Origin of the sequence: Herbaspirillum sp. SJZ099 (assembly GCF_007828355.1) — a bacterium.
Taxonomy (GTDB): Bacteria; Pseudomonadota; Gammaproteobacteria; order Burkholderiales; family Burkholderiaceae_D; genus Herbaspirillum.
On sequence record NZ_VIUO01000007.1, the window covers coordinates 55683 to 111141 of the forward strand.

Annotated in this window: 54 protein-coding genes and 4 tRNA genes (1 of these 58 running past the window's edge); 37 read left to right on the top strand and 21 right to left on the bottom strand. The window is 63.9% G+C overall.

Translation table 11 applies throughout. The annotated features are described in order from the left end of the window. A protein-coding gene (locus FB597_RS15300) for a potassium transporter Kup (protein WP_144769995.1) crosses the window boundary here: on the top strand, positions 1-1713 show its 3' portion. It extends 189 nt beyond the left edge of the window; 1713 of the gene's 1902 nt are visible here — the last part of the coding sequence; its start codon lies beyond the left edge, outside the window; the stop codon is at positions 1711-1713. Between the two features lie 142 nt (positions 1714-1855). Here FB597_RS15300 and FB597_RS15305 read toward each other — a convergent pair whose 3' ends face one another. Beyond that, entirely contained in the window at positions 1856-2773 is a 918-nt protein-coding gene (locus FB597_RS15305) for a LysR family transcriptional regulator (RefSeq protein ID WP_144769996.1), read from the bottom strand. Positions 2774-3103: 330 nt separating this feature from the next. Here FB597_RS15305 and FB597_RS15310 point away from each other — a divergent pair, with 330 nt between their 5' ends. Then, positions 3104-4381 carry a LysR family transcriptional regulator gene (locus FB597_RS15310; RefSeq protein WP_144769997.1) on the top strand — a complete coding sequence of 426 codons (1278 nt, stop codon included), beginning with the start codon at positions 3104-3106 and terminating at the stop codon, positions 4379-4381. Positions 4382-4396: 15 nt separating this feature from the next. On the opposite strand, the gene FB597_RS15315 is transcribed toward FB597_RS15310, so the two are convergent. The 4 genes from FB597_RS15315 to FB597_RS15330 are packed head-to-tail and all read right to left on the bottom strand — an operon-like array spanning position 4397 to position 7987. After that, positions 4397-5095, bottom strand: a complete 699-nt coding sequence (locus FB597_RS15315; RefSeq protein ID WP_141917660.1) for an alpha/beta fold hydrolase — start codon at positions 5093-5095, stop codon at positions 4397-4399. Positions 5096-5112: 17 nt separating this feature from the next. Continuing rightward, positions 5113-5796: a 4-carboxy-4-hydroxy-2-oxoadipate aldolase/oxaloacetate decarboxylase gene (gene ligK, locus FB597_RS15320; protein WP_144770053.1), complete on the bottom strand. Its 684-nt coding sequence runs from the start codon at positions 5794-5796 to the stop codon at positions 5113-5115. A 17-nt stretch (positions 5797-5813) separates the two neighbouring features. Further along, positions 5814-6839, bottom strand: a complete 1026-nt coding sequence (locus tag FB597_RS15325; protein ID WP_144770054.1) for an amidohydrolase family protein — start codon at positions 6837-6839, stop codon at positions 5814-5816. 8 nt (positions 6840-6847) lie between these two features. Continuing rightward, a complete protein-coding gene (locus tag FB597_RS15330; protein ID WP_144769998.1) occupies positions 6848-7987 on the bottom strand; it encodes a 4-oxalomesaconate tautomerase in 1140 nt (379 codons plus the stop codon). 374 nt (positions 7988-8361) lie between these two features. Between FB597_RS15330 and FB597_RS15335 the strand changes: the two genes are divergently transcribed. The 14 genes from FB597_RS15335 to FB597_RS15400 all read left to right on the top strand — a co-directional run bounded on the left by FB597_RS15335 (position 8362) and on the right by FB597_RS15400 (position 22041). Beyond that, positions 8362-9468: a porin gene (locus tag FB597_RS15335; RefSeq protein WP_144769999.1), complete on the top strand. Its 1107-nt coding sequence runs from the start codon at positions 8362-8364 to the stop codon at positions 9466-9468. A gap of 63 nt (positions 9469-9531) precedes the next feature. Continuing rightward, entirely contained in the window at positions 9532-10731 is a 1200-nt protein-coding gene (fdhA, locus tag FB597_RS15340) for a formaldehyde dehydrogenase, glutathione-independent (RefSeq protein ID WP_141917668.1), read from the top strand. 81 nt (positions 10732-10812) lie between these two features. Continuing rightward, positions 10813-11772, top strand: coding sequence for a PDR/VanB family oxidoreductase (locus FB597_RS15345; RefSeq protein WP_144770000.1), 960 nt, complete (start codon positions 10813-10815; stop codon positions 11770-11772). Between the two features lie 367 nt (positions 11773-12139). Beyond that, positions 12140-13321, top strand: coding sequence for an ABC transporter substrate-binding protein (locus FB597_RS15350; RefSeq protein WP_255464096.1), 1182 nt, complete (start codon positions 12140-12142; stop codon positions 13319-13321). Positions 13322-13372: 51 nt separating this feature from the next. Continuing rightward, a complete protein-coding gene (locus FB597_RS15355; RefSeq protein ID WP_144770001.1) occupies positions 13373-14461 on the top strand; it encodes an aromatic ring-hydroxylating dioxygenase subunit alpha in 1089 nt (362 codons plus the stop codon). Positions 14462-14487: 26 nt separating this feature from the next. Further along, positions 14488-15714, top strand: a complete 1227-nt coding sequence (locus FB597_RS15360) for a gallate dioxygenase (RefSeq protein WP_141917674.1) — start codon at positions 14488-14490, stop codon at positions 15712-15714. A 70-nt stretch (positions 15715-15784) separates the two neighbouring features. Further along, a complete protein-coding gene (locus FB597_RS15365; RefSeq protein ID WP_141917676.1) occupies positions 15785-16663 on the top strand; it encodes a branched-chain amino acid ABC transporter permease in 879 nt (292 codons plus the stop codon). Beyond that, positions 16660-17676 (top strand): branched-chain amino acid ABC transporter permease, encoded by a 1017-nt coding sequence (locus FB597_RS15370; RefSeq protein WP_144770002.1) that lies wholly within the window; start codon positions 16660-16662, stop codon positions 17674-17676. Before FB597_RS15365 ends, FB597_RS15370 begins: the two co-directional genes overlap by 4 nt. After that, positions 17673-18428 (top strand): ABC transporter ATP-binding protein, encoded by a 756-nt coding sequence (locus tag FB597_RS15375; RefSeq protein ID WP_144770003.1) that lies wholly within the window; start codon positions 17673-17675, stop codon positions 18426-18428. The genes FB597_RS15370 and FB597_RS15375 overlap by 4 nt, the downstream gene beginning before the upstream one ends. Beyond that, the gene (locus FB597_RS15380) at positions 18421-19152 is read left to right on the top strand and encodes an ABC transporter ATP-binding protein (protein WP_144770004.1); all 732 of its coding nucleotides are present in this window, start codon (positions 18421-18423) and stop codon (positions 19150-19152) included. Before FB597_RS15375 ends, FB597_RS15380 begins: the two co-directional genes overlap by 8 nt. Further along, positions 19149-19592 (top strand): nuclear transport factor 2 family protein, encoded by a 444-nt coding sequence (locus FB597_RS15385; protein ID WP_222428654.1) that lies wholly within the window; start codon positions 19149-19151, stop codon positions 19590-19592. Before FB597_RS15380 ends, FB597_RS15385 begins: the two co-directional genes overlap by 4 nt. Positions 19593-19603: 11 nt before the next feature. Beyond that, on the top strand, positions 19604-20239 hold the full coding sequence (locus FB597_RS15390) for a GntR family transcriptional regulator (protein WP_144770005.1): 636 nt from the start codon (positions 19604-19606) through the stop codon (positions 20237-20239). Beyond that, positions 20236-20988 carry a GntR family transcriptional regulator gene (locus FB597_RS15395; RefSeq protein ID WP_144770006.1) on the top strand — a complete coding sequence of 251 codons (753 nt, stop codon included), beginning with the start codon at positions 20236-20238 and terminating at the stop codon, positions 20986-20988. Before FB597_RS15390 ends, FB597_RS15395 begins: the two co-directional genes overlap by 4 nt. 18 nt (positions 20989-21006) lie before the next feature. After that, a complete protein-coding gene (locus FB597_RS15400) occupies positions 21007-22041 on the top strand; it encodes an aromatic ring-hydroxylating dioxygenase subunit alpha (protein ID WP_141917689.1) in 1035 nt (344 codons plus the stop codon). A 168-nt stretch (positions 22042-22209) separates the two neighbouring features. Here the strand turns inward: FB597_RS15400 and FB597_RS15405 are convergent, their stop codons facing one another. Genes FB597_RS15405 through FB597_RS15415 form a run of 3 tightly spaced genes read right to left on the bottom strand, consistent with a single transcriptional unit; the run spans position 22210 to position 24000 of the window. Then, positions 22210-23001 carry an alpha/beta fold hydrolase gene (locus FB597_RS15405; protein ID WP_222428655.1) on the bottom strand — a complete coding sequence of 264 codons (792 nt, stop codon included), beginning with the start codon at positions 22999-23001 and terminating at the stop codon, positions 22210-22212. A 24-nt stretch (positions 23002-23025) separates the two neighbouring features. Beyond that, complete coding sequence (locus FB597_RS15410) at positions 23026-23334, bottom strand: YciI family protein (protein ID WP_141917691.1); 309 nt, start codon at positions 23332-23334, stop codon at positions 23026-23028. A gap of 39 nt (positions 23335-23373) precedes the next feature. Further along, the gene (locus FB597_RS15415) at positions 23374-24000 is read right to left on the bottom strand and encodes an FMN-dependent NADH-azoreductase (protein WP_144770007.1); all 627 of its coding nucleotides are present in this window, start codon (positions 23998-24000) and stop codon (positions 23374-23376) included. Between the two features lie 157 nt (positions 24001-24157). On the opposite strand from FB597_RS15415, the gene FB597_RS15420 reads away from it, so the two are divergent. Further along, positions 24158-25111: a LysR substrate-binding domain-containing protein gene (locus FB597_RS15420; protein WP_144770008.1), complete on the top strand. Its 954-nt coding sequence runs from the start codon at positions 24158-24160 to the stop codon at positions 25109-25111. A 47-nt stretch (positions 25112-25158) separates the two neighbouring features. Here the strand turns inward: FB597_RS15420 and FB597_RS15425 are convergent, their stop codons facing one another. The 8 genes from FB597_RS15425 to FB597_RS15460 all read right to left on the bottom strand — a co-directional run bounded on the left by FB597_RS15425 (position 25159) and on the right by FB597_RS15460 (position 33441). Beyond that, on the bottom strand, positions 25159-26007 hold the full coding sequence (locus tag FB597_RS15425; RefSeq protein ID WP_144770009.1) for a DMT family transporter: 849 nt from the start codon (positions 26005-26007) through the stop codon (positions 25159-25161). Beyond that, the gene (locus tag FB597_RS15430; RefSeq protein ID WP_144770010.1) at positions 26004-26663 is read right to left on the bottom strand and encodes a tRNA (guanosine(46)-N(7))-methyltransferase TrmB; all 660 of its coding nucleotides are present in this window, start codon (positions 26661-26663) and stop codon (positions 26004-26006) included. The genes FB597_RS15425 and FB597_RS15430 overlap by 4 nt, the downstream gene beginning before the upstream one ends. Before the next feature lie 136 nt (positions 26664-26799). Continuing rightward, positions 26800-27057, bottom strand: coding sequence for a DUF3567 domain-containing protein (locus FB597_RS15435; protein ID WP_050468757.1), 258 nt, complete (start codon positions 27055-27057; stop codon positions 26800-26802). A 624-nt stretch (positions 27058-27681) separates the two neighbouring features. Then, entirely contained in the window at positions 27682-28431 is a 750-nt protein-coding gene (locus FB597_RS15440) for a response regulator (protein ID WP_141917702.1), read from the bottom strand. A 109-nt stretch (positions 28432-28540) separates the two neighbouring features. After that, on the bottom strand, positions 28541-30829 hold the full coding sequence (locus FB597_RS15445; protein ID WP_144770011.1) for an ATP-binding protein: 2289 nt from the start codon (positions 30827-30829) through the stop codon (positions 28541-28543). Continuing rightward, the gene (locus FB597_RS15450; RefSeq protein WP_141917907.1) at positions 30826-31344 is read right to left on the bottom strand and encodes a DUF4390 domain-containing protein; all 519 of its coding nucleotides are present in this window, start codon (positions 31342-31344) and stop codon (positions 30826-30828) included. The genes FB597_RS15445 and FB597_RS15450 overlap by 4 nt, the downstream gene beginning before the upstream one ends. Before the next feature lie 137 nt (positions 31345-31481). Then, complete coding sequence (gene rsmB, locus FB597_RS15455) at positions 31482-32801, bottom strand: 16S rRNA (cytosine(967)-C(5))-methyltransferase RsmB (RefSeq protein ID WP_144770012.1); 1320 nt, start codon at positions 32799-32801, stop codon at positions 31482-31484. 1 nt (position 32802) lies between these two features. Next, positions 32803-33441 carry a LysE family translocator gene (locus FB597_RS15460; protein WP_144770013.1) on the bottom strand — a complete coding sequence of 213 codons (639 nt, stop codon included), beginning with the start codon at positions 33439-33441 and terminating at the stop codon, positions 32803-32805. A gap of 159 nt (positions 33442-33600) precedes the next feature. On the opposite strand from FB597_RS15460, the gene FB597_RS15465 reads away from it, so the two are divergent. Continuing rightward, the gene (locus tag FB597_RS15465; protein WP_144770014.1) at positions 33601-34806 is read left to right on the top strand and encodes an MFS transporter; all 1206 of its coding nucleotides are present in this window, start codon (positions 33601-33603) and stop codon (positions 34804-34806) included. A 118-nt stretch (positions 34807-34924) separates the two neighbouring features. On the opposite strand, the gene FB597_RS15470 is transcribed toward FB597_RS15465, so the two are convergent. From FB597_RS15470 to FB597_RS15480, 3 genes are all read right to left on the bottom strand, one after another. Continuing rightward, positions 34925-35269, bottom strand: coding sequence for a DUF1840 domain-containing protein (locus FB597_RS15470; RefSeq protein ID WP_141917714.1), 345 nt, complete (start codon positions 35267-35269; stop codon positions 34925-34927). Positions 35270-35466: 197 nt separating this feature from the next. Beyond that, positions 35467-35997, bottom strand: a complete 531-nt coding sequence (locus tag FB597_RS15475; protein ID WP_144770015.1) for a hypothetical protein — start codon at positions 35995-35997, stop codon at positions 35467-35469. After that, positions 35997-36416: a hypothetical protein gene (locus FB597_RS15480; RefSeq protein ID WP_144770016.1), complete on the bottom strand. Its 420-nt coding sequence runs from the start codon at positions 36414-36416 to the stop codon at positions 35997-35999. Before FB597_RS15480 ends, FB597_RS15475 begins: the two co-directional genes overlap by 1 nt. 169 nt (positions 36417-36585) lie before the next feature. Between FB597_RS15480 and FB597_RS15485 the strand changes: the two genes are divergently transcribed. Next, a complete protein-coding gene (locus FB597_RS15485; protein ID WP_144770017.1) occupies positions 36586-38592 on the top strand; it encodes an OPT family oligopeptide transporter in 2007 nt (668 codons plus the stop codon). A gap of 42 nt (positions 38593-38634) precedes the next feature. Here the strand turns inward: FB597_RS15485 and FB597_RS15490 are convergent, their stop codons facing one another. Together FB597_RS15490 and FB597_RS15495 are read right to left on the bottom strand one after the other, a co-directional pair. Continuing rightward, positions 38635-40161 (bottom strand): YifB family Mg chelatase-like AAA ATPase, encoded by a 1527-nt coding sequence (locus tag FB597_RS15490; protein WP_144770018.1) that lies wholly within the window; start codon positions 40159-40161, stop codon positions 38635-38637. A gap of 73 nt (positions 40162-40234) precedes the next feature. After that, complete coding sequence (locus tag FB597_RS15495; protein ID WP_144770019.1) at positions 40235-40480, bottom strand: accessory factor UbiK family protein; 246 nt, start codon at positions 40478-40480, stop codon at positions 40235-40237. Between the two features lie 433 nt (positions 40481-40913). On the opposite strand from FB597_RS15495, the gene FB597_RS15500 reads away from it, so the two are divergent. From FB597_RS15500 to nusG, 18 genes are all read left to right on the top strand, one after another. After that, positions 40914-41696 carry a TorF family putative porin gene (locus tag FB597_RS15500; protein WP_141917730.1) on the top strand — a complete coding sequence of 261 codons (783 nt, stop codon included), beginning with the start codon at positions 40914-40916 and terminating at the stop codon, positions 41694-41696. A gap of 12 nt (positions 41697-41708) precedes the next feature. Then, on the top strand, positions 41709-42047 hold the full coding sequence (locus FB597_RS15505) for a P-II family nitrogen regulator (protein WP_006713297.1): 339 nt from the start codon (positions 41709-41711) through the stop codon (positions 42045-42047). Between the two features lie 17 nt (positions 42048-42064). Next, positions 42065-43594 carry an ammonium transporter gene (locus FB597_RS15510; RefSeq protein WP_141917733.1) on the top strand — a complete coding sequence of 510 codons (1530 nt, stop codon included), beginning with the start codon at positions 42065-42067 and terminating at the stop codon, positions 43592-43594. A gap of 311 nt (positions 43595-43905) precedes the next feature. Continuing rightward, a complete protein-coding gene (gshA, locus tag FB597_RS15515) occupies positions 43906-45204 on the top strand; it encodes a glutamate--cysteine ligase (protein ID WP_141917735.1) in 1299 nt (432 codons plus the stop codon). Between the two features lie 57 nt (positions 45205-45261). Next, positions 45262-46206 (top strand): glutathione synthase, encoded by a 945-nt coding sequence (gene gshB / locus FB597_RS15520; RefSeq protein ID WP_144770020.1) that lies wholly within the window; start codon positions 45262-45264, stop codon positions 46204-46206. 66 nt (positions 46207-46272) lie between these two features. After that, a complete protein-coding gene (locus FB597_RS15525) occupies positions 46273-46683 on the top strand; it encodes a PTS sugar transporter subunit IIA (protein ID WP_183405891.1) in 411 nt (136 codons plus the stop codon). 53 nt (positions 46684-46736) lie between these two features. After that, the gene (locus FB597_RS15530; RefSeq protein WP_144770021.1) at positions 46737-47006 is read left to right on the top strand and encodes an HPr family phosphocarrier protein; all 270 of its coding nucleotides are present in this window, start codon (positions 46737-46739) and stop codon (positions 47004-47006) included. A 229-nt stretch (positions 47007-47235) separates the two neighbouring features. Continuing rightward, on the top strand, positions 47236-49026 hold the full coding sequence (gene ptsP / locus FB597_RS15535; RefSeq protein ID WP_144770022.1) for a phosphoenolpyruvate--protein phosphotransferase: 1791 nt from the start codon (positions 47236-47238) through the stop codon (positions 49024-49026). A 397-nt stretch (positions 49027-49423) separates the two neighbouring features. After that, the gene (locus tag FB597_RS15540; RefSeq protein WP_141917748.1) at positions 49424-50566 is read left to right on the top strand and encodes a homoserine O-acetyltransferase; all 1143 of its coding nucleotides are present in this window, start codon (positions 49424-49426) and stop codon (positions 50564-50566) included. After that, the gene (metW, locus tag FB597_RS15545) at positions 50563-51165 is read left to right on the top strand and encodes a methionine biosynthesis protein MetW (protein ID WP_141917751.1); all 603 of its coding nucleotides are present in this window, start codon (positions 50563-50565) and stop codon (positions 51163-51165) included. The genes FB597_RS15540 and metW overlap by 4 nt, the downstream gene beginning before the upstream one ends. 81 nt (positions 51166-51246) lie before the next feature. Continuing rightward, the gene (locus tag FB597_RS15550; protein ID WP_144770023.1) at positions 51247-52509 is read left to right on the top strand and encodes an AmpG family muropeptide MFS transporter; all 1263 of its coding nucleotides are present in this window, start codon (positions 51247-51249) and stop codon (positions 52507-52509) included. 128 nt (positions 52510-52637) lie between these two features. Continuing rightward, positions 52638-52723 (top strand) — tRNA-Tyr (locus tag FB597_RS15555). 58 nt (positions 52724-52781) lie between these two features. After that, a tRNA-Gly gene (locus FB597_RS15560) sits at positions 52782-52855 on the top strand. A gap of 47 nt (positions 52856-52902) precedes the next feature. Further along, positions 52903-52977: transfer RNA gene (locus FB597_RS15565), tRNA-Thr, on the top strand. A gap of 85 nt (positions 52978-53062) precedes the next feature. Next, complete coding sequence (gene tuf / locus FB597_RS15570; RefSeq protein ID WP_144770024.1) at positions 53063-54253, top strand: elongation factor Tu; 1191 nt, start codon at positions 53063-53065, stop codon at positions 54251-54253. A gap of 75 nt (positions 54254-54328) precedes the next feature. After that, positions 54329-54404, top strand: a tRNA-Trp gene (locus tag FB597_RS15575). A 32-nt stretch (positions 54405-54436) separates the two neighbouring features. After that, complete coding sequence (gene secE / locus FB597_RS15580; RefSeq protein ID WP_050470338.1) at positions 54437-54817, top strand: preprotein translocase subunit SecE; 381 nt, start codon at positions 54437-54439, stop codon at positions 54815-54817. 1 nt (position 54818) lies between these two features. Then, positions 54819-55409: a transcription termination/antitermination protein NusG gene (nusG, locus tag FB597_RS15585; RefSeq protein WP_141917758.1), complete on the top strand. Its 591-nt coding sequence runs from the start codon at positions 54819-54821 to the stop codon at positions 55407-55409. The last annotated feature ends 50 nt before the right edge of the window (positions 55410-55459 follow it).

Below are 55459 nucleotides of genomic sequence, written 5' to 3' on the forward strand. Positions count from 1 at the left end.
CTGTTCTGGGCCATCACCATCGTGGTGAGCGTCAAATACGTGCTGTTCGTGCTGCGCGCCGACAATAACGGCGAAGGCGGCGTGCTGGCCCTGATGGCGTTGTCGCTGCGGTCGGCCGTGTCGGGCTCGCCGCGCGCCAAGCTGCTGATGATGCTGGGCGTGTTCGGCGCCTGCATGTTCTACGGCGACGTGGTGATCACGCCGGCCATCTCGGTGCTGTCGGCGGTGGAAGGGCTGGAGATCGCCGCGCCGCAGACCGCCCATGTGGTGATCCCGCTGACGATCGCCATCGTGGTGGTGCTGTTCCTGATCCAGCGCCACGGCACCAGCGTGGTAGGCCGTTTCTTCGGGCCGGTGATGTTCGCCTGGTTCCTGTCGCTGGCCTTGCTGGGCATATACAACATCGTCAAGGCGCCGGAAGTGCTGGTGGCGATCAACCCTTACTACGCCGTGCGCTTCATGGCCGATCATTCGCTGCAGGCCTTCATCGTGCTGGGCTCGGTGGTGCTGGTGCTGACCGGGGCCGAGGCGCTGTATGCCGACATGGGCCACTTCGGCATCAAGCCGATCCGCTTCGCCTGGATTTTCACGGTCATGCCGGCGCTGCTGATCAACTACTTCGGCCAGGGCGCCAACCTGATCGCCAACCCGGCGGCGATCAAGAACCCCTTTTACCTGATGGTGCCCGAGGCGCTGGTGCTGCCGATGGTGCTGCTGTCGACCTGCGCCACGGTGATCGCTTCGCAGGCGGTGATCTCGGGCGCCTTCTCGCTGACCAGCCAGGCCATCCTTCTGGGCTTCGTGCCGCGCATGCGCATCCTGCACACCTCCGAAGACGAGCAGGGCCAGATCTATATCCCGCTGATCAACTGGATGTTGCTGGTGCTGGTGGTGGCCGTGGTGCTGGCCTTCAAGAAATCGGACAACCTGGCCGCCGCGTACGGCGTGGCGGTGACCACCACCATGGTGATCACCACCATGCTGCTGGGCGTGGTGATGCGCCATATCTGGAAGTGGCGGATGCCGGCGGTGGTGCTGGTCATCAGCTGCTTCATGGTGGTGGACGTGGCGTTCTTTGCCGCCAACCTGCTCAAGCTCACCGAGGGCGGCTGGTTCCCGCTGGTGATCGGCGGCGCGGCGTTCTTCCTGCTGATGACGTGGTATTCCGGCCGCATGCTGCTGCGCATGCGCATCAAGGACGACGGCATCCCGCTGGAGCCCTTCGTCGAAGGCCTGCTGGCGCATCCGCCGCACCGCGTGGGCGGCACTGCCGTCTTCATGACCGGCAACATCAACACCGTGCCGGTAGCGCTGCTGCACAACCTCAAGCACAACCGCATCCTGCACGAGCGGGTGTTCTTCCTGAAGATCAGCATCTGGGACGTGCCTTACGTGGCCGACAGCGAGCGCCTGACCATGAAGGACCTGGGCGGCCAGGTCTACCTGCTGCGCGCTTCCTTCGGCTTCAAGGAGACGCCGGAGGTGCACCGGGTGATGGCGCTGGCCGAGCAGCAGTTCGGCCATCATTTCGACCTGATGGACACCTCGTTCTTCCTGGCGCGCGACACGGTGGTGCCGAGCAAGCTCCTGGGCATGTCGCTGTGGCGCGAGCGCCTGTTCGCCTGGATGTACCAGAACGGCGCCAAGCCGTCGGACTTCTTCAACATCCCGGCCAACCGGGTGGTGGAGCTGGGGACCAAGGTCGAGATCTGATCGTCGCCTGCTCGGAGAAGTGCCTGAATAGAGAACGCCCGCATCTGCGGGCGTTCTTGTTTTTATCGGGGATAAACCGGCATGGCAAGCCAGGATTATCCTGCGTCATTTGCGCGGCCGTGCGATGGCAACATAAGCCGCGTCAGAGCATCGGTCCGTTGGAAAACATCTTCAAGAATACCGACCGTATCCAGATGTTCGCTTCGTCCCGATGGTATTTCCGGTGCCAGTGCTGCTTCAAATCCACCGTCGGCAGCTCCATCGGCGGATAGATCGTCCGCACATCGGCCAGGGTGGCGAAGCGCTCGCCCAGCGCGGCAGGCACGGTGACCAGCAGATCGGTCGAGGCGACGATGAAAGGAATCGACATGAAATGCGGTACCGACAGTGCGATGCGCCGCTTGATCTTGAGCTTGGCCAATACCTGTTCGAAGGCTTCGTGGCTGCGGCCTTCAGGCCGGACCACCGCATGGCCCAGCTCCAGGAACTGTTCCATGCTCAGCCGCTTGTCCTTGATGCGGTGCCCTGCGCGGATCAGGCTGATAAAGCTGTGCGAATACAGGCGCTGCTGGTAGAAATTGCGCCGCGTCAAATCAGGAAAATAACCTACCGCGAGGTCGATCTCGCCCTTTTCCAGGCCATTGGCAATATCGTCCGGCGGCAGCGTCACGCTGGTGACGGAGACATGGGGGGCCACCTCGGCCAGGTATCGCATCAGTTGCGGCAGCATGAACATCTCGCCCACATCCGATAAGGCGAAGGTGAAGGCGCGGGTAGAGGCGGCCGGGGCGTAAGGCGCGTGCAGCAATACGTTCTGCCGGATCCGCTGGAGAATTTCCTGGGTCGGCTCCATCAGCGACAGCGCGCGCGGCGTCGGTTCCACGCCGTGCGAACCGCGGATGAACAACGGGTCGCCCAGGGCCGTGCGCAATTTGTTCAGGGCGATGCTTACCTTGGGCTGGCTCCATCCCAGGCGCAGCGCGGCGCGGCTGACGCTGCGTTCTTCGATGACGGCCAATATCACCGGCAACAGGTTGAGATCGAAGTCCAGATCGTTCATGTTATTCAGTTATCGAATAAATGTTATCTAACTAATTTCATTGCTATATACCACGTGTTGGTTATCATCTACATCAAAAAAACGATAAACATCAAGCATTCAGGAGACCTTATGCCGACACGGATCATCTTTTCTTGACGCGCGCTTGCCGTCGCGAACGAGCAATCACCCCCCATTCTCCGGTCTTGCACGCGGGTTGCGTCCAGGCCGGGCATGGTATGCCTGAAATAAAGCCAGAGGCCCATGTTGTTGCGATGCGGCGCATGCGCCTGGCCAGCTTAATGTCGTCGCCGCCGGGTTGACCGGAGGCGCGCGGCAAGGAGGGACGCTATGCCGATGTCATTCAACCTGCGCCACCTGCGCGCCTTCATCAGCGTCGCCGAGGCCGGCAGCGCCACGCGCGCCTCCGAGCATCTGTGCCGGGCGCAATCGGCGGTCACCCGCTCGGTCCACGAACTGGAGTCGTACTTTGGCGTCGAGCTGTTCGAACGCAAGGCGACCGGCATGTTGTGCAATGCGTTCGGCAGCGCGCTGCTGTATCGCGGGCGGCGCGCCATCCACGAACTGGAGCAGGGGGTTGCCGAGGTCGCGAGCAAGAGCGCCGATCCGCAGGCGCGCGCCAGGACGCGGGTGCCCGCGGCGCTGCTCAGCGAACGGCGCCTGGCGATTCTGGTGAATCTGGCCAAGCACGGCCACATGCCCACTGTCGCCAAGTTGCTGGGCATATCGCAACCGGCCGTCAGCGCGGGCGTCAACGATCTGGAAGGCGACCTCGGGGTCGCGCTTTTCCGGCGCACCTCCAAGGGAGTGGTCGCGACCGAGCCGGGCGTGGCGCTGCTGTTTCGCGTCAAGCGGGCGCTCATGGAGCTGCGCCATGTGGAGGCCGAGCTCGGCGCCATCAAGGGGGCTACCGAAGGCAAGGTGGTCATTGGCGCCTTGCCGCTGGGGCGCACCCAGATCTTGCCCAATGCCATCCTGGCGGTGCTGTCCCGACATCCCTTGCTGCGCATCGAAACCATCGAAGCGCCGTTCGACACGCTGGCCAACCGCTTGCGCGCCGGGGATATCGATTTCATCTTCGGCGCCCTGCGGCCTGCCGATTACGCGCGCGATCTCAAGGGCGAACCCTTGCTCAACGACAGCATGTCCATCGTGGTGCGCAACGGCCATCCGCTGGGCCGGCGCAAGAACCTCAGCCTGCAAGACCTGGACGGCCTCTCCTGGGTGCTGGCCAATCCGCATACGCCTGCGCGTCGCCTGTTCAGCCAGTCCTTCTGCCTGCAGGGATTGACGCCGCCGGCGCCGGCGGTGGAAACCAGCGACCTGGCGTTGCTGCGCGGGCTGCTGTTGCGTAGCGATATGGCCACCGCGATCTCGACGCGCCAGCTTGAGTTCGAAATAGGGAATGGCACATTGCAGGCGCTGGATATCAGCTTGCCCAGCACGACGCGCGTGATAGGGCTCATCCAACGGGCGGAGAGCAAACCGTCGCCCGGCGCGTCGGCGCTGATGGCGGCGATTCGCGACGTGGTAGCGGAGATCCGCCGGCCCAAGGCGCCGGCGCCGCAGGATGTCCTGCGGCCGGTCGGCGAGGCGATGGTCGCCTGAGCCGGCCTGGCCGTGTTATCGGCTCGCCAGCCAGCGCCGCATTGCCTGCAGTACGGCCTCGGGTTGTTCCATCATCGACATGTGGCCGCAATCATCCACCAGTTCCAGCACCGCGTGCGGAACCATCTGCGCCATCCGTTCATGGCGCTGCGGCGGGCTCCAGCCATCCTGCTTGCCGCACAACAGCAGTGTCGGGCAAGCGAGGCTGGCCAGGACGTCGGCGGCATCGGGACGGTTCAGCAAGGCGTGTGTCTGCGCCGCGTAGATCTTGCCGGTCATGCGCCCCACCATATCGAATATCGCCTGCACCAGATGCGGATCCTCGCGGTGGCAGGGCGCCAGCATGGGCAATCCCCAGGCCGCGGCGATGGCGTCGGTCCCTTCGGCCAGGGCCTGCCGAACCAGCAGCGCGCGCTTATCCGCTTCGCCGGGAGCGGCGGCTTCGTAGCCGGTGTCGAGCAGGGCCAGCCGTTCGACGCGCTGCGGCGCCCGGCGACACACCTCCAGCGCCACCCGCCCGCCCATGGAGTGGCCGGCCAGGGCGAAGTTCGCCGGCGCATCGGCCAAGACCTTTTCGGCCATTGCCTGCATGCTGTCTTGCTGCAGGAAGGTAATCACGCGCACATCGTAGTCGTCCTGCAAGGCTTGCGCCTGGGCCGCCCAGACCACCTCGTCGCATAACAGGCCGCACAGCAGATAAAGCGTCTTTTTCATGGCGTCTTTCTCACTTTCTAATCCAGATATTTCAGACCGGCCGCTGCCAGCGGATCGCGCATGTCGTACATATCCAGCCCCAGCACGCCGGCGGCCAGTTTTTCGCGCTTCTCGCCTTCCAGATCTTCGCGCTTTTGCGCGGCCTGGGCTACCCGGGCCGCGTCCGACGCCGGCACCACCACCACGCCGTCATCATCGGCGACGATGACGTCGCCCGGGTTGACCAGCGCGCCGGCGCAAACCACCGGGATGTTGACCGAACCCAGCGTGGCCTTGATGGTGCCCTTGGCGCTGATCGCTTTGCTCCACACCGGGAAACCCATTTCCTTGAGGATCTTCACGTCGCGCACGCCGGCGTCGATGATCAATGCCCTGGCGCCGCGCGCCATGAAGCTGGTCGCCAGCAGGTCGCCGAAGTAGCCGTCGGTGCATTCGGCGGTGATGGCCGCCACCACGATGTCGCCCGGCCGGATCTGCTCGGCCGCCACGTGCATCATCCAGTTGTCGCCCGGATGCAGCAGCACGGTCACGGCGGTTCCCGATACCGCGGCGCCCGGATAAATCGGGCGCATGTAGGGTTTCAATAGTCCGGTGCGGCCCTGCGCCTCATGCACGGTGGCCACGCCGAATTTCCCCAGGTGCTCCACTACGCCGGCATCGGCGCGTTCAATATTGCGCTTGACAATGCCCAGCTGATTGATCAGGGGTGTGCTCATGTTTACCGTCCTTGGCTCTTGAGTGCGGCGTCCAGCCGCGGATACACCCGGCGCGCATTGCCTTCGTAGATCTTGCCGCGTTCCTCGTCGCTCAACGCGGCCGCCTGGATGTAGCGTTTGGTGTCGTCGTAGTAATGCCCCGTCTCCGGATCGATGCCGCGCACCGCGCCGATCATCTCGGATGCGAACAGCACGTTGTCCACCGGAATCACCTTGGTCAGCAGGTCGATGCCCGGCTGGTGGTACACGCAGGTGTCGAAGAAGATGTTGTTCAACAGGTGCTCCTTCAACAACGGCTTCTTCATCTCCTGCGCCAGTCCGCGGAAACGCCCCCAGTGGTAAGGTACCGCGCCGCCGCCGTGCGGGATCAGGAACTTCAGCGTCGGGAAGTCCTTGAACAGGTCGCTGGTCAGGCATTGCATGAAGGCGGTGGTGTCGGCATTCAGGTAGTGCGCGCCGGTGGTGTGGAAACAGGCGTTGCAACTGGTGCTGACGTGGATCATCGCCGGTATTTCCAGCTCCACCATCTTCTCGTACAGCGGGTACCAGGACTTGTCGGACAGCGGCGGCGAACTCCAGTGGCCGCCGGACGGGTCCGGGTTCAGGTTCACGCCGACGAAGCCGTATTCCTTGACGCATTTCTCCAGTTCGGCAATCGAGGTGCGGATATCCGCGCCCGGCGACTGCGGCAGCATGGCCGCGCCGACGAAGTGCTGCGGGAACAGTTGCGCCACCCGGTGGCAGAGCTCGTTGCAGATCGCCGCCCAGGTCTGGCTGGTCTCCAGGTCACCGATGTGGTGCGCCATGAAGCTGGCGCGCGGCGAGAAGATGGTCAGGTCGGCGCCGCGTTCCTTCATCAGGCGCAGCTGGTTGCCTTCGATCGATTCGCGCAGCTCGTCGTCGCTGATCCTGAGTTCGGACGGCCTGGGGCCCAGCGCCGGCGTCTTCAGGTTGGCGATCTGCCGGTTGCGCCACTCTTCCAGCGCCTTGGGGGCGGTGGTGTAGTGGCCGTGGCAATCGATGATCAGGGGATCTCTCATGGTTCTTTCTCGTTGAAGATGGCGGCAGGGATCAGGACTTCCCCGCGCATGATGGGGCGCGCCGTACGCAGCAGCGCGGCGCGGACGATTTTTTGCCTGTCGCGGGCATCGAGCTCCAGCTCGACGCTGAATTCGCCGCTCGGATGCTCCACCGACAGCGTGCGCTGCAGGCCGCCGCCGGCCTGTGCCAGGCCTTGCGCGACAGAACCTTCCAGCACGCAGGCCGTGGCCACGGTCACCGCCGCCAGCACGCCGATGGCTTCGTGGCAGACGTGCGGGATGAAGCAGCGGGTGGCAATGGCGCCGCCGGCCGCCGGCGCCGACAGCAGGCACATCTTGGGATAGTTCTTGGTCGCCACGTCGCCCAGGCCCATCAGCGGGCCGCATGCCAGGCGCAGCGCCTCCAGTTTCTGCTTCAGGGCCCGGTTGCCGTTGAGCTCGGCCACGCTTTCGCGGCCGGCGATGCCGAAATCGGCGGCGCGCACCAGCACCATCGGCATGCCGTTGTCGATCAGCGTAGCCGTGATCGCGTGTGCGACACCATCGGGTGTAGTGAAGGCGACCTGGTCCAACACGCGGCCGCTGGGCAGCATGGATGGGCAGACCGAACCGGCGGTATCGAGGAAATTGATCTTGACCGGCGCCGCGCTGCCGGGCACGCCGTCGATGCGGGTGTCGCCGCTATAGCGCAGGCGGCCGCCCGGCGTCTGCACCGTCACATCGCATTGCATGCCGGTGTTCAGGGTCAGGATACGGGCGCTGGTGACGGGATCCTGCGCCGGCACCAGGCCGCGTTCGATGGCGAAGGGCAAGACCGCCGCCAGCATGTTGCCGCAGTTGGGGGTGGTGTCGACCTTGTCCGAATCGGGTTGCAGCTGGGCGAACAGGAAGTCCAGGTCGACGCCCGGCGTGGCGCTGGGGCGCACGATGCCGGCCTTGCTGGTCAGGGGATGCGCGCCGCCCAGGCCGTCGATCTGGCGGCGGTCGGGCGAACCCAGCGCGGCCAGCAGAACGGCATCGCGCTGTTTGGTGTCGGCCGGCAGGTCGGATTCGGCGAAGAAGGGACCGCGCGAAGTGCCGCCGCGCATCAGCAGGCAAGGAACCGCCCGCTGCTGCGCATCTGAATCTGTCTGCATGGTTACTTCTCCATCTGGTTTTCTTCTGGAGCAGTATCGCCAAGTCCTCGGGCGCAAGGTGTGCGTTGTCCCCTCAAAGTCGATCTAATTTCTTTATCGCGGCATCGGTCGTGCGGCCGCGCCCCGCATCGCCGCGGGCGCAGGTCCGGGCGATGGGGACGCGGGGGCATAAATAAATTAGATCGATATCTGGCCCAAATCCGTTAGCGCGCGATTTTCAAATGCCTAGAATCGGCATCACATCAACGGGCCGGACCAATCCGGCATCCGTGCGCATCAACGGCATCGAATAAGAAAAACGGCGGACGACAGGCCGTTACGCATCCATAGGCGCGGTTGCGCCACCCATTCATATAAAAAAGGGAGACACGGAAATGAGGAAGGTCCATACCACCATGGCGGCGCTGGCGCTGCTGGGCGCCGCCGGCGCCGCACAGGCGCAGAGCAGCGTGCAAATCTACGGGCTGATCGATACGGCGGTTGAACATCTGACCAATGTCAACGCCGCCGGCGACAGCCTGACGCGCATGCCCAACCTCAGCGGCGGCATGTTCCCGTCGCGCATCGGTTTTCGCGGACAGGAAGACCTGGGCGATGGCTTGCGCGCAGTGTTCACGCTGGAAAACGGCCTCCAGCCCGACAGCGGCGGCATGAACCAGGGTAACCGCCTGTTCGGCCGCCAGGCCTGGGTCGGCCTGGCCGGCAGCTTCGGCACCGTCACCATGGGCCGTACCTACAGCATGCTGTTCCAGTCCTTCTTCGATGTCGACGTGATCGGCCCATCGCAATTTTCGATTGGCTCGCTCGACCTTTACCTGCCCAATGCGCGGCACGACAATTCAATTTCGTACAAGGGCGTGTTCAGCGGCCTGACCGTCGGCGCCACTTACAGCTTCGGTCGCGATACCTCGTCCGCGGGCGGTCCGGCGGCCACCAACTGCGCCGGCGAGAATGCCGCCGATGCCCAGGCTTGCCGCAACTGGTCGACCATGTTGCGCTACGACGCGGCCGGCAAGCAATGGGGCGTGCTGGGCGCCTACGACACTTATCACGGCGGCGGCGGCGCGGCGGCGGCCTTCAGCCCGACCAGCAGCGCGCGTACCGATACCCGCTGGCATATCGCCGGTTACGGCAAGATCGGCGATGCCACCATTGCTGGCGGCTTCCTGCATCGCAATAACGAAGGCAATGCCGTCACGCCCACCAGCACGCTCACCTACCTGGGCATGACTTACCTGTTTACGCCGCAGTTCAGCCTGGATGCGCAGGTGGCGCGCCTGGATTTCAAGAACAGCCCCAACGACACCAACATGGCGGTGGTGCGGGGCACTTATTACTTGTCCAAGCGCACGGCGATCTATGGCCTGGTGGGCCGCGTCAGCAACGGCGGCACGGCGGCGGTGGCGCTGAGCGCGGGGGCCACGGTGGCGCCGGGCGGTACCCAGAACGGCATCATGACCGGGATCCAGCACACCTTCTGATGATGTCAGTGTCGCAGGCGCCGGCACGGGCCTGCTTTTTTATATATAAGAGAGGAGCAAGGCATGGCGGACAATCGCGGTGTGGTCTACATGGGACCCGGCAGGGTGGAAGTGCATGAAATCCAGTCGCCCAAAATGGAAGACCCGGGCGGGCGCAAGATCGAACATGGCGTCATCCTGAAAGTGTTGACGACCAATATCTGCGGTTCCGACCAGCACATGGTGCGCGGTCGCACCACCGCGCCCCAGGGGCTGGTGCTGGGCCATGAGATCACCGGCGAAGTGCTCGAAGTCGGGCGCGATGTCGAGACCCTGCAAAAAGGGGATCTGGTCTCGGTGCCGTTCAACGTGGCCTGCGGCCGTTGCCAGACCTGCAAGGAACAGCATACCGGCGTGTGCCTGAATGTGAATCCGTCGCGCGCCGGCGGCGCTTATGGTTATGTCGACATGGGAGGCTGGATTGGAGGCCAGTCGGAATACGTGATGGTGCCGTATGCCGACTTCAACCTGCTGAAGCTGCCCGAGCGCGACCGCGCGCTGGCCAAGATCCGCGACCTCACCTGTTTGTCCGACATCCTGCCCACCGGCTATCACGGCGCGGTGACGGCCGGCGTCGGCCCCGGCAGCACCGTCTATATCGCCGGCGCCGGCCCGGTCGGGTTGGCGGCGGCGGCTTCGGCCCGCCTGCTGGGCGCGGCCGTGACCATCGTCGGCGACGTCAACCCGGTGCGCCTGGCGCATGCGCGCGCGGTCGGTTTCGAGACCGTCGACCTGTCGCAGGATGCCAGCCTGGGCGAACAGATCGCGCAACTGCTGGGCAAGCCGGAAGTCGATTGCGCGGTGGATTGCGTGGGCTTCGAAGCGCGCGGCCACGGCCATGCCGGCGCCCAGCATGAAGCCCCGGCCACCGTGCTCAACTCGCTGATGGAGATCACCCGCGCGGCCGGCAAGATCGGTATCCCCGGCCTGTATGTGACCGATGACCCGGGCGCCGTCGACAACGCCGCCCGGCGCGGCAGCCTGTCGATCCGCTTCGGCCTGGGCTGGGCCAAGTCGCACAGTTTCCACACCGGCCAGACGCCGGTCATGAAGTACAACCGCGCGTTGATGCAGGCCATCATGTGGGATCGCATCAATGTGGCCGAGGTGGTCAACGTGCAGGTGATCAGCCTGGACGACGCGCCCAAGGCCTACGGCGAATTCGATGCCGGCGTGCCCAAGAAATTCGTGATCGATCCGCATCGCCAGCTCAAGGCGGCCTGATCCCGCAGTGTCCAGCAGTGCTTCATCCCGGGCGGCGCGTTCGCCCGGGCTTTTTCATCAGTCCAGCATGCCAATCAAGCCATGAATACCATCGCGGTCAAAGTCGTCGCCAAGGTGCAGGAAGCCGAGGATATCTTCAGTTATGAACTGGCCAGTGCCGACCGCACGCCGCTGCCGCCATTCTCGGCGGGGTCCCACATCGATGTGATGATCCGCCCGGGCCTGGTGCGCCAGTACTCGCTGTGCAACAACCCGGCCGAAAGCCACCGCTACCTGATCGGCGTGTTGCGCGATCCCGCTTCGCGGGGCGGATCGCAGGCCATGCACGATGAGGTGCAACAGGGCGATGTGATCGAAATCAGCATGCCGCGCAATCACTTCCCGCTGGTGCAGGCCCGGCGCACCTTGCTGTTGGCCGGGGGTATCGGCGTCACCCCCATCCTTTGCATGGCCGAACGCCTGGCCCAGATCGGGGCCAGGCGTTCGGCCATGCATTATTGCGCCCGTTCTCCCGGGCGCACCGCGTTTCGCCAGCGCATCGCCGCGAGCGCGTTCGCCGACCGGGTGCAGTTGCATTTCGATTCCGGCGACGAGGAGCAAAAGCTGAAACTGCCGGAGCTGCTGGCCCATCCCGAAGCGGGAACCCACATCTATGTGTGCGGTCCCGGCGGTTTCATCGACCATGTCGTTAACACGGCCAGGGAAAAAGGCTGGCCGGCGGACCAGGTCCATCTCGAGTATTTCGGCGCGGCAGCGGCCAATACCGATGGCGATACCAGCTTCGAGGTGAAGATCGCCAGTACCGGAAAGTGCTACACCATCCCGGCCGACCGTACCGTGGCGCAGGCGCTCGAAGCCTGCGGCATCGATATCCCGCTGTCCTGCGAACAGGGCGTGTGCGGGACTTGCATCACCCGCGTGCTGGAGGGCATTCCCGATCATCGCGATGTCTACTTCACCGACGAAGAGCACGCGAAGAACGACCAGTTCACGCCATGTTGTTCACGCGCCAAAGGGAAGCTCCTGGTTCTCGATCTCTGACTTCCTTCCCCGCGAACTTTTCGGGAATATTGCGGCGCGCCAATGTATACATTGGCGCGCCGTTGCGTTTGCGGGGCGTGGGCGCCGCGCATGGCTTGCGGCAACGACGATCCGCCAATGTGCAAACGGGCGATAAGTATTTTGGATGCCTTTGTGGCGCAGATTGGATACAGACCGGGGAGGACGGCGCGCATACTGCATCAAATCGCCGCCACACGGCACGAGCCGCACTTCGATCCGGTCTTGCCGGCCGAAGGTCATTACTGGAACGCATTTCATCAATAGGCGCGAGATGCGTTCTGCTTAGAAAGCGCGCACTCACGCCTATTGATCAAATTAATTCTAAACAGACACGGAGACAAACAGCATGGCGCTCAATTTCCTGAAGTATTCCCTGGTGGCGGCTGGCGCCGCCCTGGTGACGATGGCCGCTCCGGTTCGCGCGGATGAAATCCGCGTGGGCGTGATCGCCTCGTTCAGCGGCCCCTACAGCAACTGGGGCAAGAACATCCAGGAAGCCACGGATTACTTCCTGGCGCAGAACGGCGGCAAGGTCGGCAACCACACCATCAAGGTGATCTACCGCGACGTCGGCGGCAACAATCCGGCGCGCGCGCGCCAGTTGGCCGAAGAGCTGGTGGTGCGCGACAAGGTGCAATACCTGGCCGGGCTGGAATTCACGCCGACCGCGCTGGCCGTCACCGATGTGGCGACCCAGGCCAAGGTGCCGACCATCGTCAACAATTCCGGCACCTCCGGCATCCTGTCGCGCTCCCCCTACCTGTTGCGCGCCGGCTATACCCAGTGGATGGTCGCCACGCCGCTGGCCAAATGGGTAGCCGAACAGGGCGGCAAGAAGGTGTTCCTGGCCGCGGCCGACTATGCGCCCGGCATCGATGCCATCAATTCCTTCCGGCGCGCGTTCACCGAGGCTGGCGGCGCGATCAGCGGCGAAGCGAAGATCCCGATGAACACCACGGACTTCTCCACCTACATGCAGAAGATCAAGGAAGCCAATCCGGAATATCTCTACATGTTCATGCCGGTCGGTCCCATGTCGGTGGCGTTCATCAAATCCTTCGTCGAACGCGGCCTGGGCACTTCCGGCATCAAGCTGCTGGCTACCGCCGAGACCGAGGAAAGCGAATTGCCCGCCTACGGCGACGCCGCCTCCGGCGTGGTGACCGCGCTGCATTATTCGGCCGCCGGGACCGAACCGGCCAATGCCGCCTTCGTGGCCGGCCTGCAAAAGAAGTATGGCGCCGACCGCATTCCCAACGTGGCTTCGGTCTCCGCGTACGACTCGATGACGATGATCGCCGAGATGATCCGCGCCACCGACGGCAAGCCGGATGGCGACAAGGCCATGGCCGCGATCAAGGGTTACGGCTGGGACAGCCCGCGCGGCCCGGTCAAGGTCGATCCCGAGACGCGTGAACTGATCCAGAACGTTTATATCCGCCGCATCGAGAAGGTCAACGGCAAGTACGTCAACAAGCCTTTCAAGACCTATCCTGCGGTGCGCGATCCCGGCGTCAAGGTGCAATAAGAACCTGTTTCTGAGCGCAGGCGCCTCCACCAGGCAAAGAAGGAGTCCATCATGTTGCAGAAAGTCGAACCGGCCCGCCAGAAGATGGCGGATTACACCACGCCGCTGGTCAGGAATTGCTGGTATGTGGCCGCGCTGGGATCGGAGATCGGGCGCGAGCTCAAGGAGCGTACGCTGCTGGGCAAGAGCGTGCTGATGTACCGCACCGAAGGGGGCCAGCCGGTGATCATGCAAAACCGTTGCCCGCATCGCAATTTCCCTTTGTCCAAGGGACGGCTCGACGGCGACAAGGTCGTGTGCGGCTATCACGGCATGAATTTCGACCACAAGGGCAATTGCGTGTTCATGCCGTCGATGGCGAAGGCGCCGACCCATGTGACGATCGCTTCCTACCCGGTGATCGAACAGGGGCCGCTGGTGTGGGTCTGGATGGGCGACCCGGCCAAGGCGGATCCGGCCAGCGTGCCGCAGACGCCCTGGCTCAGCGCGCCGGACTGGAAGACCGTCAGCGGCCAGTTCCATGTCGGCACCAACTATGTCGCCATGCATGAGAACCTGCTGGATCAGACCCATTTCCCCATCCTGCATTCCAGTACCGGCATCGGCACGCCCGAGTATTCGCGCGCCACGCTGGAAGTGCGGGTGGTCGGCGATACGGTGGAACAGACCCGCAGCCTGCTCAATTCGCCGCCGCCGGACATCTATGGCATTCCCACCAGGCTGACCGGGCGTCCGGTGGACCGTTTCTCGGACGCCGCTTTCGCCAGTCCGGCATGGCATGTGGCGCATGCCCGTATCGTCAACCTGGAGCCGCGCGAGGGGGAGAAGCGGGAATACCGTTTCACCATCACTCACATCTACACGCCGGAACACCAGAACACCATCCATTACTGGTGGTTCAACAGCCGCGATTGCAACATCGACGATACGGCGGTCGACCAGTACCTGCGCGATGCCTCGGTCAAGGCCTACAAGGAAGACGTGGACGCGCTGACCTGGATCCAGCAGGAAGTGGAAAAGGAAAGCGAACCGATCGAGGAAGCCAGTTTCGCCCCCGACCGCCCCGGCATCGCGATGCGCAAGATCCTGTTGCGCCTGGCCGCCGAGGAAGCGGCGCAGGACGCCAGCATGGCCGCATAAGGCGGCAACCATCATTCGTGGATCACATGGCAAGAATCATCGGGGGCATCGGCACTTCGCACGTGCCCACCATCGGCCTGGCCTATGACAGGAAGCGGCAGGACGACCCGGCCTGGGCGCCCCTGTTCGAAGGCTACAAGCCAGTGGCGCGCTGGCTGGCGGAAAAACAGCCGGACGTGCTGCTGTTTTTCTATAACGACCACGCCAACAGTTTCTTCTTCGACTGTTACCCGACCTTCGCGCTGGGCATTTCTCCCGATTTCGACATGGCCGACGAAGGCGCCGGCCGCCGTCCGCTGCCGGGCATCAAGGGGCATCCGGCGCTGGCCGCGCATGTGGCCGAGTCGCTGGTCAACGACGAATTCGATATCGCGGTGTTCCAGGAGCGGGCGCTGGATCATGGCTGCAATTCCCCGCTGGGTCTGATGTGGCCGCATGAACCCGGCTGGCCCGGCGCGATTTTGCCGCTGGCGATCAATGTGCTGCAGTATCCGCTGCCGACCGCCGCGCGCTGTTACAAGCTGGGGCAGGCGGTGCGCCGCGCGGTGGAATCCTTCCCTGCCGACCTCAAGGTGGTGGTGGTCGGGACCGGCGGCCTGTCGCACCAGATCCACGGCGAGCGCACCGGTTTCAACAATGTGGAATGGGATGAGCAATTCCTCGACATGATCGTCGACCAGCCGCACAAGCTGGCCGCGCTGCGCCATGCGGAACTGGTCGAGCTGGGCGGCGCCGAGAGCGCCGAAGTGATCATGTGGCTGGCCATGCGCGGCGCCTTGAATGACGAGATCAGGTGCGTGCACAAGAACCATTACCTGGCCACGACTACCAACATGGCCGTGGCGATCTACGAGCAGGGCGCCGATCGCCAGGCGCCGGCCGCGCCGGTGCATGTGAACCCGCAGGTGGCCGGGATGGAGAAGATTCCCGGCACCTATCCGTTCGATTTGCGCGCCAGTGTCCATGCGGTGCGCCTGAACCGCTTCTTCTGGCGCCATCGGGAGCCGGCGTTCCGCGAGCTGGTGGCGCGCGACCTGGAAGCGGCCTTCGACGAACTGCAATTGAGTTCGGAGGAGCGCGACCTGGTGCGGCGGCGCGACTGGCTGGGCCTGGTCAGGTATGGCGTGAGCTTCTTCGTGCTGGAGAAATTCGCGCGCGTGGTCAAGATGTCCAACCTGGCCGTGTATGCGGCCATGCGCGGCGAGACGCTGGAAGAATTCCTGAAAACCAGGCGCGTGCCCGAGTCGGCATGATTCGGCGCGATGCGCACGGAGGAGACCCCTATGAAAAAGACTGACAACACAGTGCGCAGCGGAGGTGGACATGCTGGCTAAGTCCCTGGCGTCGTTCGCGACCACGTTGTTCGACGGCGTGGCGCTGGGCATGATCCTGTTCCTGATCTCGGTCGGCCTGTCGATCACGATGGGCGTGATGCGCGTGGTCAACCTGGCCCATTGCGGTTTCGCGATGATCGGCGGCTACCTGTGCTTCATGCTGACCGCCTGGCTGGATCTGCCGTTCCTGCTGGCGGTGCCGCTGGCGGTGGCGGCCACCATGGTCATCGGCGCGTTGCTGGAACGCACCGTGTATTCCTGGGTGTATGGCCAGAGCGAATTGGGCCAGGTGCTGATGACCATCGGCCTGACCTTCGTCATGATCGCCGCCGCCAATGCCGTGTTCGGCTCGTCGATCCAGAGCATCCCGGTGCCGGCCGCGTTGCGCGGCATGGTGCAGCTGGGGCCGCTCAGCCTGCCGGTCTACCGCCTGTTCCTGGTCGCGGTCAGCGCCGCCTGCGGCCTGCTGATCTGGTTCGCGCTGGAGCGTACCGAAGCCGGCGCCAAGCTGCGCGCGGCGGTCGACAACACCCGCATGGCCGGTTGCATCGGCATCGACGTCAAGGCGATGTTCGCCGTCACCTTCGCCATCGGTTGCGGTTTCGCCGCGCTGGGCGGCGCGCTGGGTTCGGAGATTTTTCCGCTGGAGCCGTTCTATGCGCTGCAATACCTGGTGCTGGTGCTGATCGTGGTGTCGGTCGGCGGCCTGGGCAGCATCAAGGGCACTTTGGTGGCTGCGCTGGTGCTGGGCATCATCGATACCCTGGGGCGTTATTACCTGACTTCCGGCGGCGGCATCGTGCTTTACCTGGCCACGCTGGCGGTGTTATTGATCCGGCCGCAAGGCCTGCTGGGGAGGCCGGCATGACGCAACAAGCACATTTCCAATCCGCCAAGGCGCTGCCGGCGACGGCGCTGCCTTATTACCGCCTGCGGCCGCTGGACATCCTGCCCTGGGCCGTGGCGATCCTGGTGTTCTTCCTGTTCGACACCTACCTGTCGCTGGGCACGCAAATCCTGATCATGGTGATCTTCGGTATTTCGCTGGACCTGGCGCTGGGCTTCGCCGGCATCAACACGCTGGGACATGCGGCCTTCTTCGGCATCGGCGCCTATGTGGCCGGATACTTCGCGCTGCACGTGTCGCCGGAGCCATTGACCGGGCTGCTGGCGGCGGCGCTGGCCGCCGGCGTGGTGGGGCTGCTGTCCGGCTGGCTATTGTTGCGCACCCACGGCCTGGCGCTGCTGATGCTGACGATGGTCATCACGGTGCTGCTGCATGAAGTGGCCAATACCTGGAGCGAGGTCACCGGCGGCGCCGACGGCCTGTCGGGCATCAGCGTGTCGCCGTTGCTGGGGCTGTTCAGTTTCGACCTGTACGGCAAGACTTCCTACCTGTATGCGTTGGCGGTGTTGCTGGCGGCGTTCGCGCTCGTGCGCATCGTGGCCAACTCGCCGTTCGGCCTGGCCATGCGCGGCATCCGCGAGAATTCGCGACGCATGAACCTGGTCGGCGCTTCGGTGCATGCCCGGCTGGTCGTGGTCTATACGCTGTCGGCCGCCATCGCCGGCCTGGCTGGCGGCCTCAATGCGCAACTGACCAAGACCGTCGGCCTGGACCTGCTGAGCTTCCAGTTGTCGGGCAACATCCTGATCATGCTGATCGTGGGCGGGGTGGGGCGGCTGTACGGCGCGTTCGTCGGGATTCCGCTGTACATGCTGCTGCTGGACCGTGCCGCCGCGGTCAATCCCTTCCATTGGATGTTCTTCGTCGGGCTGGCGCTGATCCTGCTGGTGCGCTTTGCGCCGGGCGGCCTGCTGTGGCTGGCCGCCGATGTCCGCGCCCGGCTGTTTGGCGCGAACCGGGGAGGACGGCAATGAGCGCCTATGCCCTGGAAACCCGCAACCTGTGCAAGCGCTTCGGTTCGATCCAGGTGACGCGCGACGTCGACCTGAAGATTGCCCGCGGCGCCCGTCATGCCCTGATCGGCCCCAACGGCGCCGGCAAGACGACCCTGGTCAACCTGATGACCGGCGTATTCGCGCCCAGCGGCGGCCAGATCCTGCTCGACGGCCAGGACATCACCGGCGCCACGCCGCAGCGCCGCGTCGGCGGGGGCCTGGCGCGCACCTTCCAGATCAATGCGCTGTTCAGCCAGCTGACCGTGGCCGAGAACGTCGCCATCCCCACCGCCCAGCGCCTGGACGTGAGCTGGCGCCTGTGGGGCAAGACCAGCGGCCATCCGCGGGTGGTGGAAGAAGTGGCGCGCCTGCTCGACGAACTGGGCATCCTGGCGCTGGCCGGCAAGCGCATCGTCGACCTCGCCTACGGCCATCGCCGCCTGGTGGAGATCGCCATCGCGCTGGCGCTCAAGCCGCAGGTGCTGCTGCTGGACGAACCGGCGGCCGGCATTCCCAACAGCGAAAGCGGGGTGATCCTGGAATTGCTGGAACGCTTGCCGCAGGATATTTCCATCGTCTTCATCGAACACGACATGAACCTGGTGTTCCGTTTCGCGCAGCAGATCACCGTGCTGGTCGAGGGCGCCGTGCTGACCGAAGGGACGGTGGCCGAGATCCGCGCCGACGAGCGCGTGCGCAATGTCTACCTGGGGAAACGCCATCATGGCTGAGATGTTGTCGATAGACGGCCTGTGCGCCGGATACAAGGATGCCGTCGTGATCGACGGCTTGTCGCTGGCGCTCCAGCCGGGCGAGGCGCTGGCGCTGCTGGGGCGCAACGGCGTGGGCAAGACCACGCTGCTGGCAAGCCTGATGGGCCTGACCACGGTCTCGCGCGGCAGCGTCAGGCTGGACGGCGTCGATGTGACGGCCTTGCCCAACTACAAGCGCAACCGCGGCGGCATCGCCTATGTGCCGCAGGAGCGCGAGATCTTCCCGTCGCTGACGGTGGAGCAGAACCTGAAGGTGGCGCAGCGGCCGGGGGAGTGGGATGTGGCCCGCGTCTACGGCCTGTTCCCGCGCTTGCAGGAGCGGCGCGGCAACCTCGGCAACCAGCTCTCCGGCGGCGAACAGCAGATGCTGGCGATGGGGCGCGCCCTGATGGGCAATCCGCGCCTGCTGCTGCTGGACGAACCGCTGGAAGGACTGGCGCCGCTGATCATGGATGTGCTGCTCGATGCCATCCGGATGCTCAAGCAATCCGGCCTGACCCTGGTGCTGGTGGAACAGCATGCGCACCTGGCGCTGGAAGTTACCGATACCGTGGTGGTGCTGGAGCGCGGACGCATCGTGCACCAGGGCCGCAGCGAACAATTGCTGGGTGACGAAGCGCAGATGTCATCCCTGCTGGGGTTGGCGCGTGCGGAAACGCCGGCCGTGATGGCGGCGGCATGAACAGCAAAAGCGTGATGGATGACAACGACCGCGCGGCCATCGAGCGCGCTTGCATGCGGCTCATCGTCCAATATGCCTACCTCAATGACGAGCGCCGGTTCGAGGAACTGGCGCAACTGTTCACTGAAGACGCGGTGCTGTATCGGCCGTCGGCGCCCGAACAGGCGATCGTCGGGCGCGCGCAGATCCTGGCGGCGTTTTCGCGGCGGCCGGCCGATACCGCCACCTTCCATTGCTGCAGCGACATGCTGGTCGAGGTCGAGCATGCCGGCGCGGCATGCGCCCGTTCGCGCATCCTGATGCTGTCGGCGCCGCGGGAACACGGCGAAGTGATGGCCGGCGCAGCGCGGCCGCCGGTGCCGGGCGTGTTCGACGACCGGTTCGCGCTGACCGCCGACGGCTGGAAATTCGCGCAGCGGCGCGGATCGTTCTGGATCTGACGCGCGTTTCCATGGCGACCCAGCAAGACCAGGCAGCCGATGCGTTGCGTGAACTGATTCTCGGCGGCGTCCTCGGCGCCGGCAGCCGGGTCACGGAAACCGCGCTGGCCGAACGGCTGGGCCTGTCGCGCACGCCGGTGCGCCACGCGCTGACGGTGGCGGCGCGCCAGGGATGGTTGAGCCGCTGCGGTTCGCGCGGTTACCGGGTCAGCGGTTTCAGCATCGACGACATGCGCGATGCGCTCGATGTACGCGGCATCCTCGAAGGCGTCGCGGTGCGCACGGTCGCTGAACAGGGCCTGGCGCAATGCCTGGCCGAAGGGGACCGCCTGCTGGCCGATGGCGCGGCGGGCGAGGCGGCTTTCCTCGAGATGGATGTGCGCCTGCATGCGTTGCTGGTCAAGGCGGCGCGCAATCCCGCGCTGGACCAGTTGCTGGCGCCCAATGTCCACGCCGTCGCCGCCGAGGCGCTGGCGCTGCAGGCCTTGCCGCCGGCCGTGCGCCGCGAGGAGCTGCGTTACGCGCATCGCCAGCACCACGCACTGGCGCGGGCGCTGGAGGACGGCGACAGCGTGCGCGCCGAAGCCCTGATGCGCGAGCACCTGCATGCCGCCCGCGAATGTCTCGACTGGAGGCCGGGCCCATGAGCCAGCAGGACCAGATCGTGGTGCGCCTGCGCGAGATGATTCTCGACGGCGAACTCGCGCCCGGCCAGCGCCTGCGCGAAGTGGCGCTGGCGCAGCGCTTGCAGGTCTCGCGCACGCCGGTGCGGCGCGCCTTGCGCATTCTCGAAGGCGAGGGGTTGCTGGCCGGCGGCGCGACCCGCGGTTGCGAGGTGCGGGCATTCACGCTGGGCGACATGGCCGGCGCGATCGAAGTGCGCGGCGCGCTGGAGGGTTATGCGGCGCGCAAGCTGGCCATGCGCGGCCTGTCGGACGCCGAGCAGGCTTGCCTGGAAGAGTGCCTGGAGACCGGCGAGCGCCTGCTGCGCAAGGGCATGTTGGTCAATGCCGATGCGCAGGTATTTGCGGCGATGAACGTGCGCTTCCACGACGCCATCGTGCGGGCGGCGGGCAACCAGGCGCTCAGCCATGCGGTGGCGCTCAACGAATGCCTGCCGTTCGCGGCGGCCGGCGCGGTGGCATTGAAGCTCGATACGCCGCAAGCGCGTGCGCATCAGTTCGCGCTGATCCGCGCCGCCCAGGCCCAGCACCGCGACATCGTCCAGGCGCTGTTGCGGCGCCAGGCCGCGCGCGCCGAGGCGCTGATGCGCGAGCACGCCGGTTTGTCCATCGACAACATGAAACTGGTCATGGCCGCGCGCCCGACTGCGCCGGCCGCGCATGGCCCGGATGAATCTCCTGTGGCGCACGACGGTTGCGCCACGCCCACCTGATCTTGAAAGGACTGCATCATGTTTCCAAGGAATGCCTGGTATGTCGCCTGCTACCCGTCAGAGGTACAGGACAAGCCGCTGGGACGGCGCATCTGCAACGAAAAGATGGTGTTTTACCGCGACCGGGACGGCAAGGTTCGCGCACTGGAGGATTTTTGCCCGCATCGCGGGGCGCCGTTGTCGTTGGGCTTTGTGCGCGATGGCAACCTGGTGTGCGGCTACCACGGGCTTGAAATGGGCTGTGACGGCAAGACGGTGTCCATGCCGGAGCAGCGTGTCCGCGGTTTCCCCTGCATCCGTAGTTTTGCGGTGGAGGAGCGTTATGGATTTGTCTGGGTCTGGCCGGGCGAGCAGGCGTTGGCGGATCCCGCCAAGATCGAGCATCTGGAGTGGGCGGTCAACCCCCAGTGGGCGTATGGCGGCGGGCTGTACCACATCAATTGCGAGTATCGCCTGATGATCGACAACCTGATGGACTTGACGCATGAGACCTATGTGCATGCGACCAGCATCGGCCAGAAGGAAATCGACGAGTCGCCGGTCAATACCCGGGTCGAAGGAGACTGCGTGATCACCGAGCGCCATATGGAAAACATTATCGCGCCGCCATTCTGGCAAGGCGCCATGCGCGCCAACGACCTGGACCCGAGCCAGCCGGTCGATCGCTGGCAGATCTGCCGCTTTACCCCGCCGAGCCATGTGATGATCGAGGTCGGGGTGGCGCTGGCCGGCAACGGCGGCTATCACGCCGACCCGAAATTCAAGGCGTCCAGCGTGGTCGTCGATTTCATCACGCCGGAGACCGATACTTCGCATTGGTATTTCTGGGGCATGGCCCGCAACTTCAAGGCGGACGATCCCGAGGTGACCGAACAAATCCGCAAGGGGCAGGGGGCCGTCTTTGCGGAAGACCGGGAAATGCTGGAGCGCCAGCAAGCGAATATCCTGGAATATCCGCAGCGCAAGCTCCTGATGCTCAATATCGACGCGGGAGGCGTTCAGTCGCGCCGGATCATCGACAGGATCCTGGCCCGGGAGAAGAGCGAAGCCTGATATTCGGCCGAACGCTGCTCATGAAGGACCTGGCGGCCAGGTCTACCTGCTGCGGCCCGGAAAAGCAAAATACCCCAAAGCCTGGATCGGCATCCAACGTTTGGGGTGCGGTTTAAAGGGCGGGCATTTTTCTGTGCGGAATGCCCGCTTTCATCCATGTGCGCGGCATCAGCGCGCCGTCCGCGCCGCCCGGTCGATCAACGCGGCCACTGCATCCGGATGCGAAACCAATGACATATGGCTGGAGCGGATCTCTACCGTGTGCGCACCGGTCATTGCCGCTAACTTGCGCTGCACCGCAATGGGCAGGGCATGATCGCCTTCGGTCAGCAAATACCAGCTGGGTTTGCCGCGCCATGCCGCCTGTCCGATCTTCTCGCTGAACGCCGCGGCTGCGATCGGCTGTTGCACCGCCGCCAGCCGTCGTGCTTCTTGGGAGGCGACATCGCCGGCCATCACCTTGGCAAATGCTGCGGGATCATCAAGCCAGACCAGGCCGTTCGTATCGGGCGCCATGCCTTCCATGGGAGCGTGCAAGCGTTCCAGTAGCTGGCCAACGCTTTCGCCCGAATCGGGCGTCAGTGCAGACAGGTACACCAGGCCATGTACTTTGGGATGGTTTCCGGCTTCGGTAATCACCGCACCGCCCCAAGAGTGACCGACCAGCAGCACATCATGCGGCTGACGCTCGATCACCCTGGTCGTAGCCGTTACATCGGCCTCCAGCGACGTCAATGGGTTCTGCACCGCCGTGACGCGATACCCTTTCTTCTGCAGCAGGGCGATCACTTTGGACCAACTGGAACCATCGGCAAAGGCGCCGTGGACAAGAACGATATCAAGGGGTTTTTGCATCTCGGATTGCGCCTTTGCCAAGACCGGATTGAGTGACGCGGCCACCAAAAGCGCCAGCAGTATTTTCCGACTCGCTGCCGAGATCATGCGTTTGACTTTGTGCATGTCGTGCTCCCAATGGCCTTGATGTCAGATGAACCTGGCGCCGGGCGCCCAATGCGCGGGAAATTCCGCCGATGCCAGTGCCGGCGAGCAGGCATGGGCCTGATAGCTGGCCACGTTTTGTGCGATGAAGGGGTCTTGCGCCATCATCGCTTCCAGTGCTTCGCGGTTGGGGCAGGAGGCCAAGATCATTCCGCCGGTCTTCGAGTCCAGGGGGCCGGCGAAGATCATGCCGCCCTGGCGGAGGTTATTGACGAGCCAGGCCTTGTGGGGCTCCAGATGGTGGTTCACTTCCTCCATGGGGCGTGTGTAGTTCAGCAAGACTGCATAGATCATGATGCGTTCTCCAGATCGGTCGATCGATTGATTGTTGGGTCAGTTGGAAAAGAGGCCGGCAACAGTGGCCGGGATATGGTCGAGCGCCTCGCGCATCGACTTGCTGCGCAGCTCCGCGCCTTTGGTCAGCAGTTCTGCGCGCACAAAGCGCACGCGCTGGATACCAAGGAAGCCGAAGAAGGCTTTCAGGTAAGACTCCTGATGATCCATTATCTCCGCCGGCCCGCTGGAATACATGCCGCCGCGGGTAGACGTCACGATCACCGCCTTGTCTCCGGAGAGGCCGATGGGGCCGGTTTCGGTATAGCGGAAGGTGCGTCCGGGTTGAGCGATGCGGTCCAGCCATGCTTTCAACTGGCTGGGCACGGAAAAGTTGTACATCGGCACGCCAAGTACGATCACGTCGCTGGCCAGCAATTCGCTGACCAGGGTTTCCGACAGCGCATGTTCGCTACGCACGGCGGCATCCTCGGCAACCGTGCCGGGTTGGCGGAAGCCGGCGGCAATGGCGCCATCCAGGTGGGCGATAGGCGTTTGAGCCAGATCCCTCACGTTCACCTGCGCAGCGGGATGCAGGGTAAGCAGTTCCTCGACCACTGCGGCACTGAGTACGCGAGAGGCAGAGGCTGGGCCGAGGATGCTGGAGTCGAGATGGAGGATTTGCATGGCAGAGACCTTTCAGGAAATCGGGAAATGAAGAATACGGAGTCACGATACCCAGTAGGTCGGTGCTTCACTAGTCGCCGCCACTGCACCAGATTGTTCCATCAATAGGACAATCAGGCTTCTATAATGAAGTCTTCATATCAAGCCGCGGCCCCCCATGGAAGATCTCAATGACCTGGCTTTATTTGCCGCCGTGGTGGTGCACGGCAGTTTCTCCGCAGCAGCGCGGGCGCTCAATACGCCCAAGTCGCGCATCAGCCGCCGGGTAGCGGAATTGGAGCAGCGACTGGGGGTGCGGCTCCTCCAGCGTTCCACCCGGGTGGTGCGGGTCACCGATGTCGGCTCGGCCTTCTTCACCCATTGCGAGGCCATGACCAATGCCGCGCGCGCGGCGGTGGAAGTGACAGAACACGCCGGCGCCAAGCCCGCCGGCCGCCTGCGGGTGAGTTCGCCCATGGGGGTCGCGCACGTCTTTCTGGCGCCGCTACTGGCGCGCTTCCTGAAAGCGCATCCGGATGTCAGGCTGGAACTGGAATTGAGCAACCGGCGGGTTGATGTGATCGGCGAAGGCTACGATGTCGCCATGCGGGTCAGGAGCACACTGGAGGATTCCAATCTGGTGGTGCGCACCTTTGGCGCCAGCCAGCAGATCCTGACGGCCAGCCCGGCCTTCATACGCAGCCATGGCCCCTTTGACACCACCGCATCCCTGCAAGGGCTGCCCGGCCTCGGCCCTGGAGGCATGCCCGGCGAGCCTTCCTGCTGGCGCTTGCAAGGGCCGGAAGGCGAAACGGTCGAGGTCGACTATGTGTGCGCGTTGCAAACCGATGACGTACACCTGATGATGGCTGCCGCCGTGGGCGGCGCCGGCTTGGCGGTACTGCCATTCAACGTCTGCCATGCAGCGATTGTCCGGGGCGAACTGGCGATGCTGCTTCCGCAGTACCGGGCGCCGGCACACCAGTTGCATGCGGTGTTCCCCTCCCGCCGGGGACTGGTGCCGGCGGTACGCGCCTTCATCGAATTCCTGGCGGTGGAACTGACGCAGACGATGCAACAGGAAAATCAGGCCTTGCAGGCATTGTTGGCTGGCGCCGATGCGAATCGCTAGAACATGGTCGGCCGTTGTAGAAGCCGATCGCGGGGCCTGGCGGCAAGCTAATAATGCCGTATCCCCAGCGCCACCGCACCGGCGGTAATCACCGCGCAAGACAATACCCGCCGCAGCGTCAGTTTCTCTCCCAGGAAGATCGCACCGATCAGCAGCGCGAACAGCACCGAGGTTTCGCGCAGCGCCGAGACCATGCCCATCGGCGCCAGCGTGACGGCCCAGATGACGATGCCGTAGGCCAGCAGCGACATCACGCCGCCCAGCAGGCTGGTCCAGGTGTCGCGCTGGCCCAGGGCGAGCGGCGAACGGCGATGCTTGTAGAGATAGATCAATGCCAGCGGGATGCTGTCGAGCACGAACAGCCAGCCGGTATAGGAAATCGAGTCGCCGGCCAGGCGCGCGCCGATGCCGTCGGTGACGGTGTAGGCCGCGATGAAGGCGCCGGTGGCGAAGGCGGCCGCCGGCGCCCGCAGGTGTTCGCGGTGGCCGAGCCCGCGCAGGTTGGCCAGGCTGACGATGCCCACGGAGACCAGCGCGATGCCGATGGCGGTATGGATGCCCAGTTGCTCGCCGGCGAACACCGCCGCGCCCAGCGCCACCAGCAGTGGCGAGGAACCGCGCGCGATGGGATAGGACTGGCCGAAGTCGCCGATCTTGTAGGCGCGGATCAGGAACAGGTTGTAGCCGGTATGCAGGATGCCGGAGAGGATGATGCAGAACCAGCTGGCCGGATCGGGCAGCGGGCGCCACAGCACCAGCGGGATGGCGCCCAGGCCGGCGCCGATGGTCATCAGCGACAGCGAGGTCAGGCGGTCGGCGCTGCTCTTGAGCAAGGCGTTCCAGGAGGCATGCAACAGGGCGGCTGTCAGTACCAGTCCGATGACGGGGAGGTTCATAGAGTTGCGCGGCAGCGCCAGAGAGAGTGGCCGGAGGCGAGGTACTTGCGCTCGAAGGGGGTGATGGGAGCGTCGGTAGTGTAAGGCTCGGCGGCGGCGTCCTGTCCGCTCAGCTGCTTCAGCGCGGCGGCGAATTCCTCGACATAGATGCGCCAGTTGCTGCGGCATTCGAGATGGCCGCCCAGCTGGAGGATGGTCGGGAAGACGGCGTGGCCGTGCCAGCGTCGTGCGAGGTGGCCGATCTTGGGCCAGGGATTGGGATAGAGCAGGTAGTGGCGCGCCGGCCGCCAGCCGGCATCGGCCGCCAGGCGCCAGTAGTCGACCAGGTCGGCCCGCACGAAACACAGGTTGCCGGGTTCCGCGCCTTCCCAATGCGTGTTGCGCGCCAGCCGGTCGGCCGACTGGTCGATGCCGATCACGAAGTGGTCGGGGTATTGCGCAGCCAGGTGCAGCGTCGACAGCCCCACGCCGCAGCCGGTGTCGAGGATCAGCGGCGCTTCGCCGGCGGCGCGCCAGGCCGCCAGGCTGTGCTCGAAGGCGCGGCGGTTGTAGTCGGCAATGGGCTTGCGGAACGCGTGTGCGGCATGGCGCGCGACCAGACCGGCAAGTTGCTCATGCACGCCGGTTTGGGCGCTGCTGATGGGGGTGGAGTTCACGGACTGCGCAAAAGAAGACGAAAGCGCAATTCTAGGGCTTGTGCGCCATTATTTCAGCAGGGCTGCAAAGCGGCAGCGCAAAGAAAAACGCCGCGCTGGCGGGCGCGGCGTTGTCACGGGATGGTGGAAGGTGGATTCAATGCAGCGTCATCGGGTGGCGCATCATCACGTCGTAGCGGCTCAGGAAGGTGTCGATGTCTTCCATCGTCGGTTCGCTGGCGATGAGCTCTTGCACATCCTTGCGGAACAGTTCTGCGGCGGGGCCGTCGATGTAGATTTCCCGCTGGCCCGACTTGTCCATGATCTCGTAGCCGCCGAAACGCAGGGCTTCATGGTCGGTGTCGGCACCGAATTCGACGACGCTGTACTGTTCACTGTTGTAGATGAGATTCATAGTGACTCCTTATGCTGGAATACTGCTTCGAAAAGGAAGTGGCGTCTTCACTGGGAATTTCAAGAGCAAGCCCGAAGAGCGGTTCTGGCGGGCGGTGTGATGCTTTATTGCCATCTTGCTGCGGTACCTCCGGGAGCAACCCCATGCGCTCCCTGAGTCTGGTTACGGCATTGTTGCCTGAAACCTTGATGCCCGATTGTCCCCCGGCTTTCTGCTGCAGCCGTACGGCCGTTGGCGGACGACGGCATTACATCAGTAGATGAAGCCGTCTGCCGGAAGTTCATCGCCGGGCTGGCGTTGCCGGGGCGCAAACAAATCCGTCAACCCGCCGTCACTGCGCCGCCCCGCGTGATTGCCGGGCGTTTCCGGCGCGACCGGGCATCGTCCCGGGCCCGGCGACGGGAGATACCGTAAAACTACCGTATTTGCCGGGCGACCTGCGGGAGGAGAGGGAAACCGGAAAAATCCCGAACCCGGAAAGAAAAACCGCAAGGCGGCGGCAATGGATACGCGCAAGAGACGTCGATAGGCATGCCATGAAAGCAAACAGGACCGCCAAGCGGTCCTGCGATCCTGTGATCCTGTTGGTCGGCGCCGGATGCCCATCGGAGGCGCCGGCCGCGGTCAATGGTTTCTCTTGGCGAGCTTGCCGGGTTCCACGCCCAGTTGCTTGAGCTTGCGGTAGAGGTGGGTGCGTTCCAGCCCGGTGCGTTCGGCCACGCGCGTCATGCTGCCGTTTTCGCGCACCAGGTGGTATTCGAAATAGGCGCGCTCGAAGGCATCGCGCGCCTCGCGCAGCGGCAGGTCGAAGGAGATGTTGGCGGCGTTGTCGGCTACCTGGCTGTAAGGCGAGGCGGCCGGCATGCCATGGTGCAGCGGGTCGCCGCCCAGGGCGGGAGCGTAGTTGGCGATCGGGGCGGCGTGGTCGGCTGCATGCAGGTTCTCCACGCTGCCGTTGGCGACGGCGGCGACCGGGCTCGGACGGTAGCTGGCCGGGCGCGCCGGTTCGCGGCTGTGCGAGAGTCCCTGCTGGACCGCCTTGAGCAGCTTTTGCAGCGCGATCGGCTTTTCCAGGAAGTTGAGCGCGCCGATGCGGGTGGCTTCGACCGCGGTGTCGATGGTGGCGTGGCCGGACATCATGATCACGGGCATGGTCAGCAGGCCATCGCGCTGCCACTCCTTGAGGAGGGTGACGCCGTCGGTGTCGGGCATCCAGATATCCAGCAGCACGAGGTCGGGCACGCTGTTCTGGCGCAGTTCACGCGCTTGCTGGGCGTTCTCCGCGGTTGCCACGACATGTCCCTCATCGCCCAGAATTTCTGAGAGCAATTCGCGGATACCCATTTCGTCATCGACGACCAGGATGTTAGCCATGTGCTGCTTTCCTCGTTGCTAGTTCATTGTCCAAGTTTTCGGTCTTGTCCCGGTGGGCTGGCTGCATGCGCAGCCGATTCCCCGGGGTGCGGCACGCGAATCTTGAGTCTTAATCAATAGGTGCTAACTTTACCAGCAAAATTACTATTTTTGCGCCCCTGCCGTCGGTGCGATTCTGGATATCGATTCTTCCGCCGTGTTCCTCGACGATTTTCTTGACCATGGCCAGCCCCAGGCCGGTGCCCTTGGGTTTGGAGGTGACGTAGGGTTCGAAGGCGCGCGCCAGGATCTTGGGCGAAAAGCCGGGGCCATTGTCCAGGATGGACAACCGCACCGCCGGCTGGCGCGCGCCGTCGGCGCCGGCGATCTCGATCTGCTCGGTGACCAGGTCGATGCGCGGCGCCTGCTGGCCGTCGTCGCCCACCGCGTCCTGCGCGTTTTGCAGCAGGTTATGGATGACCTGGCGCAGTTGGGTGGCGTCGCCCATGACCTTGGCCATGTCCGGCGCCAGGCGCGCATGGATGGCGTCGCGGCCGTCGCCGGCCAGGTAGAGGTTGAGGATTTCCTCGATCAGCGCGTTCAGGTCCAGCGCCGCCGGTTTGGCCGGCGGCGTCTTGGCGTAGTCGCGGAAGTCGTCGACCATGCGCTTCATGGCAGTGACCTGGTTGACGATGGTGGCGGTGCCCTTTTCCAGGATCGCGGCGTCGTTGGGCATGAGCTTGTCCGACAGGCGGTGCTGCAGGCGCTCGGCCGAGAGCTGGATTGGCGTGAGCGGGTTCTTGATCTCGTGCGCCAGGCGGCGCGCCACCTCGCCCCAGGCGATCGAGCGCTGGGCCGAGATCACGTTGCTGATGTCGTCGAACACCACCACGTAGCCCACGCCGTTTTGCACCGGCAGGTGCGAGCCGCGCGCGAATAGCGTGATCTTGTCCTGGTCCGGCTTGCCGGCGTTGCCCTGGTCGTCGCCGCCATCGAACGCGGCGCCCGGCTGGCGCGGCAGCTCGATCTGGCGCTGCCAGTGCAGGGCGTCGTGCGGGGTTTCGGTGCTTTGCTGGGCGCGCTGTTCGGAGAAGGCGCGGATGATGGCCTGGGCGAACAGCGCCTGGCCTTCGATGGTCTGCAGCGGGGTGCCGATGTCTCCCGAGAAATCGTAGCCCAGGATGCGCGGCACCGAGTCGTTGCTGCTGACGATGTTGAACTGGCCGTCCAGCACGATCACCCCGGCCGACATGTTGGCCAGCACCGATTCCAGGTAGGCCTTGGCGTTTTCCAGCTCGGCGCGGTTCTTTTCCACCGAGGTGCGCGCTTCCAGCAATTGGCGCGTCATGGTGTTGAACGATTGCGTGAGCGTGCCCAGTTCGTCGGAAGTGCTGACGATGGGCCGCGGCGACAGGTTGCCCTCGGCCACCGCCTTGGTGCCTTCGGCCAGCAGCAGCAGCGGCTTGGCCAGGTCGCTGGCGATCAGGAAGGCGCTGGCGATGGCGCCGAAGATGGCCAGCAGCAGCGTGAGCGTGAGCGTGACCAGGTAGATCTTGCGCAGGCCGGAGCGCGACACCGAACGCTGCTGGTATTCGCTATAGGCCACGCGCAGGGTTTCGGCGTTGCTCGCCAGGTAATCCGGCACCGGTTGCAGGATCTGCAGGTAGCGGGTCTCGTTTTGCAGCGACAAGCCCTTGCTGGAGCCCGGGATCAGCACCACCACATGCAGCCGCAGGTTGGCGTCGGAATCGGATTCGCCGCTGGGCGGGCGCGAGTCGTCGCTTTCCACCGCGGCGAAGCCGCGCGAGATGCGGGCCTGGCGCATCGCCTGGGCGCTGGGCAGCACCGGCGTGAGCGAACCGATGGCGCCGCCGACGGCGCTGATGACTTGCCCGCTGCCGTTGACGATGGTGATTTCGCTATTTTGCTCGCGCAGGCGCGAAAAATAGGTCACTTGCTCGGACTCGCTCATGTCCGACAGCTCCTGCGCCATGCCGCGCGCGCGCGAGGAGAGGTCCGACAGCGACGAGTCGAGCGCGTTGCGGCCCAGGTTCAGGCCGGATTCCAGCGCCGCTTCCATGCGCACGTCGAACCAGGATTCGATCGAGCGCGACACGAATTGCACCGACATCAGGTAGATCACCGCGCCCGGCAGGATGCCGATGAGCGCGAACATCAGCACCAGCCGCGCCAGCAGCTTGGAGCCGAACTTGCCGCGCCGGTAGCGCTTGTAAAGGCGGGTCAGCAGCAGCAGCACCAGGCACAGCAGCGAGACCGCGACCATGCCGTTGAGGAACAGCAGCCACGGATAGTGCTGCTCGAACAGGGCGGAGTTTTCGGAAGCCGAGGCCAGCAGGAACAGCAGGATGCTGATGACGCCCCCGCCGACTACCAGCAGATAGCGTAAGGCGCGGTTCATTCGGGTTTGTAGGTGAATTCGATCCAGTCGGAAGACAGGCGCCAATCGCTGTTGTTGAGCGCGTTGATCTGGAACGGCTTGGGCAGCTGCGCCACGTCAAGCCGCATGCGCACGCCCACGTTGTAGGTGTCGCCGGACTTGAGCGTGTCGTTGTCGGCGACGATCCAGCGCGGCGGCCGGCGGATCAGTGCCATGGCGTCTTCCAGGTTGGAAAAGCTTTGCTGCAGCTGGCCGCTGATGGCGGTGTGGTACTGGCGGGTCAGGACGTTATAGGAGATGCGCACGGTGCGGGTGGCCGAGACGTTGGTCTCGTCGAACCAATACCAGCGGCGGCGCGTTATCTGCACTTCGGTCGTGAAATACAGCGGCACGCCGCGCGTGAGCGCATCTTCCAGGCCGCGGTTCAATTCGAACGAATAGGCCAGCGACAGCCGGTGACCTTCGGCGCTGGGTTCGATCGAGGCTTGCGTGATGGTGATTTCGGCGGCCCGCGCCGGGATCGCGGCCGACAGCATCAGCAGCGCGGCCAGTGCCGCCAGCGCCAGCCGCAGCCAGCGCCCGAACGAACCAGGCGACTGCGGACGGGCGCCGCCACCGGCCTGGCGCGGGCCGCATTGCGAGTTCAAGAGGGGAAGGGCCGATTGCGTCAAATTCATGCACCAGTTTTTTGGAACAGCGCGTAAAACAGGCCATCGTGGTCGGTTTCTGCGCTGGCAGTCGGCAACAGTTGGCCTGGGGCTGGCAGCCGTATGGCATTGTTTCTTTGCGCGAAGGCAAGTGCCTGCTGTTCCGATTCTTGCGGCCACAGCGAGCATGTCACGAGCAGCAATTTACCATCCGGCCCGAGCATCTGCCAAAGGTTGTCTAAAATTTGCGCAGAAAGTGTTGCAAGCTGCGCGGTGTCGGTCTTGCGGCGCAGCCAGCGGATATCGGGGTGGCGCCGCACGATGCCCGAGGCGGTACAGGGCACGTCGGCCAGGATGCGATCGAACGGCCGGCCGTCCCACCAGTTGCCTTCGCGGGCGTCGCCGGCGGTGAGGCGGGCACGCAGGCCCAGGCGTTGCAGGTTCTCGTCGATGCGGGCCAGGCGGCGCGGATCGTGGTCCAGCGCTTCCAGTTCGAGGTCGGCCAGTTCCAGCAGGTGGCCGGTCTTGCCGCCGGGGGCGGCGCAGGCGTCCAGCACGCGCATGCCGTCGGCCACGTCCAGCAACGGCGCGGCCAGCTGGGCGGCGGCATCCTGCACCGACGCCATGCCCTCGGCGAAGCCGGGGATCTGCTGCACCGGCGCCGGCTTGTCCAGGCGCACCGCCGACGGGCCGACCTGGCGGCCGGGCATGCCGGCCGCGGCCAGCGCCGCGAGATATTGTTCAACCGTGGTTTGACGGCGGTTCACGCGCAGCGTCAGCGGCGGCGCCTGGTTGCCGGCATGCAGGATGCGCTGCCAGTCCTCGGGATAGGCAGCCTTGATGCGGTCGATCCACCAGGTCGGGTAATTCCAGGTGCCGGGCGGGGTCTTGACGGCTTGCGGCATCAGGTTGGCGCGTTCGCGCAGGAAGCGGCGCAGGATGGCGTTGACCACGCCCTTGGCGAAGCTCATGTCGGGGCTGATGGCGGCCGCCTCGACCGCCTGGTCGACCACGGTGAAGCTGTCGTAGCCGGCCTGGTCTTCATCCACCAGCAGCGCCAGCGCGCAATCGAGCAGGCCGCGCAAGACCTCCGGCTGCGGCGGCTTGTTGGCCAGCAGCGCCAGCAGGGCATCGGTGAGGCCGAGACGGCGCATGGCGCAGTAGCTGATGTCCTGGATCGCGCCGCGCGCCTGCGGCTGGTTGCCGATGCGGGTAAAAACCTGGGCCAGCGCCTGCGGCAGCGCGGTGCCGGCGCGCACGCCGGCCACGGCCTGGGCGGCGTAGGCCAACTGGTAAGCCAGCGAGTCGGCCTTGGCCGAAGGGGAAATAAGGGAAATTTGGATCACGTCAACTCTTGCTGAGGGCCAGGCGGATGCCCAAGGCCACGAAAGCGCCGCCGACGATGCGTTCGGCCCAGCGTTTGAACTGTGGCCGGCGGCCGGCGCGGGCCGCCAGTGTACCAGCGACCAGCGCGGTGAAGCTATTCCAGAGCGTGGACAGCGTGATGAACGTCATGCCCAGCACCACGAAGGCCAGCGTCTGGCGCGGCGCATCGCGGGCCACGAATTGCGGGAAAAAGGACAGGAAAAACAGGATGACCTTGGGATTGGTCACATTGGTCAGGGTGGCCTGCCAGAAAACGGCGGGCAGGGACAATGGCGCCGGAGGCGAGATTTCGGTGTCGCCGGCCGTCTGTTTTTGCCAAATCAGTTTGATGCCGAGGTAGATCAGGTAAAGGCCGCCGGCCAGCTTGATTGCCAGGAAAGCGGTGGCGGAGGCCGCCAGCAGCGCCGACAGGCCAAACGCCGAGGCCAGCGTGTGAAAACAGCAACCGAAGGAGATCCCCAGCGCCGACACTACCCCGGCGGCGCGCCCTTGCGCCACGCTGCGGCCGATGATGTAGGCGGTGTCGGGCCCGGGCGTGAGGTTCAACAGGAAAACAGCCAGGCAGAACAGGCTGAAGTCGGTGATGCCGAGTGCATTCATGGCGCGCAGGGGGGATTCGGAAGACCTGCATTGTAGCGGGTGCGGCGGCGGCCCGCGAATCGGAGCGGGTGGAGTGGTCTCCGGCAAGAATGTGCGAGTTCGGCTAAAGTGGCTGCCTCCCGGAAACCCGGACGCCACACCTCAAGGAAATAAAACAATATGCAAGCCGCCACGGCAGATACCGCGCCGCAACAGGATATTCCCCGCTGGATGGTGATGCTGCTGGCCGCCGCCTGCGGCATCATCGTCGCCAATCTCTACTACGCCCAACCGCTGATCGGCCCGATCAGCCGCGCGACCGGGATCTCGCCCGCCGCCGCCGGCCTGATCGTGACGCTCACGCAGATCGGCTACGGTCTGGGCTTGCTGTTCATCGTGCCGATGGGCGACCTGTTCGAGAACCGCAAACTGGTCCTGACCGGATTGGTGGCGACCTGCCTCGGTCTGGTGGGGGCTGCCTTGGCCCAGAGCGCGGCGCAGTTGCTGGTATCGGTGCTGGTGATCGGCCTGTCGTCGGTGGGCGCCCAGGTGCTGGTGCCCTATGCGGCCCACTTCTCGCTGCCGCATACGCGTGGGCGAGCGGTGGGCAGCGTCATGAGCGGCCTGCTGCTTGGCATTTTGCTGGCCCGTCCGCTGGCCAGCCTGGTGGCCGATCTGTCCGGATGGCATGCCATCTTTGGGCTGTCGGCGGTATTGGTGGCGTCGCTGACCGTGGTGCTGGGGCGTTACCTGCCGCCGCGCCGTCCGCCGGCCGGCATGCACTACGGCGCCCTGCTGGGGTCGATGTGGACGCTGGTGAAGACCACGCCGATATTGCGCCGCCGCGCCTTCTACCACGCCATGCTGTTCGCGTCGTTCAGCCTGTTCTGGACCGCTTCGCCGCTATGGCTGGCCAGCCCCGCATTCGGCCTGTCGCAACAAGGGATCGCCCTGTTCGCCTTCGCCGGCGTGATCGGCGTGATCGCCGCGCCGGTGGCCGGACGCATGGCCGACCGCGGCTGGAGCCGCCCGGCCACCGGTGTGGCCTTGCTGTGCGGTGCAGGGTCTTTCCTGCTGCCATTGCTGATGCATGGCGAGCGCGATTTTTCGCTGGCCATGCTGCTGCTGGCGGCGATCCTGCTGGACTTCGCGGTATCGGCCAATCTGGTGCTGAGCCAGCGCGCCATCTATGCGCTGGGCGGCGAGATCCGCAGCCGGCTGAACGGCCTGTTCATGGCCACCTTCTTCGCCGGCGGTGCGGTTGGATCGGCATTGGGCGGCTGGATGTATGCGCAGGCCGGCTGGACGGGCGTGGCCTGGGTAGGCTTTGCCTTTCCGTTGGTGGCGTTGTTGTACTACCTTACCGAATTGCGCGGGCGGCAATAACGCCGGCGGGACATCCCGCGGCAAAAAATAAAGCGGCTGTCGCAGTCATCCACTGCGACAGCCGCTTTATTTTTTGCGCCGGTCGAACCGCCGGCGCATCGTCACGCAAGGCGCAAGCTCAGACGCCCCACAGGATGTCGTAATTGCCCTTCTTGGCTTCGCGCAGCATGTCCAGCAGCGGGTAGGCGCGCGCCGAGAAGCTTACCGGTTCGATCTTTTCGTGGTTGTGGTCATCGGTATTGGCGTTGTGGTGGGCGTTGACGTCGCGCTCCAGCATTTCGGCCGCTTCATGCGCCTTGCTGGCGGTGATCTGCTTTTCCAGCAGGGCGATGGCGTCGCCGGATTCGGCCGCCGTGATCACGCCGCGGGCGAGGTCCTTGTGCAGCATGTCCAGGATGGGTTTTGCGTGCGACTCGTACATCACCACATCGGCGGCCGCTTTCGATTTGAATGTGATCAGCATATTTCCTCTGAAGTCTTTGATTTGAAACGATTTTTATCGGGTGGCCAGGCGTGCTGCCAGCCAGCGCCGGGCCATCGGGAAATGCGCTGCGGACTGCGCCGGCATTTCTGTGCTTGTCCGGATCGGTTCCTAGAATACTACCCGGCTTGGTCTTTTGTCATTACCTGTCCGACAGACAGGATGCACGCCGTTTTGCGTCATATTGGTTTGAAAGAGGCGAAAAAGGTTTCAATATTTTCTTCCGTGACGGCCTTGGGCTCGCCCAGGATCAGTACCTGGTAGATGCGCCTGTCCTTCGATGCCAGGCGCGCCACCAGCCGCAGCGGGCGGCCGCGCGCCGTGCCTTGCGCATCCAGTTCCAGCGTGCGCGAGAAGCCTGCCGTCTGGCCCGGCAGGGGAGGCCTGTCGGTGGCCTTGCCGCCGATATTGTTGAGCAGGGCGGCGCCCATCGCATCCAGCGCGCGGTCGGCGGCGGCGTTGTCGGCCAGTTCGGCGGTGCCGACAGCGAAGGTGGTGCCGTCGATGTCGGCGGCGATCATGCTCATCTCGACCTTGGGGCCGTCGAGATCGATCGTGCGCGTCGCGCTGGCGGGTTTGCCGGGCAGCAGTACCACGAAGTGCGCGCCGTTGTCGCTGCTTTCACGCCAGTTGTATTTGGGCGAGCAGGCGACGAGCACTATCGCGGCTGCCAATACCGGCAGCAGAATTGTTTTGCGCAGTTTGCCCATCAGCGGCATTCATTGATGTAGCGGGTTTCCAGTTGGCCGAGTTGGCCATGGTCGTTGCCGCCGGGTTTGAGGAAGGTTGAGCGTGAGGTCGATGTGGTGGCGCCGCCCGGGATGGGGGCGTTGGCGTCGCGCCGGCCGTCGCGCAGCGGCGCTTCGGGGTAAACGTCGTATTGCGGCGCAGGGGCGCTGCGAGCGCGTTCGATCTGCAAACGCAAGCCGCGGCAGGCGGCGCTTTCACTGTCGTTGATGTCCAGGCCGGGACGTGTGGACTCGCCCGGTAGCGGCGCCAGCGCTTTCCTGACATCGGACGCATATGGGGTGAGGGCCTTGTTGACATCGTCCTGCGCCAGCGCGGGCAGGATCGATAGCGAAAAGGCAAGCAGCGCGCAGGCGCGTTGCGCGAGGGGGGAGCTGCGCATGGTTGTGCATGAGGTGATGGCTGGGAGGGGAATCATAGCAAAACGCCATCGCTGTTCTGGCGGCCCCGGATCGGGCGCATGGATCACCGTGAAAAATCAGATTTGTCTGACTGCGGCGGGCCGGTTCTTGCGGTATAAGAATCCATTCCAACCGATAAGGGAGCGCGACATGCATCATCACAACGGAACCGGCCTGCCCGAACTGACCTTGCGCGGCATGGTGCTGGGGGCGCTGATCACGGTGGTGTTTACGGCATCGAACGTCTATCTCGGGCTCAAGGTCGGCTTGACCTTTTCTTCGGCGATTCCCGCCGCGGTGATCTCGATGGCCGTGCTGCGCTTTTTCAGCGGCGCCAACATCCTTGAAAACAACATGGTGCAGACCCAGGCGTCGGCCGCGGGCACGCTGTCGGCCATCATCTTCATCCTGCCCGGGTTGGTGATGATGGGGCACTGGCACGGTTTTCCGTTCTGGCAGACGCTGGGCATCTGCGCCGCCGGCGGCATGCTGGGCGTGATGTTCTCGATCCCGCTGCGCCGCGTGATGGTGGTGCAAAGCGGGTTGCCGTATCCCGAAGGCGTGGCGGCGGCCGAGATCCTGCGCGTGGGCAGCGCCGACGCCGGGGGCGGCGAGCAGACCCGGCGGGGCCTGCGCGACATCCTGTTCGGCGGCGTGCTGTCGGCGGGTTTCAGCCTGGCGGCCAGCGGCTTGAAGGTATTCGCCGAGAACATGAACCTGTGGTTCTCGGCCGGAGCGTCGGTGCTGCGCTTGCCGGTGGGATTCTCGCTGGCGCTGGTGGGGGCGGGTTACATGATCGGTATCGTCTCCGGCGTCGCCATCCTGATCGGCCTGGTGATCGCCTGGGGCATCGCCGTGCCTTACCTGACCGCGGTCACGCCGCGCGACGCCGGCACCGCCGTGTCGGCTTTCGCCAGCGGCATCTGGAGCAGCCAGGTGCGCTTCATGGGCGCGGGCATGATCGGGGTGTCGGCGGTGTGGACGCTGGCGACGCTGTTCAAACCGATGCTGGAGGGCGTGAAGGTATCGCTGTCGACCCTGTCGCGGCGCGAGCAGGGCAGCGGCGACCGGACCGACCAGGATATGTCGCCGGCCTGGATCATTGCCATCAGCCTGGCCATGATCGCCCTGCTTGCGGTGGTGTTTGCCTCGTTCCTGTCGGAGGCGCCGGTGTCGTTGGCATTGTTCGCCGGGCTGATCGCGTATGCCGTGGCGTTCGCCTTCATCTTCGGGTTCCTGGTGGCGGCCGCCTGCGGCTACATGGCGGGCCTGATCGGTTCGTCCTCCAGCCCGATTTCCGGCATCGGCATCGTCGCGGTGATTCTGGTGTCCTTGCTGCTGCTGGCCTCGGGCGCGGTCGACCCATTGCTGGCCACGCCGCAGGGCGGCAAGCTGGCCATTGCCATCGCATTGTTCGTCACCGCCGCCATCATCGCGGTAGCGGCGATCGCCAACGACAACCTGCAGGACCTCAAGACCGGCCAACTGGTCGGCGCCACCCCCTGGCGCCAGCAGGTGGCGCTGCTGGTCGGTTGCGCGGTGGGCGCAGCCGTCATCCCGCCGGTGCTGAACCTGCTCTATAACGCCTACGGTTTCACCGGCGCGCTGCCGCGCGAAGGCATGGATGCGGCGCAGGCCCTGGCGGCGCCGCAGGCCACGCTGATGACGGCCATCGCCACCGGCATCTTCACCCGCGAACTGAACTGGACCATGCTGGTGATCGGCGTGGCGCTGGGCGTCGTCCTGATCGCGGCGGACTGGTTGCTGGCGCGCCGCGGCGGCGTGGCGCGCCTGCCGGTATTGGCGGTCGGCATCGGCATCTATCTGCCGCCGACGGTGAGCATGGCGCTGTTCTTCGGTGCGGTGCTGGGATGGCTCATCGATGGACGCTTGCGGCAGCGCGCCGCCGCGGCTGGCCAGGAGTTCGACGACTATGCGGAGCGGCCGCGCCAGCGCGGCATCCTGGTGGCGTCGGGGCTGATCGTGGGCGAGAGCCTGGTGGGGGTGCTGCTGGCGGCGCTGATCGGCTTCACAGGCAAGGATGCGCCGCTGGCGTTGGCGGCCGGCGCTTTCGACGGCATCGGGCAGTGGCTGGGATTGCTGGCCTTCTTGCTGGTCCTGTGGTCGGTGGCGCGGCGCGTGTTGCCGGCGCGCTGATCGGCGGGAGGCTCCGTTGCCGAGCCAGCGGTGCAATGCGTGCTAGTTGTTGTTCAGCGCACGCCGATACTGGATGGCTTCCGCGACGTGCGGCTGCAGGACTTGCGGCGCGCCCGCCAGGTCGGCGATGGTGCGGGCCACCTTGAGCACGCGGTGATAGGCGCGGGCTGACCAGTTCAGCCTTGCCATGGCGGCGTACAGCAGCTCGTCGCCGGCTTGTTCCGGCCGGCAATGTTGGTCGATCTCCTGGGGCGCGAGCCGGCTGTTGGGCTTGTTCTGGCGCTGTTGCTGCCGATCCAGCGCCAGCGCGGTGCGTGCGGCGATGGCGCTGGAAGGTTCTCCTGCCGCTGCGGCCGCCAGTTCGTGCGGCGCCAGGGCGCCGACCAATACCTGCAGATCGATGCGGTCGAGCAGCGGGCCGGACAGGCGCCCCTGGTAGCGCGCGATGGCATCCGGCGTGCAGCGGCATTTGCCGCTCTCATGACCGGAATAGCCGCACGGGCAAGGGTTCATCGCCGCCAGCAACTGAAAGCGCGCCGGAAACTCGGCCTGGCGCGCGGCGCGGGAAATGGTGATGCTCCCGGACTCCATCGGCTCGCGCAAGACTTCCAGCACATGCCGGCTGTACTCGGGCAGCTCGTCGAGGAACAACACCCCATGGTGGGCCAGCGAAATCTCCCCCGGACGCGGCGTGCTGCCGCCGCCTACCAGCGCCACGGCCGAGGCGGTGTGATGCGGCGCGCGATAAGGGCGCTGCTTCCAGCGTGAAACGTCGAAGCCGGCGCCCAGCGATTGGACCGCGGCCGCTTCCAGCGCCTGTTCATCGCTCATGGGCGGCAGGATCCCGGGAAAGCGTGCCGCCAGCATCGATTTCCCGGTGCCGGGCGGCCCAACCAGCAGCAGGCTGTGGCCGCCGGCGGCGGCGATTTCCAGCGCGCGCTTGGCCTGCAACTGGCCTTTGACGTCGCTGAAATCGGGCCAGTTGCCCGGGCGCGGGTTGTGGGTGGCGGCGCGATGCCGCGCCAGCCGGTGCTGTTCGTCGCGGGAGGAGAAATGCGCGCAGACATCCAGCAACGAGCGCGCCGGCAGGATGGTGGCATCCATCACCAGGGCGGCTTCATCGGCATTGGCAGCCGGCAAGATGAAGGCGCGCCGAGATGAGGCATCGCCGCCGGCGTGGTGCATGGCGTAAGTCATGGCCAGGGCGCCGCGGATCGGCCGCAGCTCGCCCGATAGCGAGAGTTCTCCCGCGAATTCATATCGGTCGAAGCTGTCGCCCGGCACTTGGCCGGAAGCGGCCAGGATGCCCAGCGCGATGGGCAGGTCGAAGCGGCCGGATTCCTTGGGCAGGTCGGCCGGGGCCAGGTTGACGGTGATGCGGCGGGCCGGGAACTCGAAGCGCGCGTTTTGCAGCGCGGCGCGTACGCGATCCTTGGCTTCCTTTACTTCAGCCTCGGGCAGGCCGACGATGGTGAAGGAAGGCAATCCATTGGCCAGGTGCACCTCGACCGTGACCGGCGAGGCGCGCATGCCGGCCAGGGCGCGGCTGCGAAGGACGGCCAGGCTCATCGCGGCGAACCTGGGCAGTCCTTGGGGTGAATGGCGGCGGGCGAGGGAAAAGGAGGGGCGGCTGTCGTCGGCGTCATAGGGTTTGTTTTTGCTGGGCTTCAAGCTCGGCAACACGCGCTTCCAGCGCTTCCAGGCGGGCGCGGGTCTTGGCCAGCACCTGGGCCTGGACGTCGAATTCCTCGCGCGTGACCAGGTCCAGCTTGGCAAAACCCTGGCTCAGCATGGCCTTGACGTTCTTTTCGAGGTCCTTGGCCGGAGAGTTTTCGATCGCCTTGTTGAGTTTGGATTGCAGGTCTTCAAAGAATTGGGGCTTGTCCATGACGGATCTCCTTGGCAGGTTGTTGTGGCGTCAAGTTTAGCCGTTTCCTGGCCATGCATAAACCGTCGGCGCTGGATGCGCGGACAAGCGCCATCGCGGAGACATGCCTGGCCGGGCGGTGAAAGCATCCTGAAGGGAAAAGTGATCCGACTTGGTGATCCTCATGGCTTGTCGAACGCTGCGCACCAAAAAAGTGTTTGCCGATAGTGAAGAAGTTTGTCAAAAGGAAACCAATATCGCACCAACACTGTGCTTTTGTCCTTTGTGCGCACTATTTTGGTCTTTATCTACAAAAAAATCGGGAGGAAAGCCTTCTTTCTCTGGGAAAGCCGAGTTCGCCGTGCCGAAAGGACTTGGCACGGCTCCTGCTACATGGCCTTGGCAAAACACAAGAAACGATTTTTATTGTTCAACAACAATCCAGAGGGAAGTCATGAAGAAACTGATTCTTGCAACAGCCATCGCAGCATCGTTTGTTACTACCATGGCCCGCGCGGAAGACGCCAAGCCAGACAACGAATTCAGCTTCAATGCCGCCGTGGTGAGCGATTACCGCTATCGTGGCCTGACCCAGACGCGCTTCGATCCGGCATTGCAAGTCGGCGCAGACTATACCCATAACCCGACCGGCCTGTATGCCGGCACCTGGCTGACCAACATCAAGTGGATCAAGGATGGCGTCGACATGGCCAAGGGCAGCGGCGGCAAGGGCGATGTCGAATGGGACATCTACGGCGGCAAGCGCGGCGACATCGGCGGCGGTTTCACCTATGACGTCGGCGGCCTGTATTACTACTATCCGGGCAACAATTACGCGGACATCGCGAAAAACGCCAACACCTTCGAACTGTATGGCCAGATCGGTTACGGTCCGGGCTACTTCAAGTATTCGCAATCGCTGACCAACCTGTTCGGCGCGGTCAACAGCAAGTACAGCCAGTACTATGATCTGGGCGCCAACATCGAAACCTTCTACGGCATCATGCTGGGTCTGCATGTCGGCCATCAGAATGTGCGCGGCAACCCCAGCCAGGCCAGTTACACCGACTGGAAGATCGGCCTGTCCAAGACGTTCGACGATCTGGCCGGCATCACCTTGGGTGTGGCTTATGTCGGTACCGACCTGACGGATGGCTTTGCGACTACCCCGGCTTCGGACGGCCTCAAAAACGTTGGCAAGAACGGTGTCGTCTTTTCCCTCAGCAAAACTTTCTAACAAGAGGTGCGTATGAAACTGATCACAGCGATCATCAAACCCTTCAAGCTGGACGAGGTGCGTGAAGCCCTCTCCGCGATCGGGGTGCAGGGCATCACCGTGACCGAGGTCAAGGGCTTCGGCCGCCAGAAAGGCCATACCGAGCTGTACCGGGGCGCCGAGTATGTGGTCGATTTCCTGCCCAAGACCAAGATCGAAGCGGCAGTGGACGATGCTATCGTCGAACGCGCGCTGGAGGCCATCGAGACGGCCGCCCGCACCGGCAAGATCGGCGACGGCAAGATCTTCGTGCAGGATTTGCTGGATGTGATCCGCATCCGTACCGGCGAAACCGGCAAAGACGCTCTGTAAAACAAAGGGGAATTCGAATGAGCATGAAAAAAATGTTTTCCAGCGCCCTGGCAATTGGCGCTTTGCTGTTGGCGGTAGGATTTACCGCCCCGGCCCAGGCGCAGGATGCGCCCAAGCCTGAAGCCGCCGCCGCGACCGCTGCCGCTCCGGCCGCAGCCGCCGAAGCGCCCAAGGCTGACGCCGCACCTGCGGCTGCCGCTCCGGCCGCGCCGGCTGCTGCAGCCGCCGCGCCGGCGCCGGTGCCCAACAAGGGCGACACCGCATGGATGCTGGTCTGCACCGCGTTCGTGATCCTGATGACCCTGCCCGGCCTGGGCCTGTTCTATGGCGGCCTGGTCCGCAGCAAGAACATGCTGTCGGTGCTGATGCAGTGCTTCGTCATCTTCTCGCTGATCTACATCTTGTGGTTCGTCTACGGCTACAGCATCGCGTTCACCGAGGGCAGCGCGTTCTTCGGCGGCTTCGATCGCCTGTTCCTGCATGGCCTGACCGGCGACTCGAACACCGGCACCTTCAGCAAGGGCGTGGTGATCCCCGAACTGGTGTTCGTGGCCTTCCAGGGCGCGTTCGCGGCCATTACCGTGGCGCTGATCATCGGCTCCTTCGCCGAGCGCGTGAAGTTCTCCGCCGTGATCCTGTTCTCGATCCTGTGGTTCACCTTCTCGTACCTGCCGATGGCACACATGGTCTGGTTCTGGCCCGGTCCGGACGCCTTCACCGATGCCGCTGCCGCCGAAAAGGCGACCGCCGTCTCGGGCTGGCTGTTCCAGAAGGGCGCGCTGGACTATGCCGGCGGCACCGTGGTGCACATCAATGCTGCGGTCGCGGGCCTGGTCGGTTCCTATGTGATCGGCAAGCGCGTCGGTTTCGGCAAGGAAGCCTTCAAGCCGCATAGCCTGACCCTGACCATGGTCGGCGCCTCGCTGCTGTGGTTCGGCTGGTTCGGCTTCAACGCGGGTTCCGGCCTGGAAGCCAACGGCGGCGCCGCGCTGGCCTTCATCAACACCATCCTGGCAACGGCCGCCGCTGTCCTGTCCTGGAGCTTCGGCGAATGGATCGGCAAGGGCAAGCCTTCGATGCTGGGTGCAGCCTCGGGCGCCGTCGCCGGCCTGGTGGCCGTTACGCCGGCCGCCGGTTTCGTGGGCGTGATCGGCGCCGTGGTGTTGGGCCTGGTCGCCGGCCTGCTGTGCCTGTGGGGCGTCACCGGCCTCAAGAAGCTGCTGGGTTCCGACGATGCGCTGGATGTGTTCGGCGTGCACGGCGTGGGCGGCATCCTGGGCGCCATCCTGACCGGCGTGTTCGCAGCGCCGAGCCTGGGCGGCACCGGCATCTATGACTACGTTGCCAACGCGGTGTCCCCGGACTACTCGATCAGCGGCCAGGTCTGGATCCAGTTCCAGGGCGTGCTGACTACCCTGATCCTGTCCGGCGTGGTGTCTTTCATCGCCTACAAGATCGTCGACGTGGTGATCGGCCTGCGCGTGACCGAAGAGGAAGAGCGCGAAGGTCTGGACATCTCCAGCCACGGCGAGTCGGCCTACCACTAAGTCGAATTCAAGTTGTATTCCTTCGGGGCCGGCAACGGTCCCTTTCAAGGGCGCTCTCCGGAGCGCCTTTTTTATTGTTTTTCGGCAAATACAATTCCCGAGTATTTGACTCGGGCTCTTTAAAAAGAGCCCAATGGCCGCCATGTAGACAACCAGAACCTCCGCTGCGCAGCGAGGCGATCGAGGCAAATGGTTTCCCGCAACGAAGGATGGCGATCTGGCAAGGCCATCCTGCGGCGTCGCAACACGACTTCAGGAATCCGCTAAAATCAGCATTTGCTGCCGGCATTTACAAATCGTTAAGGTCTTATATGGTCCCGCATCTTGTCACCGCTCTGAATGGCCCTTTGTTGGAGCTGGAGAAGAAAATCCTGGGCGCCACGCCGGCCATCGAACGCTGGTTCCGCATGGAGTGGCAAGAGCACACGCCGCCCTTCTATTGCTCGGTCGACCTGCGCAACGCCGGTTTCAAGCTGGCGCCGGTGGACACCAACCTGTTTCCGGGCGGCTTCAACAACCTGTCGCCGGAAATGCTGCCGCTGGCCGTGCAGGCGGCGATGGCGGCGATCGAAAAATATTGCCCCGACGCACGCAACCTGTTGCTGATCCCGGAAAGCCATACCGGCAATACCTTCTATCTGCAAAACATCGCCCGGCTGATGCAGATCTTCCGCCAGACCGGGCTCAATGTGCGCCTGGGTACGCTGGCGCCGGAGATTGCCAAGCCCAAGGAAATCGCCTTGCCGGACGGCACCAGCATCACGCTGGAGCCGCTGGAACGTTCGGCCAACGGCCGCCGCTTGGGGTTGAAGAACTTCGATCCCTGTACCGTGCTGCTCAACAATGACCTGTCGATCGGCATTCCCTCGGTGCTGGAAGGCTTGCATGAGCAAAGCGTGCTGCCGCCGCTGCATGCCGGCTGGGCCATGCGCCGCAAGAGCAACCACTTCGCCGCCTACGATGAGGTGGTCAAGAAATTCGCCAAGATGGTCGAGGTCGACCCCTGGATGCTCAACCCCTTGTTCGCCAAGTGCGGCGACATCGATTTCCAGGAAAACACCGGCACCGATGCGCTGGCCGACAGCGTATCGAGCCTGTTGTCGAAGATCCGCAAGAAGTACAAGGAATACGGCATCAAGGAACAGCCCTTCGTCTTCATCAAGGCCAATGCCGGCACCTATGGCATGGGCATCATCGCCGTCAAGGACGCCAGCGAGGTCAAGGACCTCAACCGCAAGCAGCGCACCAAAATGCTGGTGGGCAAGGAAGGCCTGGAAGTGTCCGAAGTGATCATCCAGGAAGGCGTGCATTCCTTCGAGCGCATCAATGAAGCGGTGGCCGAGCCGGTGGTCTACATGATCGACCGCTATGTGGTGGGCGGTTTCTACCGCGTGCATGCCGACCGCGGCGTCAATGAGAACCTGAACGCCCCCGGCGCGCATTTCGTGCCGCTGGCCTTCGCCCAGCAGCATGCCTTGCCGGACATGCATGCCAAGCCAGGCACCACCGCCCCCAACCGTTTCTATATGTATGGCGTGGTGGCGCGGCTGGCGCTGCTGGCGGCCTCGCTGGAAATGGAAAAGACCGATCCCAACCCGGAAGTATATTGAGCGGCATCGCCACGCACATTCGTACGATCCAGCCAAGCCCAACAGGACGCCAGCAATATGAAAATCGCTTTTCTCGCCGATCCGCTCGATACGTTCAAGACGTACAAGGATTCCACTTTCGCCATGATGCGCGAGGCTGCTCGCCGCGGCCATGCGATCTACGCCTTCGAGCAGGGCGACCTGGTGCTGGAGAGCGGCCTGGTGACCGCCAGCGCCGCCAGGATTGCGCTGACCGGCGAGGCCGAGGATTGGTATCGTGCCGACAAGCCGGCGTCGGTGTTCCTGTCGGAGTTCGATGCGGTGGTGGTGCGCAAGGATCCGCCGTTCGACATGGAATATATCTACACGACCTACCTGCTCGAATTGGCCGAAAAGCAAGGCGCGCGCGTGTTCAACAAGCCCGAGGCGATCCGCAGCCATAACGAGAAACTGGCGATCGCCCAGTTTCCGCAATACACCGCGCCTACGCTGGTCACGCGCGACGCCAAGCGCCTGCGCGACTTCCACGCCGAGCACCAGGACGTGATCCTCAAGCCGCTGGACGGCATGGGCGGCATGGGCATCTTCCGCGTCAAGGCCGATGCGATGAACCTGGGCTCGATCATCGAGACGCTGACCGACAACGGTCAACGTACGATCATGGCGCAGCGTTTCATTGCTCAGATCAGCGCAGGCGACAAGCGTATTTTGCTGATCGGCGGCAAGGTGGTGCCCAATGTGCTGGCGCGCATCCCGCAAGGCAGCGAAGTGCGCGGCAACCTGGCCGCAGGCGGCCTGGGGGTGGCGCAGCCGGCATCGGCGCGCGACCTGGAAATCGGCGAGGCGCTGTCGCCCATCCTGTATCAGCGCGGACTGTTGCTGGTAGGATTGGATGTAATCGGCGACTATTTGACGGAAATCAACGTGACCAGTCCGACCTGCTTCCAGGAAATTACCCAGCAGACCGGTTTCGATGTGGCGGCGATGTTCGTCGATGCGCTGGAAACGGCAGTCGGAGGTTAAATGGGGACGATGGAGCATGACGGGCTGCTCGGAGAAAAGCGCGTCGCATTCGATGGCAACAATTCCATGGTTGGTATTCTTCTTGTGACGCACGCCCCGCTGGGGCAAGCTTTTCTGGACGCAGCGACCCACGTATTCCGCGGCAAGCCCGAGCGGGTGGAAGCGATCGACGTGATCGCCGACCAGAACCCGGCCGAAGTGCAAAACCTGGCGATCGAGGCGGTCAAGCGCCTCGATGACGGCAGCGGCGTATTGGTGATCACCGATGTGATGGGCGGCACGCCGTCCAACTGTACGGGCTTCTTGTGCGGCCTGGAAAACGTCTCGGTGATTGCGGGCATCAGCTTGCCCATGCTGCTGCGCGCCTTGACTTACCGCAACGATACGCTCGACGTGGTGGTCGAAATGGCCCTGGCGGGAGGGCAGAATGGCGCGGTGCGGGTGGATAACCGTATCCGCGTGGCGACCTCGGCCTGATGCCGGCGCATGCCGCGCAGCGGACGCAGGACCATAAAAACGAAAGCTGACAAATGATTCAAAAAGAACTCGAAATCGTCAATAAACTTGGCTTGCATGCGCGTGCCTCCGCCAAATTCACCCAGCTTGCCAGCAAGTACAAATGCGAAGTGTGGATGGCCTTCAACAAGCGCCGCATCAATGCCAAGTCCATCATGGGCGTCATGATGCTGGCCGCCGGCAAGGGCAGTGTGATTACGCTGGAAACCAACGGCGAGGACGAGCAGGAATGCCTGGCCGCGCTGGAGGCGCTGATCAACGACAAATTCGGCGAAGGCCAGTAAGCGCCATCGCAGCAGGCGTTGTCCGCAGTCTTGCGCTGCGCCGCAGCAGCGCTGGCGCCTGCACTGATATCCGGTTCGACAAGGTTGTCCGTTTTCCTGTTCTCCGCCTGGCCTCGTTCATCCTTTCGATGGCCGTGATTGCCAAACCGTAGTTTGTTCGGTAACTTTCTTCAGGCTACCGCGAACGACAATACGGCGGAATATAAAAAACGAAGCAGGAGATAACGCGATGGCATCATTCAGCTTACATGGAATCGCGGTGTCGCAAGGCATCGCCATCGGACGCGCGCATCTGCTGGCGCCGGCCGCGCTGGACGTCCAGCATTACCTGATCGCCGACGAACAGGTCGAGGCCGAGGTCGAACGCTTGAAGAGCGCGATCAAGGCGGTGCACCAGGAACTGCACACCATTCGCAGCGAGTTGCCCAAGGACGCGCCGGCCGAGCTCGGCGCGTTCATCGACGTGCACTCGCTGATCCTGTCGGACCCGATGCTGCTGGAGGTGCCGCAGAACATCATCCGCCACCGCTACTACAACGCCGAATGGGCGTTGGTGACGCAGATCGACGAACTCTCGGCGCAATTCGACGAGATCGAAGACCCCTACCTGCGCGAGCGCAAGGCCGATATCCAGCAGGTCGGCGAACGGATCCTGAAAGTGCTTACCGGCAGCGCCATCCACTTGCCGCCCACCGACGGCGATACCGCGCCCAACATCATCGTGGTGGCGCACGACATCTCGCCGGCCGACATGCTGCAGTTCCGCGACGGCGCCTTCGCCGGTTTCGTGACCGACCTCGGCGGCCCCAACTCGCACACCGCCATTGTCGCGCGCAGCCTGGACATCCCGGCCGCCGTCGGCATGCACAACGCTTCGGTGCTGGTCAAGCACGATGACCTGCTGATCATCGACGGCGATGCCGGCGTGGTGATCGTCGACCCGTCGCCGCTGGTGCTGGCGCAGTACCGTGCGCGCCAGGAGCGCATGCTGCGCGAGCGCAAGAAGCTGATGCGGCTGAAGAAGACGCCGGCCATCACCCAGGACGGCGAGCCGATTGCCTTGCTGGCAAACATCGAGCTTCCCGCCGACGCCGCAACGGCATGGGAGGCCGGCGCGATGGGCATCGGCCTGTTCCGTTCCGAATTCATGTTCATGGGGCGCGCCGGCTATCTGGAAAAATTCCCGTCCGAGGACGAGCAGTTCGAGTCCTACAGGCAGGCGGTCATCGCCATGAAGGGGCGGCCGGTGACGATCCGCACGCTGGACGTGGGCGCCGACAAACCGCTGGACGAGGACGAGCAGACCGCGCTCAACCCGGCATTGGGCTTGCGCGCGATCCGCTATTGCCTGTCCGAGCCGCAGATGTTCCTCACGCAGTTGCGCGCGATCCTGCGTGCGTCGGCTTTCGGTCCGATCAAGCTGCTGATTCCGATGATGGCGCATGCCTTCGAGATCGACCAGTCGCTGGGCATGATCGAACAGGCCAAGCAGCAACTGCGCGAGCGCAAGCAGAAGTTCGACGAGGACATCCCGGTCGGCGCCATGATCGAGATTCCCGCTGCCGCGCTGGCTTTGCCGATGTTCGTCAAGCGCCTCGACTTCCTGTCGATCGGCACCAACGACCTGATCCAGTACACGCTGGCGATCGACCGCGTCGACCATGAAGTGGCGCATCTCTACGATCCGCTGCATCCGGCGGTGCTGTTCCTGCTCTCCACGGTGATCGCGCAGGGCCGCAAGGCCGGCATCCCGGTTTCGGTGTGCGGCGAAATGGCGGGCGACGTCAAGTGGACGCGCCTGTTGCTGGGTATGGGTTTGCTGGAGTTTTCCATGCATCCCTCGCAACTGCTGTCGGTGAAGAACGAGATCCTCAACAGCGACTTGCGCTTGCTGGAACCGCAAGTCAAGAAGGTCATCCGCGCCACCGAACCGGCCGCGATCACTTCGGCCATGACGCAGCTGCAGGCGTTGTCGGCCGAACCCGAGATCCGCGAAGCCAAGACCGCGCGCCGCCGTTGATCGACCATCCGGCGCGTTCGGCAAGGCCGCCTGCGGGCGGCCTTGTTTATTTCCGGCGCAGTGCGCCGGTTTGACGCGCCTGCCCGACTTGGGTATTCTTACGCCACTGCGCCGATTTGAATGGTTTAACCAACCTCAGCTTGCGGGCGCCGGGAGATTGTTCCCATATAAATGCGGCTAAAGCGAGCTTGGAGTCAGCAGTTCTCCCCAAGACGAGCCCGCAAGCGATGCTTCCGGGCTTTTTTGTTGCCCCGATGCGGCCCCGATTTTGCCCTGGGTTTGCTCCGGGTTTGCCCGGAAGCAGGTGGAAAACCTTCGCTGAAGCGAAGCGATCGTCCCATGCCGGCATGCGATGCGCGTGCCTGGCGGGACGCCTTGCCACTCACGCCGAATCATCATGTCGATTGGAATCGTATCGCCCCAGGTCATGCATTTCGCCGAGCCGCTCCCGCTGCAAGGGGGCGCGGCGCTGGCGGATTATTCGCTGACCTATGAAACCTACGGCACGCTCAATGCGGACAAATCCAACGCCGTGCTGGTGTGCCATGCGCTCAACGCTTCGCACCACGTCGCCGGCGTGTATGCCGACGATCCCGACAATGTCGGCTGGTGGGACAACATGGTGGGCCCCGGCAAAGCGCTCGATACCGACAAGTTCTTCGTCATCGGCGTCAACAACCTGGGCTCCTGTTTCGGCTCGACCGGGCCGATGCATGCCAACCCGGCCACCGGCAAGCCTTATGGCGCCGATTTCCCGGTGGTCACGGTGGAAGACTGGGTCAACGCCCAGGCACTGCTGGCCGACCGCCTCGGCATCGCGCAGTTCGCCGCCGTCATGGGCGGCTCGCTGGGCGGCATGCAGGCATTGGCCTGGAGCCTGATGTATCCGGAGCGCCTGCGCCATTGCCTGGTGATCGCGTCCACCCCCAAGCTGTCGGCGCAGAATATCGCTTTCAACGATGTCGCGCGCCAGGCCATCCTGACCGATCCGCAATTCCACGGCGGCGATTTTTATGCGCACGGCGTGGTGCCCAAGAACGGGCTGCGCGTGGCGCGCATGGTGGGGCACATCACCTATCTGTCGGACGATGACATGGCCGAGAAATTCGGCCGCGACCTGCGCTCGGGCAGTTATCAGTTCGGCTATGGCATCGATTTCGAGATCGAGTCCTACCTGCGCTACCAAGGCGACAAGTTTTCTACCTACTTCGATGCCAACACCTACCTGCTGATCACCAAGGCGCTCGACTATTTCGATCCCGCGCGCGAGTTCGGCGGCGGCGACCTGGCCAAGGCCTTCAGCCGCACCCAGGCCAAGTTCCTGCTGGTGTCGTTTACCACCGACTGGCGCTTTTCCCCGGAACGCAGCCGCGAGATGGTGCAGGCGCTGGTGGCCAACAAGCGCCGCGTGTCGTATGCGGAAATCGACGCGCCGCATGGGCACGACGCTTTCCTGCTGGACGATGCGCGCTATATGAAGGTGGTGCGCGAGTACTACCAAAGCATCTGGAATGAACTGGCGCAGGAGGGCCGCGCATGACTTTCAACGAATTGAGCGGGCTGCGCCCGGACCTGGCGTTCATCGCCCACTGGGTGCGCGAGCAATCCAACGTGCTGGACCTGGGCTGCGGCGATGGCGTGATGCTGGACTACCTGCAAAGCGACAAGCAGTGCGTGGGCTATGGCGTGGAGATCGACGACGAGCAGATTCCCAAGTGCGTGGCGCGCAATGTCTCGGTCATCCAGCAGGACTTGAACGGCGGGCTGGCGATGTTCGAGGACAACGCCTTCGATACCGTGCTGTGCCTGTCGGCATTGCAGATGGTCAAGGATGTGGAAGGCACGTTGCGCGAGATCGCGCGGGTGGGGCGCGAGGCCACGGTTTCCTTCCCCAATTTCGCGTACTGGCCGCACCGCGTGGCGCTGTTGCGCGGGCGCATGCCGGTGTCCAAGACGCTGCCATACCAGTGGTATGATACGCCGAACCTGCGCTGCGCCACGATCAGGGATTTCGAGGCGCTGGCCAACGCGGTCGGGCTGGAAGTGCTGGAATGCGTGGCGCTCAAGGATGGCAAGCCGGTGCGTTATCTGCCCAACTGGCGCGGCAGCGTCGCCGTGTTCAGGTTGCGCAAGAAGTAGGCTGGCGCAGCAGCGCCATCCCGTGTCGCAAACGCCGGTTCGCCGGCGTTTTTCATTTCCCCTTTCACCAGACTCTCGCCTATGACAGCACCTGACGCCATTTGGCGCCAATACCTGAACCGGCGCATGCTTATCTGCGTCTTCCTCGGTTTCACCTCCGGCCTGCCGCTGTTCATCCTGCTGAGCCTGTTGCAGGCATGGCTGGCGAAGTCGGGCCTGAATGTCAAAACGCTCGGCCTGTTCGCGCTGGTGATGTTTCCGTATACGTGGAAATTCGTCTGGTCGCCGCTGATGGACCGCTTCCACTTCGGCAAGATGGGGCGCCGACGCGGCTGGATGTTCTTTACCCAGCTGTTGCTGTTCCTGGGCATCGGTTGCATGGGAATGCTCGATCCGCTGACCCAGGTGCCGACGATCGCCTTCATGGCCTCGGTGGTGGCCTTCCTCTCGGCCAGCCAGGACATCGCCATCGATGCCTTCCGGCGCGAAATCCTGCCTGATGATGAACTCGGCCTGGGCAGCGCCATCCATGTCAACGCCTACAAGCTGTCGGGCATGGTGCCGGGCGCGCTGTCGCTGGTGCTGGCCGACCGCATGCCCTGGGCCAGCGTGTTCTGGATCACCGCCGCCTTCATGCTGCCGGGGCTGCTCTGCTCGTTGCTGGTCAAGGAACCCAAGGTGTATGGCGTGCCGCCCAAGAGCCTCTACGAGGCGGTGGTGCTGCCGTTCCGCGAATTCATCGCGCGCGGCGGCTGGCGCAGTGCGGCATGGGTGCTGGGCTTTATCTTCTTCTACAAGCTGGGCGACAGCATGGCCACGGCGCTGGCCACCAAGTTCTATATCGACCTCGGCTTCTCGATGACCGAGATCGGCGTGGTCTCCAAGACCACCAGCCTGTGGGCCAGTGTGGCGGGCGGCATCATCGGCGGCATCTGGATGGTGAAGCTGGGCATCAATCGCGCGTTATGGGTGTTCGGCGTGCTGCAGGCGATCCCCATCCTCGGCTTTGCCTGGCTGGCGCATGTCGGCGCGAGCCTGCCGACGCTGGCCGCGGTGATCGGCCTGGAGGCTTTCGGCGTGGGATTGGGCACCACGGCTTTCGTCGCCTACATCATGCGGGAAACCGACCCCCGCTATACGGCCACGCAGTTCGCCCTGTTCACCAGCCTGATGGCGGTGCCGCGTACTTTCGTCAATTCCTCGGTCGGGTATGTGGTGGCAGAAACGGGCTGGCTGACTTTTTTTGTCATTTGCTTCGTTCTTGCCTTGCCTGGAATGCTGATGTTGCCTAGAATTGCGCCCTGGAATGAAAAGCCGGTTGAGTCGCAGACAAGAAAAGCCTGAAGATTCGAAAAAACGTCGTCGCGTCATTCCTGAGAGCAACTCTCGCCAAGTCAATAAAAAGCATGCTCCGGCTCTTCTTTTAGTTGACAATCGAAAAGTGTTCCACTATAGTTTTGAGTTCCCTGCGCGGAGAGGTGGCCGAGTGGTTAATGGCAGCAGACTGTAAATCTGCCCTCTTACGAGTACGCTGGTTCGAATCCAGCCCTCTCCACCATTTAGTCGGGAAAGTCGAACGAAAGATTCGGCGGCAGTGAAGTGAAAGTTGTTTCCTCGCGGGTGTAGCTCAATGGTAGAGCTGAAGCCTTCCAAGCTTAAGACGAGGGTTCGATTCCCTTCACCCGCTCCAAGTTTTGGTCCGGTTGCATGTTTGGTAGTTGTGCAATTGGCAAAAATGCCCTTGTAGCTCAGTGGTAGAGCACTCCCTTGGTAAGGGAGAGGCCACGTGTTCAATCCACGTCAAGGGCACCAGTTTCTTGAGTCGTTTCGCTGAGGCAAGTCAGCAATCGTCGGGCGTGTTGCCTGGACATTCTCATCAAATAGTTAGGAGTCTAAAATGGCAAAAGGCAAGTTTGAGCGGACCAAGCCGCACGTGAACGTGGGCACGATTGGCCACGTTGACCACGGCAAGACCACGCTGACCGCAGCGATTGCGACCGTCCTGTCGAAGAAGTTCGGCGGCGAAGCGAAGGCATATGACCAGATCGACGCGGCGCCGGAAGAAAAGGCGCGCGGCATCACGATCAACACCGCGCACGTCGAATACGAAACTGCAAACCGCCACTACGCGCACGTTGACTGCCCCGGCCACGCCGACTACGTCAAGAACATGATTACCGGTGCAGCGCAGATGGACGGCGCGATCCTGGTGTGCTCGGCCGCAGACGGCCCGATGCCGCAGACGCGCGAACACATCCTGCTGTCGCGCCAGGTTGGCGTTCCTTACATCATCGTGTTCCTGAACAAGGCCGACATGGTGGACGACGCCGAGCTGCTGGAGCTGGTGGAAATGGAAGTGCGCGAACTGCTGTCGAAGTACGAGTTCCCGGGCGACGACCTGCCAATCGTGAAGGGTTCGGCCAAGCTGGCGCTGGAAGGCGACACGGGTCCGCTGGGCGAGCAGGCGATCAGGGCGTTGGCCGACGCGCTGGACAGCTACATTCCGACGCCGGAACGTGCCGTTGACGGTACCTTCCTGATGCCGGTGGAAGACGTGTTCTCGATCTCGGGCCGCGGCACCGTGGTGACCGGTCGTGTCGAGCGCGGCATCGTCAAGGTTGGCGAAGAAATCGAAATCGTCGGTATCCGCGACACCCAGAAGACCACCTGCACCGGCGTGGAAATGTTCCGCAAGCTGCTGGACCAGGGTCAAGCTGGCGACAACGTTGGCGTGCTGCTGCGCGGCACCAAGCGTGAAGACGTGGAGCGTGGCCAGGTGTTGGCCAAGCCGGGTTCGATCAAGCCGCACAAGCACTTCACCGGCGAGATCTATGTCCTGTCGAAGGACGAAGGCGGCCGTCACACCCCGTTCTTCAACAACTACCGTCCGCAGTTCTACTTCCGTACCACGGACGTGACCGGCGCGATCGAACTGCCGAAGGACAAGGAAATGGTCATGCCGGGCGACAACGTGTCGATCACCGTGCAACTGATCAACCCGATCGCGATGGAAGAAGGCCTGCGTTTCGCTATCCGTGAAGGCGGTCGTACCGTCGGCGCCGGCGTCGTCGCCAAGATCTTCGACTAAGATCAAGCTGTAAAACACCTTGCCGCGCTGCGAATTTCGCATCGCGGCATTCGTGTCTCAATCGAGAGTTTTTGTAGGGGCGTAGCTCAATTGGCAGAGCGTCGGTCTCCAAAACCGAAGGTTGGGGGTTCGATGCCCTCCGCCCCTGCCACCGAATCAGGTGCAGGGTACTGAAAGTAAATAATGTCTAGCCAGCCTGTTCAAACCGTCAATACCTCCAACGACAAGATCAAGATTGCCTTGGCAATCGTTGCCGTCGTCGCAGGTGTGGTCGGTTTTTTTGTGTTGTCTGACCAGTCGACTCCGGTGCGTGCTCTCGCCCTGGTCGCCGGTCTGCTGGTGGCGATTGCATTTGCCTGGACCTCTGCGCAAGGCCGCGGCTTCGTCGGTTTCGCCAAGGAATCGGTTCGCGAAACCAAGAAAGTCGTCTGGCCCACCCGCAAGGAAGCGATGCAGATGACCGCAGTGGTCTTCGCCTTCGTATTGGTCATGGCGATCTTCCTCTGGGGTACGGACAAGTTGCTCGAATTCCTGTTGTACGACGTAATTTTGGGCTGGAAATAACATGAGCGATAGCACACAAGACAGCGCACCGATTGGTGCGCAAAGCGTTTCAGGCGCCGGAAAAAAGCGCTGGTACGTGGTGCATGCGTATTCCGGCATGGAAAAGAGCGTCCAGCGTGCGCTGACCGAGCGCATCACCCGCGCCGGCATGCAAGAGCAGTTCGGCCAGATCCTGGTGCCGACCGAGGAAGTCGTCGACATGAAGAACGGTCACAAGTCGGTGACCGAGCGCCGCTTCTTCCCGGGTTATGTGCTGGTCGAAATGGAAATGACCGACGAAACCTGGCACCTGGTCAAGAACACTAGCAAGGTCACCGGTTTCATCGGCGGCAAGTCGAACCGTCCGACGCCGATTCCCCCGCATGAAGTCGACAAGATCATGCAGCAGATGCAAGAGGGCGTCGAAAAGCCGCGTCCGAAGGTGCTGTACGAAGTCGGCGAAATGGTGCGCATCAAGGAAGGCCCGTTCACCGATTTCAACGGCAACGTCGAAGAAGTGAACTACGAAAAATCGCGCGTGCGCGTATCGGTCACCATCTTCGGTCGCGCCACCCCGGTCGAGCTCGAATTCGGCCAGCTGGAAAAAGTCTGATCCCTTCCCGGAATCTCACTCTCCGCAAAACAGAACAAGCGCCCGCAGGA

What these genes read in the sequence shown, in the direction of transcription:
- FB597_RS15305 (WP_144769996.1), bottom strand. Translation starts at nt 2,773, where the DNA reads ATGAACGATCTGGACTTCGATCTCAACCTGTTGCCGGTGATATTGGCC.
- FB597_RS15310 (WP_144769997.1), top strand. Translation starts at nt 3,104, where the DNA reads ATGCCGATGTCATTCAACCTGCGCCACCTGCGCGCCTTCATCAGCGTC.
- FB597_RS15315 (WP_141917660.1), bottom strand. Translation starts at nt 5,095, where the DNA reads ATGAAAAAGACGCTTTATCTGCTGTGCGGCCTGTTATGCGACGAGGTG.
- FB597_RS15330 (WP_144769998.1), bottom strand. Translation starts at nt 7,987, where the DNA reads ATGCAGACAGATTCAGATGCGCAGCAGCGGGCGGTTCCTTGCCTGCTG.
- FB597_RS15335 (WP_144769999.1), top strand. Translation starts at nt 8,362, where the DNA reads ATGAGGAAGGTCCATACCACCATGGCGGCGCTGGCGCTGCTGGGCGCC.
- fdhA (WP_141917668.1), top strand. Translation starts at nt 9,532, where the DNA reads ATGGCGGACAATCGCGGTGTGGTCTACATGGGACCCGGCAGGGTGGAA.
- FB597_RS15345 (WP_144770000.1), top strand. Translation starts at nt 10,813, where the DNA reads ATGAATACCATCGCGGTCAAAGTCGTCGCCAAGGTGCAGGAAGCCGAG.
- FB597_RS15350 (WP_255464096.1), top strand. Translation starts at nt 12,140, where the DNA reads ATGGCGCTCAATTTCCTGAAGTATTCCCTGGTGGCGGCTGGCGCCGCC.
- FB597_RS15355 (WP_144770001.1), top strand. Translation starts at nt 13,373, where the DNA reads ATGTTGCAGAAAGTCGAACCGGCCCGCCAGAAGATGGCGGATTACACC.
- FB597_RS15360 (WP_141917674.1), top strand. Translation starts at nt 14,488, where the DNA reads ATGGCAAGAATCATCGGGGGCATCGGCACTTCGCACGTGCCCACCATC.
- FB597_RS15365 (WP_141917676.1), top strand. Translation starts at nt 15,785, where the DNA reads ATGCTGGCTAAGTCCCTGGCGTCGTTCGCGACCACGTTGTTCGACGGC.
- FB597_RS15370 (WP_144770002.1), top strand. Translation starts at nt 16,660, where the DNA reads ATGACGCAACAAGCACATTTCCAATCCGCCAAGGCGCTGCCGGCGACG.
- FB597_RS15375 (WP_144770003.1), top strand. Translation starts at nt 17,673, where the DNA reads ATGAGCGCCTATGCCCTGGAAACCCGCAACCTGTGCAAGCGCTTCGGT.
- FB597_RS15380 (WP_144770004.1), top strand. Translation starts at nt 18,421, where the DNA reads ATGGCTGAGATGTTGTCGATAGACGGCCTGTGCGCCGGATACAAGGAT.
- FB597_RS15385 (WP_222428654.1), top strand. Translation starts at nt 19,149, where the DNA reads ATGAACAGCAAAAGCGTGATGGATGACAACGACCGCGCGGCCATCGAG.
- FB597_RS15390 (WP_144770005.1), top strand. Translation starts at nt 19,604, where the DNA reads ATGGCGACCCAGCAAGACCAGGCAGCCGATGCGTTGCGTGAACTGATT.
- FB597_RS15395 (WP_144770006.1), top strand. Translation starts at nt 20,236, where the DNA reads ATGAGCCAGCAGGACCAGATCGTGGTGCGCCTGCGCGAGATGATTCTC.
- FB597_RS15400 (WP_141917689.1), top strand. Translation starts at nt 21,007, where the DNA reads ATGTTTCCAAGGAATGCCTGGTATGTCGCCTGCTACCCGTCAGAGGTA.
- FB597_RS15405 (WP_222428655.1), bottom strand. Translation starts at nt 23,001, where the DNA reads ATGCACAAAGTCAAACGCATGATCTCGGCAGCGAGTCGGAAAATACTG.
- FB597_RS15410 (WP_141917691.1), bottom strand. Translation starts at nt 23,334, where the DNA reads ATGATCTATGCAGTCTTGCTGAACTACACACGCCCCATGGAGGAAGTG.
- FB597_RS15415 (WP_144770007.1), bottom strand. Translation starts at nt 24,000, where the DNA reads ATGCAAATCCTCCATCTCGACTCCAGCATCCTCGGCCCAGCCTCTGCC.
- FB597_RS15420 (WP_144770008.1), top strand. Translation starts at nt 24,158, where the DNA reads ATGGAAGATCTCAATGACCTGGCTTTATTTGCCGCCGTGGTGGTGCAC.
- FB597_RS15425 (WP_144770009.1), bottom strand. Translation starts at nt 26,007, where the DNA reads ATGAACCTCCCCGTCATCGGACTGGTACTGACAGCCGCCCTGTTGCAT.
- FB597_RS15435 (WP_050468757.1), bottom strand. Translation starts at nt 27,057, where the DNA reads ATGAATCTCATCTACAACAGTGAACAGTACAGCGTCGTCGAATTCGGT.
- FB597_RS15440 (WP_141917702.1), bottom strand. Translation starts at nt 28,431, where the DNA reads ATGGCTAACATCCTGGTCGTCGATGACGAAATGGGTATCCGCGAATTG.
- FB597_RS15445 (WP_144770011.1), bottom strand. Translation starts at nt 30,829, where the DNA reads ATGAACCGCGCCTTACGCTATCTGCTGGTAGTCGGCGGGGGCGTCATC.
- FB597_RS15450 (WP_141917907.1), bottom strand. Translation starts at nt 31,344, where the DNA reads ATGCTGTCGGCCGCGATCCCGGCGCGGGCCGCCGAAATCACCATCACG.
- FB597_RS15460 (WP_144770013.1), bottom strand. Translation starts at nt 33,441, where the DNA reads ATGAATGCACTCGGCATCACCGACTTCAGCCTGTTCTGCCTGGCTGTT.
- FB597_RS15465 (WP_144770014.1), top strand. Translation starts at nt 33,601, where the DNA reads ATGCAAGCCGCCACGGCAGATACCGCGCCGCAACAGGATATTCCCCGC.
- FB597_RS15470 (WP_141917714.1), bottom strand. Translation starts at nt 35,269, where the DNA reads ATGCTGATCACATTCAAATCGAAAGCGGCCGCCGATGTGGTGATGTAC.
- FB597_RS15475 (WP_144770015.1), bottom strand. Translation starts at nt 35,997, where the DNA reads ATGGGCAAACTGCGCAAAACAATTCTGCTGCCGGTATTGGCAGCCGCG.
- FB597_RS15480 (WP_144770016.1), bottom strand. Translation starts at nt 36,416, where the DNA reads ATGCGCAGCTCCCCCCTCGCGCAACGCGCCTGCGCGCTGCTTGCCTTT.
- FB597_RS15485 (WP_144770017.1), top strand. Translation starts at nt 36,586, where the DNA reads ATGCATCATCACAACGGAACCGGCCTGCCCGAACTGACCTTGCGCGGC.
- FB597_RS15490 (WP_144770018.1), bottom strand. Translation starts at nt 40,161, where the DNA reads ATGAGCCTGGCCGTCCTTCGCAGCCGCGCCCTGGCCGGCATGCGCGCC.
- FB597_RS15495 (WP_144770019.1), bottom strand. Translation starts at nt 40,480, where the DNA reads ATGGACAAGCCCCAATTCTTTGAAGACCTGCAATCCAAACTCAACAAG.
- FB597_RS15500 (WP_141917730.1), top strand. Translation starts at nt 40,914, where the DNA reads ATGAAGAAACTGATTCTTGCAACAGCCATCGCAGCATCGTTTGTTACT.
- FB597_RS15505 (WP_006713297.1), top strand. Translation starts at nt 41,709, where the DNA reads ATGAAACTGATCACAGCGATCATCAAACCCTTCAAGCTGGACGAGGTG.
- FB597_RS15510 (WP_141917733.1), top strand. Translation starts at nt 42,065, where the DNA reads ATGAGCATGAAAAAAATGTTTTCCAGCGCCCTGGCAATTGGCGCTTTG.
- gshA (WP_141917735.1), top strand. Translation starts at nt 43,906, where the DNA reads ATGGTCCCGCATCTTGTCACCGCTCTGAATGGCCCTTTGTTGGAGCTG.
- gshB (WP_144770020.1), top strand. Translation starts at nt 45,262, where the DNA reads ATGAAAATCGCTTTTCTCGCCGATCCGCTCGATACGTTCAAGACGTAC.
- FB597_RS15525 (WP_183405891.1), top strand. Translation starts at nt 46,273, where the DNA reads ATGGTTGGTATTCTTCTTGTGACGCACGCCCCGCTGGGGCAAGCTTTT.
- FB597_RS15530 (WP_144770021.1), top strand. Translation starts at nt 46,737, where the DNA reads ATGATTCAAAAAGAACTCGAAATCGTCAATAAACTTGGCTTGCATGCG.
- ptsP (WP_144770022.1), top strand. Translation starts at nt 47,236, where the DNA reads ATGGCATCATTCAGCTTACATGGAATCGCGGTGTCGCAAGGCATCGCC.
- FB597_RS15540 (WP_141917748.1), top strand. Translation starts at nt 49,424, where the DNA reads ATGTCGATTGGAATCGTATCGCCCCAGGTCATGCATTTCGCCGAGCCG.
- metW (WP_141917751.1), top strand. Translation starts at nt 50,563, where the DNA reads ATGACTTTCAACGAATTGAGCGGGCTGCGCCCGGACCTGGCGTTCATC.
- FB597_RS15550 (WP_144770023.1), top strand. Translation starts at nt 51,247, where the DNA reads ATGACAGCACCTGACGCCATTTGGCGCCAATACCTGAACCGGCGCATG.
- tuf (WP_144770024.1), top strand. Translation starts at nt 53,063, where the DNA reads ATGGCAAAAGGCAAGTTTGAGCGGACCAAGCCGCACGTGAACGTGGGC.
- secE (WP_050470338.1), top strand. Translation starts at nt 54,437, where the DNA reads ATGTCTAGCCAGCCTGTTCAAACCGTCAATACCTCCAACGACAAGATC.
- nusG (WP_141917758.1), top strand. Translation starts at nt 54,819, where the DNA reads ATGAGCGATAGCACACAAGACAGCGCACCGATTGGTGCGCAAAGCGTT.